Annotated in this window: 50 protein-coding genes; 36 read left to right on the forward strand and 14 right to left on the reverse strand. The window is 70.3% G+C overall.

All coding sequences use genetic code 11. The features are described 5' to 3' along the window. Positions 1-134: 134 nt before the first annotated feature. Entirely contained in the window at positions 135-371 is a 237-nt protein-coding gene (locus tag ODJ79_RS39735; RefSeq protein ID WP_263028869.1) for a hypothetical protein, read from the reverse strand. 155 nt (positions 372-526) lie between these two features. Between ODJ79_RS39735 and ODJ79_RS39740 the strand changes: the two genes are divergently transcribed. After that, positions 527-1,192: a 2-phosphosulfolactate phosphatase gene (locus tag ODJ79_RS39740; RefSeq protein ID WP_263028870.1), complete on the forward strand. Its 666-nt coding sequence runs from the start codon at positions 527-529 to the stop codon at positions 1,190-1,192. A gap of 57 nt (positions 1,193-1,249) precedes the next feature. Here the strand turns inward: ODJ79_RS39740 and ODJ79_RS39745 are convergent, their stop codons facing one another. Then, on the reverse strand, positions 1,250-1,822 hold the full coding sequence (locus ODJ79_RS39745; protein ID WP_263028871.1) for a GAP family protein: 573 nt from the start codon (positions 1,820-1,822) through the stop codon (positions 1,250-1,252). A gap of 27 nt (positions 1,823-1,849) precedes the next feature. Between ODJ79_RS39745 and ODJ79_RS39750 the strand changes: the two genes are divergently transcribed. Continuing rightward, on the forward strand, positions 1,850-2,482 hold the full coding sequence (locus ODJ79_RS39750) for a Dyp-type peroxidase (RefSeq protein WP_263028872.1): 633 nt from the start codon (positions 1,850-1,852) through the stop codon (positions 2,480-2,482). 207 nt (positions 2,483-2,689) lie between these two features. Here the strand turns inward: ODJ79_RS39750 and ODJ79_RS39755 are convergent, their stop codons facing one another. Next, positions 2,690-3,262, reverse strand: coding sequence for a TetR/AcrR family transcriptional regulator (locus tag ODJ79_RS39755; RefSeq protein ID WP_263028873.1), 573 nt, complete (start codon positions 3,260-3,262; stop codon positions 2,690-2,692). Positions 3,263-3,283: 21 nt separating this feature from the next. Here ODJ79_RS39755 and ODJ79_RS39760 point away from each other — a divergent pair, with 21 nt between their 5' ends. Further along, entirely contained in the window at positions 3,284-3,763 is a 480-nt protein-coding gene (locus tag ODJ79_RS39760; RefSeq protein ID WP_263028874.1) for a DUF2306 domain-containing protein, read from the forward strand. Positions 3,764-3,877: 114 nt separating this feature from the next. Here ODJ79_RS39760 and ODJ79_RS39765 read toward each other — a convergent pair whose 3' ends face one another. Genes ODJ79_RS39765 through ODJ79_RS39775 form a run of 3 tightly spaced genes read right to left on the reverse strand, consistent with a single transcriptional unit; the run spans position 3,878 to position 16,114 of the window. Beyond that, positions 3,878-5,530: an RICIN domain-containing protein gene (locus ODJ79_RS39765; RefSeq protein WP_263028875.1), complete on the reverse strand. Its 1,653-nt coding sequence runs from the start codon at positions 5,528-5,530 to the stop codon at positions 3,878-3,880. Between the two features lie 22 nt (positions 5,531-5,552). Then, positions 5,553-6,110, reverse strand: a complete 558-nt coding sequence (locus tag ODJ79_RS39770) for a hypothetical protein (RefSeq protein WP_263028876.1) — start codon at positions 6,108-6,110, stop codon at positions 5,553-5,555. An 8-nt stretch (positions 6,111-6,118) separates the two neighbouring features. Then, entirely contained in the window at positions 6,119-16,114 is a 9,996-nt protein-coding gene (locus ODJ79_RS39775) for an RHS repeat-associated core domain-containing protein (RefSeq protein WP_263028877.1), read from the reverse strand. Positions 16,115-16,785: 671 nt separating this feature from the next. Here ODJ79_RS39775 and ODJ79_RS39780 point away from each other — a divergent pair. Genes ODJ79_RS39780 through ODJ79_RS39800 form a run of 5 tightly spaced genes read left to right on the forward strand, consistent with a single transcriptional unit; the run spans position 16,786 to position 21,683 of the window. Continuing rightward, positions 16,786-17,547, forward strand: a complete 762-nt coding sequence (locus tag ODJ79_RS39780) for a DeoR/GlpR family DNA-binding transcription regulator (RefSeq protein ID WP_263028878.1) — start codon at positions 16,786-16,788, stop codon at positions 17,545-17,547. A gap of 50 nt (positions 17,548-17,597) precedes the next feature. Then, positions 17,598-18,944 (forward strand): ABC transporter substrate-binding protein, encoded by a 1,347-nt coding sequence (locus ODJ79_RS39785; RefSeq protein WP_263028879.1) that lies wholly within the window; start codon positions 17,598-17,600, stop codon positions 18,942-18,944. Continuing rightward, positions 18,945-19,868: a carbohydrate ABC transporter permease gene (locus tag ODJ79_RS39790; protein ID WP_263028880.1), complete on the forward strand. Its 924-nt coding sequence runs from the start codon at positions 18,945-18,947 to the stop codon at positions 19,866-19,868. It begins immediately after the preceding gene. A gap of 13 nt (positions 19,869-19,881) precedes the next feature. Beyond that, the gene (locus tag ODJ79_RS39795) at positions 19,882-20,697 is read left to right on the forward strand and encodes a carbohydrate ABC transporter permease (RefSeq protein WP_263028881.1); all 816 of its coding nucleotides are present in this window, start codon (positions 19,882-19,884) and stop codon (positions 20,695-20,697) included. After that, positions 20,694-21,683, forward strand: a complete 990-nt coding sequence (locus ODJ79_RS39800; protein WP_263028882.1) for a zinc-dependent alcohol dehydrogenase family protein — start codon at positions 20,694-20,696, stop codon at positions 21,681-21,683. The genes ODJ79_RS39795 and ODJ79_RS39800 overlap by 4 nt, the downstream gene beginning before the upstream one ends. Before the next feature lie 31 nt (positions 21,684-21,714). On the opposite strand, the gene ODJ79_RS39805 is transcribed toward ODJ79_RS39800, so the two are convergent. Beyond that, positions 21,715-22,020 (reverse strand): hypothetical protein, encoded by a 306-nt coding sequence (locus ODJ79_RS39805; protein WP_263028883.1) that lies wholly within the window; start codon positions 22,018-22,020, stop codon positions 21,715-21,717. Positions 22,021-22,037: 17 nt separating this feature from the next. Here ODJ79_RS39805 and ODJ79_RS39810 point away from each other — a divergent pair, with 17 nt between their 5' ends. The 15 genes from ODJ79_RS39810 (at position 22,038) to ODJ79_RS39880 (ending at position 37,567) form a co-directional block, all read left to right on the forward strand. Further along, positions 22,038-22,481 (forward strand): FecCD family ABC transporter permease, encoded by a 444-nt coding sequence (locus ODJ79_RS39810; protein ID WP_263028884.1) that lies wholly within the window; start codon positions 22,038-22,040, stop codon positions 22,479-22,481. Positions 22,482-22,507: 26 nt separating this feature from the next. Continuing rightward, positions 22,508-23,551, forward strand: a complete 1,044-nt coding sequence (locus tag ODJ79_RS39815; RefSeq protein ID WP_263028885.1) for a FecCD family ABC transporter permease — start codon at positions 22,508-22,510, stop codon at positions 23,549-23,551. Beyond that, a complete protein-coding gene (locus tag ODJ79_RS39820; RefSeq protein ID WP_263028886.1) occupies positions 23,548-24,396 on the forward strand; it encodes an ABC transporter ATP-binding protein in 849 nt (282 codons plus the stop codon). Before ODJ79_RS39815 ends, ODJ79_RS39820 begins: the two co-directional genes overlap by 4 nt. 110 nt (positions 24,397-24,506) lie before the next feature. Further along, positions 24,507-25,739: an amino acid ABC transporter substrate-binding protein gene (locus ODJ79_RS39825; protein ID WP_263028887.1), complete on the forward strand. Its 1,233-nt coding sequence runs from the start codon at positions 24,507-24,509 to the stop codon at positions 25,737-25,739. Further along, positions 25,736-26,620 carry a branched-chain amino acid ABC transporter permease gene (locus tag ODJ79_RS39830; protein WP_263028888.1) on the forward strand — a complete coding sequence of 295 codons (885 nt, stop codon included), beginning with the start codon at positions 25,736-25,738 and terminating at the stop codon, positions 26,618-26,620. The genes ODJ79_RS39825 and ODJ79_RS39830 overlap by 4 nt, the downstream gene beginning before the upstream one ends. After that, entirely contained in the window at positions 26,620-27,615 is a 996-nt protein-coding gene (locus tag ODJ79_RS39835) for a branched-chain amino acid ABC transporter permease (RefSeq protein ID WP_263028889.1), read from the forward strand. Before ODJ79_RS39830 ends, ODJ79_RS39835 begins: the two co-directional genes overlap by 1 nt. After that, positions 27,612-28,370, forward strand: a complete 759-nt coding sequence (locus ODJ79_RS39840; RefSeq protein ID WP_263028890.1) for an ABC transporter ATP-binding protein — start codon at positions 27,612-27,614, stop codon at positions 28,368-28,370. The genes ODJ79_RS39835 and ODJ79_RS39840 overlap by 4 nt, the downstream gene beginning before the upstream one ends. Continuing rightward, positions 28,370-29,062 (forward strand): ABC transporter ATP-binding protein, encoded by a 693-nt coding sequence (locus ODJ79_RS39845; protein ID WP_263028917.1) that lies wholly within the window; start codon positions 28,370-28,372, stop codon positions 29,060-29,062. Before ODJ79_RS39840 ends, ODJ79_RS39845 begins: the two co-directional genes overlap by 1 nt. A gap of 168 nt (positions 29,063-29,230) precedes the next feature. Beyond that, positions 29,231-29,851, forward strand: coding sequence for a DUF4360 domain-containing protein (locus ODJ79_RS39850; RefSeq protein WP_263028891.1), 621 nt, complete (start codon positions 29,231-29,233; stop codon positions 29,849-29,851). A gap of 116 nt (positions 29,852-29,967) precedes the next feature. Next, positions 29,968-30,567 carry a DUF4360 domain-containing protein gene (locus ODJ79_RS39855; protein WP_263028892.1) on the forward strand — a complete coding sequence of 200 codons (600 nt, stop codon included), beginning with the start codon at positions 29,968-29,970 and terminating at the stop codon, positions 30,565-30,567. A 153-nt stretch (positions 30,568-30,720) separates the two neighbouring features. After that, the gene (locus ODJ79_RS39860) at positions 30,721-34,230 is read left to right on the forward strand and encodes a ricin-type beta-trefoil lectin domain protein (protein WP_263028893.1); all 3,510 of its coding nucleotides are present in this window, start codon (positions 30,721-30,723) and stop codon (positions 34,228-34,230) included. 387 nt (positions 34,231-34,617) lie between these two features. Continuing rightward, positions 34,618-35,103, forward strand: a complete 486-nt coding sequence (locus tag ODJ79_RS39865) for an XRE family transcriptional regulator (protein WP_411267417.1) — start codon at positions 34,618-34,620, stop codon at positions 35,101-35,103. Between the two features lie 31 nt (positions 35,104-35,134). Next, on the forward strand, positions 35,135-35,665 hold the full coding sequence (locus ODJ79_RS39870; RefSeq protein ID WP_263028895.1) for a hypothetical protein: 531 nt from the start codon (positions 35,135-35,137) through the stop codon (positions 35,663-35,665). Then, positions 35,662-36,882: an MAB_1171c family putative transporter gene (locus ODJ79_RS39875; RefSeq protein ID WP_263028896.1), complete on the forward strand. Its 1,221-nt coding sequence runs from the start codon at positions 35,662-35,664 to the stop codon at positions 36,880-36,882. Before ODJ79_RS39870 ends, ODJ79_RS39875 begins: the two co-directional genes overlap by 4 nt. A 1-nt stretch (position 36,883) precedes the next feature. Further along, a complete protein-coding gene (locus ODJ79_RS39880) occupies positions 36,884-37,567 on the forward strand; it encodes a phosphoesterase PA-phosphatase (protein WP_263028897.1) in 684 nt (227 codons plus the stop codon). A 22-nt stretch (positions 37,568-37,589) separates the two neighbouring features. On the opposite strand, the gene ODJ79_RS39885 is transcribed toward ODJ79_RS39880, so the two are convergent. Next, a complete protein-coding gene (locus ODJ79_RS39885) occupies positions 37,590-37,733 on the reverse strand; it encodes a hypothetical protein (protein ID WP_263028898.1) in 144 nt (47 codons plus the stop codon). 109 nt (positions 37,734-37,842) lie between these two features. Here ODJ79_RS39885 and ODJ79_RS39890 point away from each other — a divergent pair, with 109 nt between their 5' ends. From ODJ79_RS39890 to ODJ79_RS39925, 8 genes are read left to right on the forward strand one after another with little or no spacing between them, the layout of a single operon-like run. Beyond that, entirely contained in the window at positions 37,843-38,709 is an 867-nt protein-coding gene (locus tag ODJ79_RS39890; protein WP_263028899.1) for an AfsA-related hotdog domain-containing protein, read from the forward strand. Then, positions 38,706-39,347 (forward strand): methyltransferase family protein, encoded by a 642-nt coding sequence (locus ODJ79_RS39895; RefSeq protein ID WP_263028900.1) that lies wholly within the window; start codon positions 38,706-38,708, stop codon positions 39,345-39,347. Before ODJ79_RS39890 ends, ODJ79_RS39895 begins: the two co-directional genes overlap by 4 nt. Positions 39,348-39,350: 3 nt before the next feature. Beyond that, a complete protein-coding gene (locus tag ODJ79_RS39900; protein WP_263028901.1) occupies positions 39,351-42,038 on the forward strand; it encodes a PEP/pyruvate-binding domain-containing protein in 2,688 nt (895 codons plus the stop codon). 8 nt (positions 42,039-42,046) lie between these two features. Beyond that, the gene (locus tag ODJ79_RS39905) at positions 42,047-43,126 is read left to right on the forward strand and encodes a ketoacyl-ACP synthase III family protein (protein ID WP_263028918.1); all 1,080 of its coding nucleotides are present in this window, start codon (positions 42,047-42,049) and stop codon (positions 43,124-43,126) included. Then, positions 43,123-43,518, forward strand: a complete 396-nt coding sequence (locus ODJ79_RS39910; RefSeq protein WP_263028902.1) for a nuclear transport factor 2 family protein — start codon at positions 43,123-43,125, stop codon at positions 43,516-43,518. The genes ODJ79_RS39905 and ODJ79_RS39910 overlap by 4 nt, the downstream gene beginning before the upstream one ends. Then, positions 43,515-44,750 carry a cytochrome P450 gene (locus tag ODJ79_RS39915; protein WP_263028903.1) on the forward strand — a complete coding sequence of 412 codons (1,236 nt, stop codon included), beginning with the start codon at positions 43,515-43,517 and terminating at the stop codon, positions 44,748-44,750. The genes ODJ79_RS39910 and ODJ79_RS39915 overlap by 4 nt, the downstream gene beginning before the upstream one ends. After that, entirely contained in the window at positions 44,747-45,625 is an 879-nt protein-coding gene (locus tag ODJ79_RS39920; RefSeq protein ID WP_263028904.1) for a hypothetical protein, read from the forward strand. The genes ODJ79_RS39915 and ODJ79_RS39920 overlap by 4 nt, the downstream gene beginning before the upstream one ends. 58 nt (positions 45,626-45,683) lie before the next feature. Further along, positions 45,684-46,262 carry a TetR/AcrR family transcriptional regulator gene (locus tag ODJ79_RS39925; protein ID WP_263028905.1) on the forward strand — a complete coding sequence of 193 codons (579 nt, stop codon included), beginning with the start codon at positions 45,684-45,686 and terminating at the stop codon, positions 46,260-46,262. Between the two features lie 15 nt (positions 46,263-46,277). Here ODJ79_RS39925 and ODJ79_RS39930 read toward each other — a convergent pair whose 3' ends face one another. Continuing rightward, complete coding sequence (locus ODJ79_RS39930) at positions 46,278-46,628, reverse strand: hypothetical protein (RefSeq protein WP_263028906.1); 351 nt, start codon at positions 46,626-46,628, stop codon at positions 46,278-46,280. Positions 46,629-46,734: 106 nt separating this feature from the next. Here ODJ79_RS39930 and ODJ79_RS39935 point away from each other — a divergent pair, with 106 nt between their 5' ends. The 3 genes from ODJ79_RS39935 to ODJ79_RS39945 all read left to right on the forward strand — a co-directional run bounded on the left by ODJ79_RS39935 (position 46,735) and on the right by ODJ79_RS39945 (position 48,570). Then, a complete protein-coding gene (locus ODJ79_RS39935; protein ID WP_263028907.1) occupies positions 46,735-47,205 on the forward strand; it encodes a hypothetical protein in 471 nt (156 codons plus the stop codon). Positions 47,206-47,288: 83 nt separating this feature from the next. Then, a complete protein-coding gene (locus tag ODJ79_RS39940) occupies positions 47,289-47,711 on the forward strand; it encodes a DUF3052 domain-containing protein (protein WP_263028908.1) in 423 nt (140 codons plus the stop codon). 97 nt (positions 47,712-47,808) lie between these two features. Then, positions 47,809-48,570, forward strand: coding sequence for a class I SAM-dependent methyltransferase (locus ODJ79_RS39945; RefSeq protein WP_263028909.1), 762 nt, complete (start codon positions 47,809-47,811; stop codon positions 48,568-48,570). An 89-nt stretch (positions 48,571-48,659) separates the two neighbouring features. Here ODJ79_RS39945 and ODJ79_RS39950 read toward each other — a convergent pair whose 3' ends face one another. Then, positions 48,660-50,249, reverse strand: a complete 1,590-nt coding sequence (locus tag ODJ79_RS39950; protein WP_263028910.1) for an MDR family MFS transporter — start codon at positions 50,247-50,249, stop codon at positions 48,660-48,662. Positions 50,250-50,386: 137 nt separating this feature from the next. On the opposite strand from ODJ79_RS39950, the gene ODJ79_RS39955 reads away from it, so the two are divergent. After that, on the forward strand, positions 50,387-51,001 hold the full coding sequence (locus tag ODJ79_RS39955; protein ID WP_263028911.1) for a TetR/AcrR family transcriptional regulator: 615 nt from the start codon (positions 50,387-50,389) through the stop codon (positions 50,999-51,001). Here ODJ79_RS39955 and ODJ79_RS39960 read toward each other — a convergent pair. From ODJ79_RS39960 to ODJ79_RS39970, 3 genes are read right to left on the reverse strand one after another with little or no spacing between them, the layout of a single operon-like run. Next, positions 50,962-52,035 carry a hypothetical protein gene (locus tag ODJ79_RS39960; RefSeq protein ID WP_263028912.1) on the reverse strand — a complete coding sequence of 358 codons (1,074 nt, stop codon included), beginning with the start codon at positions 52,033-52,035 and terminating at the stop codon, positions 50,962-50,964. The genes ODJ79_RS39955 and ODJ79_RS39960 overlap by 40 nt on opposite strands. Positions 52,036-52,043: 8 nt before the next feature. Beyond that, positions 52,044-52,400, reverse strand: a complete 357-nt coding sequence (locus ODJ79_RS39965) for a hypothetical protein (RefSeq protein ID WP_263028913.1) — start codon at positions 52,398-52,400, stop codon at positions 52,044-52,046. A gap of 9 nt (positions 52,401-52,409) precedes the next feature. Further along, entirely contained in the window at positions 52,410-53,687 is a 1,278-nt protein-coding gene (locus tag ODJ79_RS39970) for a CHAT domain-containing protein (protein WP_263028914.1), read from the reverse strand. Positions 53,688-53,736: 49 nt separating this feature from the next. Here ODJ79_RS39970 and ODJ79_RS39975 point away from each other — a divergent pair, with 49 nt between their 5' ends. Continuing rightward, positions 53,737-56,280 (forward strand): tetratricopeptide repeat protein, encoded by a 2,544-nt coding sequence (locus ODJ79_RS39975; RefSeq protein ID WP_263028915.1) that lies wholly within the window; start codon positions 53,737-53,739, stop codon positions 56,278-56,280. Between the two features lie 3 nt (positions 56,281-56,283). On the opposite strand, the gene ODJ79_RS39980 is transcribed toward ODJ79_RS39975, so the two are convergent. Further along, positions 56,284-57,540 carry a hypothetical protein gene (locus tag ODJ79_RS39980; RefSeq protein WP_263028916.1) on the reverse strand — a complete coding sequence of 419 codons (1,257 nt, stop codon included), beginning with the start codon at positions 57,538-57,540 and terminating at the stop codon, positions 56,284-56,286. Positions 57,541-57,637: the final 97 nt, after the last annotated feature.

Here is a 57,637-nt window from a genome sequence, read left to right on the forward strand (position 1 = left end):
CGTTACCCACGCCGCTGCAGCGACCAGCAGCATCAGCAATGCGATGATCCGCTTCCTCTCCACCTCGTTGGTCACACCTGACCGGCGCACCCGTACGCGCCCGCACGGTGATATACGGCACCGGGTTACACGCCTCATGCCCAAGGCGACCAACGGATGTCCGGACGGCGGTGCAGTGTCCGGGGCGGACCGCACGGGGCCAGTTGATCGCTCAGCGCGGCGATCTGCTCGCGTAGTGCCTCCGCCGTCGCGGCCGCGGTCGTCTCCCGTTCGGCGATCAGCGCCCAGATCGTCCGTGCGTCCACCCGCCACGCCAGACGCCAGGACGGTGTGGCGGTGTCGGTCAGCCGGCGGGCGACGTTGGAACGCACCCTGGCCGCCGTGCTGCGTGATCGCACCGTAAGCGTGGTGGCACACCGACTCGTATCAGCAAACGACCCGGATCGTATCGTCGTGCTGGAGAACGGGCGCGTTGATGGGAAGGTGCGGAACCGGGGTGGCGAGCAGGTCGATATCAGTCGTCGGAATGGACGCAGAAGCACCGGCCGGCTCCATTGTCGTCGTGATCGACGTCATTCGCGCTTTTACCACAGCCGCAGTCGCCTTTGAACGTGGCGCGACAGATATCTACTGCACGCCGTCGATCGGCGCTGCGCTCAGGCTCCGCCAAATTCACACGGACCGGATCCTCGTCGGTGAGGAGCGCGGCTTGAAGCCGGCGGACTTTGATTTCGGCAACTCGCCGTATGAGATGTCCAAAGCGCGCCTCGTCGGCCGGGGGCTGATCCAAGCGACGTCGAACGGCACACTCGGCCTCGCGCGGCCTCAAGACGTGGCCGCCTTGCTTGCCACCTCGGCGGTGAATGTCGGCGCCACGGCACGCTGGATCGACATGAACCACGCGAGGACCCCCTGCGTGATCGTGTGTACAGGCCGAACTGCGGAGGACTGGGTCTGCGCCCGCTACCTTCGCGACGTCCTCGAGGGCATGGATCCGAGGCCGGCCGATCTGATCGAGGGTATCCGACGGGGAGCGGCCGAGCATGCTCAGGCCTACTCAGTCCGCTCTGCCTCCGAGAGAGTTGATCTCTCGTTCGATCTGCCGTTCTGCAATGACATCGATCGGTCGGACTTCGCGATGGTCGCTCATCGGGACGACAATTACATTGCGGTGGAGGCCGTGCGGTGCTGAGCCATGGCGGTTTCCGGCGCATGAGCCTGCTCCAGGCACAGGGGCCGCATCGGGGTGTCAGGAGATCAGGATGTCGATGCCGTCCCCGAGCAGTTTCATGCCGAGCACCGTGAACAGGACCGTCATGATGGCGGCGTTGTGCTGCGCGGCCCAGGTCTTCCAGCTGGACAGGGTGTTCTTGGCGCGTTCGCCCGCGATCAGGAACACCGCCAGCGGGATCAGGGTCCCCGGGGAGCCGATGAGCGCGAAAATCGCCAGCCCCGCGACCTGCTTGTCGGTGGAAACCCCGGCCGAGCTGATCGCGGCGGCCGCGGCGATGGTCAGCCCGGCGTTCTTGGCATTGGCCGCGGACAGCACGAGAGAGAGCCCGAGGATCTTCACGGCGTTGAAGTGGTCGATCGCGGCCATCCACTTGGGCAGTTCTGCCTGCGAGGTGTCCGTGGGACGGTGCCGCCACTGCTGGAGAGCCAGCAGGACGAGCAGCAATCCGATGACGAGCTTGAGAACGCCCACCCAATCGGCCGGCTTCCCGTTCTCGGAGGCGCCGGCACCGCCGGTGATCGCCAGTGTGATCGCGCCGAGCCCCGCTAGTCCCACCAGCCAGCCGGCGGCGAACACCAGTCCGCTCACTCGCCCAAGACCGGCCATCTGCCGCCCATGCCCAGCCCCGACGTGCTGGGGCGCAACGGAACCTACATCGCCGTACGGAAGATTCACACCAAGGTCGCGGCCTGGCGACAGTACCTGCGCGCGAACACCTCCGGTCCCGAGGACGAGGCGCTCCTGGCGGCGAAGATGGTCGGGCGCCGGCCCAGCGGAGCGCCGCTGACGCTGACCCCGGAGCACGACGACCCGCAACTGGGCGCCGATCCGCACCGCAACAACGACTTCCTGTACCGGGCGGACGACGAGCGCGGCCTCCGGTGCCCCGCCAGTGCGCACGTCCGGCGCGTCAACCCCCGCGACGCCGACATCATCGGCAACGCGCGGATGCACCGCCTCATCCGCCGCGGCACCACCTACGGCCCGCCGTTGCCGGCGGGCGAATTGGAGGACGACGGCGCCGACCGGGGGCTGATCGGAACCTTCACCGGGGCCCACCTCGACCGGCAATTCGAGTTCATCAAGGCCGAGTGGGTCAACGACGGAAACTTCATCGGCTACCCCGGCGAGCAGGACCCGGTGGCCGGGCACCACGGCGGCACCAGCACCGTCACCATCCCCGAGAAGCCGTTGCGCCGCCGCCTGAAGAACCTGCCCAGCTTCGTGGCCACCCGCGGCGGCGAGTAGTGCTTCCTGCCGGGCCTGCGCGCACAGCGCTGGATCACCGACCCTGCTGTTGAGCGTCGTCCTTCTGATCGGCATCTACCGGCTGCCGGAGACCCGGACAGAGGTAGGTGGTAACCGAGCCTCCCTGCGGCGCAGGTGCAGGTATCGGGCCTCCACGTAGGAGTGCAGAGACTTGCGGGCGGCCCGGAAGTTGGCTTTGTCTCGTGGTCAGGTGAGGAAGGGAAGGCCCGCGTAGCCCATGGCTTCGAGGTAGGTGTCGTCGCCGCCGGTCTGGTTGTTGAGCTCGAGCGAGACCATGCCGTGGGCCACGGCCCACAGGTGCAGGGCGATCCGCTCCGGGTCGCCGGGGGTGAAGACGCCGGCTGTCTGGCAGCGTTCGACGCCTTCGACCAGGGGGCGGTAGGTCAGATCGGCGGCGGCCCGGTCCTCGGGGCTGGGCGTGAAGCCGGGGGCGATCCGGCCGAACATCAGCCCGTAGAGGTGGGGGCTGGCGAGCGCGGCGGCGCGGTAGGCCCTACCGAGCGCGATCACGTCAGTGAGCGGCTCGTCGGTGACAGGTACCGCGGCGAGGGCCTCGCCGAGCCGGCGGAAGCCTTCCCGGTGCATGGCCGCGAGTAGGCCTTCTTTGTCGCCGAACAGGGTGTAGACCGGCATCGTCGAGACGCCGGCGGCCGCCGCGAGTTTGCGCAGGGACAGCCCGCCCGGGCCGTCCTCGACCAGGATGCGGGCGGCCTCGTCCACCAGGCGGGTGGTCAGGTCGGGGCGGTTGACGGGCGTCACGGAGTCGACTATAACAACGTTATGGCCAATAACGTTGTTATAGCGTTGCACGCGGGGGCCGCCACGATCGCGATGGCGCTCGGCGCCTACCAATTGGTCCGCCGGACCAGGGGCGATCGGGCCCACCGCTGGATCGGCCGGGTGTGGACCGGCGCGATGTACTGGACGATCATCAGCTCGTTCTTCATCCAGCAGCTGCGGCCGGGTCACTTCTCGTGGATCCACGGTCTGTCGGTGTTCACCTTCGTGACGCTGTCGATCGGGCTGTGGGCGGCCGTGACCCACCGGGTGCAGTTGCACCGCAACTTCATGACCGGCTCGTACTTCGGACTGCTCGGCGCGTTCGTGGGCGCGGTCGTGGTGCCGCAACGCAAGATTCCGCAGTGGACCCTGCACCAGCCGGCCGGCCTGGCGCTGGGCCTGACCGTGTGCCTGCTGGTCACCGCGGCCGTCGTCGTGGCGGCGACGGCTCGTCGCGCCGAACAGCCGCTCAAGAGCTGAGCGCCCCGGCGTGAGGAGTCGCCGCCTCGGCCGCCCATTCCCCCGCCGTCGCGATAGCGGGCTCGCACCTGCGGCGAGGGGTGACGGCCGGCGACCGCCACCCCTATCTTTCCGTCAGTTGCCCGGCGCCTTCGGCAGGGCATGCTCGACGAAGCCGGTCACCGTGCCGCGAGCGGCCGCTGACTTGGCGAGCGAGTTGCCGACGCTCTCCGCGAGCACCTCGTACACCTGGTTGTTGCCGTCGCGAACCACGTACGCCCAGCCGCCTCCGGTGGAGACCGTGTAGGTGAACGCCGTCGGGTCGGTGACGATCACCCGGGCGCTCGCCTGCATCCACGACCCCCACACGCCACTGCCCTCGGCGGACTCCTGCGTGAAATAGACGGTGCCGTCGGTGCCACGCACGACGATGCCGGTCTTACCGCTGGTGGGGTCGCGCACCAGCGACGGCGAGCCGGCCGCGGTGACGCCCGGGATCGTCGTCCAGTCGCTCTCGAACGTGCCATCGCTCTGCTGCGACTTGGTGACCAGCGAGCCGTCCGCTGCGCGCACCACGATCCGGGCCAGGTAGCCGGTGCGGACCGAGAGGCCGATCCGGCCGGTCAGGCCGGAGCCGCCCAGGCTCGTGAAGTCGCTGAGCTTGCCGTCGCTGTACGTCGCGGTCTGCACGGCGCCGGTGGTGTCCAGCGCGAAGACGCGCAACCCGGTCTGGGTGAGCCCGGCGGCGACCTCACCGGTCAGGTTGGTGCCGCCGATGTAACGCCAGCCCCCGTACGGCAGGTGGGTGCCGTCCTGCGGCAGGTGCCACAGCTGGCCCCCGACGATCGCGAAGGTGACCAGCGAGCCGTCCGGCTTCTTGACCCTGACCGGCTGTGCCGCCCCGGACGGGTTCGAGACGCCAATATCGGTCCAGTTCGAGAACGTCGAGGCGTGCGCGGCCGTCTGAGTGGAGACGTCGAGGTCGGCGTCGCCGCCGTTCTGCGCGACCAGCGACGCCCGCCCGTCGGCCTGGACGTTCACGCTCGGGTGCCCCGCGTACAGGTCGAGGCCGCTCGCGGACTGCCAGATGATGTTGGTGAAGTTCTCCGGGCTGTCCTGATATCCGGTCCACATGTGGCCGGCGTCGGTCGTGTACGAGTAGACGATCGGGCCGAGCGTCGCCGTGCCGGGGCCGGCCTGCACGGCCACGACGGGGGTGTTGGTGGACGCCCCCACGGTCACTCCCGCTGCCGCGGCGGCGGGCGGGAAGTAGAACTGGTCGTTCAGCGTGGTGACGGCGGTCTGGCAGGTGTAGATGTTGATGGCGGTATTGATGTCCGTCAGGCCCTTGTAGACGTTCAGGCACTTGCCGCTCTGCACCGACTGGATGCGGTAGGTGCTCTGTCCGGCCACCGGCAGGAACCGCCAGAGGTTGTTCGTGGCGGTGGCGCTGCAGGTGTATTGGTGGACCGGGGTGTTATCGACTACCGCGGCCTTGTAGACGTTCAGGCACTTGTTGTCGTAGGTAGCGACGATCTGGTAGGTGTCCGCGCCGATCGGCACCACCTTGAACTTGTCGTTCACGAACGAGTCGGAGCAGTTGTACTGGATCAGCGGCGCGTCGTCGGCGGTCGTAGCGCCCTTGATGTTGAGGCACTTGTTGCTGTGCCCCGCCTTGATCTCCACCCCGGCAGCCGGCGTGATGGCCGCTTGCGCGGCAGACGGCAGGACCAGGAACCCGGCGACCACCACGAGCGCGGTGACGACCCGGGCCAGACGTACACCCATTCTTCCTCCCCCATTATTGGTATTACTCACGAACAAACTCGGCAACGTAGACGGGCTCCCAATCGGACGGACGAATGTCCAGCTGTTCTCCGCCGCGCCATTCCCGGGCGGCATTCCAGTAGCCAACCGCATCGGCGAGATCCGCATCAAGATAACCTCCGGAATACGGCACGGACGACGCTTCCAGGCGCAGGTAGATCCCGTAGTCCTCGCTCAACTGAAGAGGGCGGACCAGCGCCTCGCGGCGTATGTCCTCCGCGATCGACTCCACGCCCGGCCGCGTGCCCGCCGGCAGATATACGGCGAACGCCGAAACTCCGAGCATCCCGAAGACACCTCCCGGCGGGACGAAGAACGGCACGTACTCCATGAGGAATTTCGCCGTGTCGCGATACGCGAGCAGGTCGAACTCTTCGGCGACGTCGAGCAGATTGGCGGCTGCGACCAGCGCCAGGTGTCCCGGCTTCGGCGCTCCCTTGATCTGCTCACGCAGGGACGCCTGGGCGAACGTCAGGTGCCGTCGCCGGATCACCGCGGCAAAGCTGAAGAGCTCGCGCACCGGTTGCGGATGGTCTTCCATGAGTCTTCCTAGCATGGAGCGTCGCCGTTGATGAACGTGGTAATGGCCTTCGCTGCCGCGCTGCCGCAGATGTGCCGGAGCTCCGCGGAGGTCATCGCGTCTTTGAACTGTCCCGCATTGTTCAGGATGTTCGGGATATCCTTCATGTCCTTCAGATTGAAGGTAATCCTCGCGTCATCGCCGCCTTCGTCGACCATGGCGTCGATCATTGCCCTGGCCCGATCGGGCCCAGTACTCGTCCCGAAGAATCGCGAGTGGAACGGCTCCTGCTTCCAACTCTTGCCCCCGGTCGCTTCGACGGTGTCGGCGAGATTGCGGTCGAGTCCGAGAACCAGGTGTTCGCCGGAGACGCTGGCTTTCGCCGCACGCTCCGCCGCACGCTTCTTCAGCAGATCCCGAAGGCCGTCCGACCCTAGCTTATCGGCGTAATCGCCGCCGCTCGCTCCGGTGGGGCAGTTGTGGACGAGGATTGGCGTGCCGCCGGCGACCACATAGTACGTGTGGAGGCCGTCGACGGTGAGGTTGTGGACCTCGGTGTTCTGGGCCGTCCACGACCTTGTTGCCGTCACCTGGACGTACGTGCCGGGGCCGGTCTCCAGCATCGAGCCGGGCTTCAGGTCGGCCGCCTTGACCCAGCGGTGCAGGTCGGGCGCCCAGATCGGGTGGTTGTCCGTGGCGTCGATCGTCGCGGTCTTGGTGCCCTTCTTGCCGTCGACGTCGATGGTCAGCTCGACCATCTGCTTCGTGCCGATGCCGGTGATCAGGGCGGTGACCGTTCGGGCCTGGGTGCGGCCCGTCGTCGGGTCGGTGGCCATCACCTTGTCGCCTAGCTTGACCTGGTCGATCGGCCTCGTGGTGCCGTCGGCCATCAGGACGGCAGTGCCCACCGCGAAGCTGTTGCAGGTGGACGGTCTGGGGTTGGCGTGGATCGACGACTCGACGCTGGAGCCGGTGGTCTCGACCGCCTCGCGTCCTGCGGAACCGGCCGACCGGCCGGCCAGCGTGCGGCCGACCAGGCCACCCACCTGGGTGTTGCCGTACGAGCGGGCGGTGCTTGCCAGGGCCGCGCCGCCGTCCTCGAACGCCTGCTTCACGCCGCTCTTGATGAGGCCGCGTGCGGCGCCCCCGAGGGCCGCGCCGCCGAAGTCGGCGAGCGGGCCCATGACCGCGCCGGTCACGCCGCCCAGGATCGTGTCGGCGGCCATCTCCTTCCATCCCTTGCCGCCCTGCACCATGTCGCTGACCAGGGAGTCGGCCGCTCCCGCAGCGGCCGCGCAGAGGGCCAGGCCGAGACCGGTGGCGCCGATGGCCAGACCGCAGCCGCCGCCTACCAGGGCACCCACCACCCCGCCGATGAACTGGGCCTTGTGGTCGACCACGAAGTTGGCGGCGGTCTGGACGCCGCTGACGAGCATGGCCCCGGTGGACGCCGCCGCCGAATAGAGCGCCGTGGCGGCGCCGGTCATGTCCTGCACGACCGAGGTGAAGCTCTGCACCATCTTGGGCAGCAGACCGGCCGAGATGTGCACGCTGAGCGAGCTGAGCCCGGCCGTCACCATCGAGCCGATGCTCTTGAGCGAGACGTGCTGGACCGCGCTGCTGATCGCCGCCTTGGCTCTCGCCGTGATGGCCCGGCCCTGCTGCATGATCTCGTGCGCCCTGGCCTGGGCCGCGGCCTTGAGCCGGTTGAAGCCCGGGACGATGTGGTTGTTCCAGACGTTCTTGATCGTGTTCTTGGCGGCGTTGTAGACGTAGTCCCAGCCCCGGCCGATCGCGCTGATCCCGGCCTTGGCCTGGTTGTACAGCCACGACCCGGCGCTCACCGTGGCGTGCCAGGCGTACGACGCGGCGCTCTGCAGCGTGTTGACGGTGCTCGAGACGACGGTCGTGACGGCGTTGCCCACCGCGTTGAGGGCCTTGTGGCACCAGCCGCACGACGGCCAGTTGCCGGTCGGGTCGTTGTTGCCCAGCGGGTTGTCGCCGGCGTACGCGTACTTGTTCGCCAGCACCGAGTCGCCGGAGGTGTAGTTCGCGGTGTCCTGCGAGACGAACGTGCCGGTGCCCGGCTCGTACCAGCGGGCGCCCATGTCGACCTGGCCGGTGGCCGGGTCGGTCCAGTCGCCCTGGAAGCCGACGTGCGGCAGGCTGCCGGTCGTGGCGGTCTTCTGGCCGAACGGGTCGTACGCGGTGGAGCTGTCCAGCGACCCGAGGGAGCCGCCCGGGGCGAAGGTGCCCACCACGTCGTCGTGCGAGTCGGAGACGGTGAGCTTGACGCCGCTGCCGCTGGAGGAGACCGACAGGAGATCGCCGTCGGCGTCGCGACCGTACTTCTCGGTGCCGTCGTCGATCGGATCGGTGCCCGTGCCGGAGTAGAGCACCGTAGCGCCATTCCGGTTGATCATGCGGTCGAGGCCGTCGTAGACGTACGTCTCGCCCTCGGCGCCGATCATCCGGTCGAACGCGTCGAACGAGTACTGGTCGGTCAGGCCGGAGCTGGTCCGCGAGGCGAGCGTCCCGCGCGGGGAGTACGCGTACGTGTAGTCGCCGTCGCCGGTCACCCGGTTGCGCTCGTCGTAGGTGGCGGTCTTGGCCCCGGCCTTGATCCGGTTGCCGGAGTCGTCCCATCCGTAGGCGACCGTTCCGGCGCTCGACGTCCACGAGGTCAGGCGGCCCGCGTCGTCGTAGCCGTAGGTGTTGCTGCCCGCCCCGGCCGTGCCCGCGGTGTCCTTGCCGACGACGTGGTCGTCCAGGTCGTACCGGTAGGCGATCGAGAGGGCGGTCTGGCCGGCGCTGTTCTTCAGCACGTCCGAGTTGAGCCGGCCCAGGTCGTCGAACCCGTACGTCCGCACCCGCCCGGCGCCGTAGTCGATGCTCTTCACAAGGCCGGCCGCGTCGTACCCGAGCGTCTCGGCGACACCCGACGCGCCGTCCTGCTGCGTGGCGAGCCGGCCCTTCGCGTACGTGAAGGTGGCGGTGCCGGCCGCGTCGGTGCGGGTCGTCAGGTCGCCCTCGTCGTCGTACGCGAACGTCGCGTTGCCGGCCGGGCCGGCCGCCGTGAGCAGGTCACCGCGGTCGTCGTAGCCGAAGGTGTTCGCCGAGCCGCCGGCGGAGGTGACGGCGGTGGGCCGCCCCTCGGCGTCGTAGGTGATCCCGCGGCTGGCCGCGGCCGCGCCGCCGCCGCTGCCGCTCTCGGCGATCATGCGGTTGTCCGCGTCGTAGGTCCGCGTGCGGGTGACGCCGCCGGGCTCGGTCAGCGCGGTCGCGTTGCCGGCCAGGTCGTACGCCGTGGTCCAGGTGCGGTCGGTGAGCGCCGGCTGCGCCGTGGTGGACGGCTCGACCACGCTCTCGGCGAGGCCGAGGCTGTTGTAGCCGTAGATGGTGGCGTTGCCGCGGCCGTCGGTGTAGCGGGTGGTGTGCCCGGCCGCGTCGTACCCCCAGCTCGTGGTGATCGAGTGGCTGGCGCTGGTCGGCTCGACCTGCTTGACCAGGTGATCGAGGCCGTCGTAGGTGAACGTCACGGTCTTCTGCATCGCGTCCGTGCGCGCGGTCAGATTGCCGTTCGCGTTGTAGCCGTACGTCTCCTTCCGCAGCTCGTTGCCCGCCGGGTCGAGGTTGCGCTCGGCCACCACCTCGCCGAACGGGTCAAAGTCGTGCCGCGTCGTGCGCCCGGCCCCGTCGGACTGCCGCACCGGGTTGCCGAAGCCGTCGTAGCCCTGCTGGGTGGTCACCCCGGCGGAGTCGGTGACGCTCAGCTGGTCGCCCGCCTTGTCGAAGGTGGCCGTGGTGATCAGGCCGGTGGGCGACACCATCTTGATCGCGTTGCCGGCGTCGTCGTACGTGGTCGTGGTGGTCAGGGTCCTCGTCGACGGCTTGCGCTCGATGGTGGTCTTGGTGACCTGCCGGTCGAGGTCGTCGTAGGTCGCCTCGGTGCGCACGCCGGTGGGGCTGGTGCTGGAGAGCACCTTTCCGGTCCGGGTGTATGTGTAGGTCGAGACCAGCCGCTCGCTGTCGGTCGACCCGGGCGCGTCGGTCTGCACGAGGTGGTTGAGCCGGTCGTACGTGAACTTGGTGACGTGCCCCAGCGCATCGGTCGACGTCAGGACGTTGCTCAGCGCGTCGTACGTCTTCTTCACCGCCGGCGTCTGGGCGGTGTTGGGGCCCGGAGCCGTGTACTGCGGCCCGTCGGACTCGACGACGCGGCCCATCCGGTCGAACTTGGTGTGGCTGACGTTGCCGAGCGCGTCCTTGACCGCGACCGCCTCGCCGAACGCGTTGTAGCCGGTGAGCACGGTCGGGTTCGTGGTCTGCGCCCCGGCGCCACCGCTCTCCGTGGAGACGGCCGGCGCGATCACCGTGGTCTGGTCGCCGTTCTCGTCGTACCTGTATGTAGTCGTGTACGCCGTCTTGTCGGCGCCCGAGACGTTGCCCTGCGGGTCGGTCTTGGTCAGCGTGTAACCGCGCTGGTCGTACGTGTACGAGGTGGTCCGGTTGTTGGTGCCGTCGGTCGCGACCTCCTGGTCGAGCCGGCCGGTGGCGGCGTTGTAGACCTGGTTCACCACGTTGGTCGCGGACGCGTCGACGGTCCACGGGACGTTGATCGCGCTGCCGCTCATGGTGGTCTTGGTGACGTTGCCGATCAGGTCGTACGCATAGCTCGTGACCCGGTTGACGCCGCCCGGGTCCTGGGTCGTCGACTTGATCCGGCCCATCGAGTCGATGGTGTTGGTCGTGGTGAGCGTCCCGTTGTCCACCACCGACCTGGTGAGATTGCCGGCGGCGTCGTACGTGTTGTTCTCCACGACCAGGTCGCGGGTGCTGCCGTCCGGGTTGTGGAAGTTCTTCTGCACGACCTTCGACAGCAGGTTGTCGCCGAGGTACGTGTACTCCAGCCGCCGGCCCATCGAGTCGACCTGCGCGGCCATCCGGCCGCCGTAGTCGTAGACGTACGAGTTGAGCACCACGTACGGGTTCGAGCTGTCGCCGCCGCCGTCGTGGAAGTCGTACAGCCGCACCTCGGCCAGCTTGTTGGTGGCGGTGTACGCGTACTCGTAGTGGTTGCCGTTGCCGTCCACCACCGAGGTCCGGTTGCCGAAGCGGTCCCAGCCCTGGGTCTGCTCGTCGCCCTCGGGATTGACCGTCCGCGTCTCGTGGTTGTGCTCGTCGTACTCGATCGTGGTGACGCGGGCCGGTTCCGAGGCGTCCAGCGCGTCCTTCACCGTGGTCTGCACGACGTTGCCGTCCACGTCGTACGCGTTGGTGGTGACCGCCTGATGCTTGGTGCCGTCGACCGCGTTGGTCGTCACCGGCCCGGTGGTCGTGGTGAGGTGACCGAGGTCGTCGTACGCGAAGGTGGTGGTCACGCCGTCCGGGTAGCTGTCCGAGACGACCCGCTCCTTGACCTTGCGACCCAGCGCGTCGAACGTGTCCTCGGTGACCAGCCCGGTCGGCATGGTCTGCAGGGCGAGGTCGCCGGAGGCGGTGTAGCGGTACTTGGCCACCTTGCCGCCCGCGTCGGTGGCCGTGGCGATCAGGCCGGCCGCGATGGTGTCGGTGGAGCTGCCGTACGCCAGCTCGGTGCCGTTGGTATAGGTCCTCGAGGTGACCGAGCTGTCGGGCGACGTCTCGCTCGTCACGTCGCCGGCGTTGTTGTAGGCGGTCACCGTCCGGAACTGGTTGTCGGTGGCGCTGCTCGACCGTGGATCGCGCACCTCGACCGGCAGGTCGTTCTTCGGATCGTACGGGTTGCTCGCGTTGGGTGTCGTGTACGACGTGTACGTGGTCTGGCAGTCGTTCGTCGCCCGGCACGTCTTGCGCGACGTGACGTTCCCCCGGGCGTCGAACGTCATCGTCATCGCGTTGCCGTTCTCGTCCACGATCTGGCTCTGCCGGCCCTGGCTGTCGTAGCCGAACGACCGGACCACCATGCCGCTGAGCGCCTGCTCGACGAAGACCGGATCGCCGCTCGAGTCGTCCGGGATCGTCGTACAGAACGTCGGATAGCTGGGGTCGGGCGTGGTGCACGACTGCGACGGGCTGGGCGACGGCGACGCGCTGGGCGAGGGCAGCGGCCCGTCCTCGGGCCGGGTGGTGATGCCCAGCGGCGATCCCGAGCGCAGCAGACGCCCGGCGAGCGCGTCGTATTCGTAGAGGTAGGGCCGGTTGGCCGGGTCGAACACCTGCACCGACCGGCGCAGGTCGGTGTCGCCGCCGTAGACGGTCGGCTGCCCGATCTTCCAGGTGCCGCCGTTGCCGTCGGTGTATTCCGCGATGCGGTCGCCGCCGGTGTCGTAGGTCGTCTCCGAGGAGGTCTTGCCGCTGGGCAGCGTGACCTGGGAGAGGAGGTCGGCCTGCGCCGAGCCGTACTGATAGTGCGCCGCGACCGCCTGGTCGCTGAGCGCGTGGCCGTAGACCGCGATCTCGTCGAGGCTGCCGTTGAAGTAGCGCTTGGCCGTGCTGCCCCAGTTGGGCCAGGACGTCGGCGATGTCGCCCAGGCCGCGCCGGCCTGGTTGAACGTCATCAGGCTCGGGTCGAGCGCGCCGTCGGAGGCGGGCTTGCTGGCGATCCGGCTGCCGTCGACGTAGAGGGTCTGCACGTCGGCGGTGACCGAGAGCACGACGTGGTGCCACTTGTTGTTGCGCAGGTCGACGCCGCCGTCGATCGGCTTCGGCGTGGTCGCCGTGTTCTTGAACTGGCCGTAGACGTGGCCGTTGCCACCCACGTAGAGCACCGGCACGCCGGTGGTGGGCGTCGTGTCGACCGCCGTGTCCTGATAGCCGATCAGCGGGCCGCCGGTCTGCGACGTGGTCATCAGGAACCACAGCTCGACCGCCGTGTCCCGGCTCCTCTTGAGCACGCCCTTGGGCAGTTCGGCGACCGAGGTGGTCCCGTTGAACAGCCCCGAGGTGTTGGCCGAGCCGACCGCCGAGCCCGGCTGCTCGAGCGTGACGTTGCGCAGGGTCGCGGCGTCCTTGCCGAGGTTGTTGATGACCTCGCTGCCACCCGAGGTGGCGCCGGCCTTCTCGCCGAGCCGCCAGTACGAGTCCGGCCCCGAGTCGAGCACGCTGCTGCGGTAGTGCGAGCCCGCCACGTAGGTGTACGTCGTGCAGATCTGGGCGCCCGGCGCGCAGACCTTGTTCAGCACGTCGCCCGTGTAGGCGTACGTCCAGGTCAGGGCCCGCCCGTCGACCTGGTCGGTGCTCACGCTCGTCACGTGCGTACCGGTCGAGTCCCAGCCGAACGACAGGGCGCGGCCGGTCTTGACGTTCACCCCGGAGTGCCACTGCATCTTCAACAGCTGCGCGGTCGTGGCGTCGTAGGCGAACTGCAGCGTGCGCCCGTTCTTGTCAACGATGGTCAGGATCCGCCCGTCGCTGCCGCGGAACGAATACGTCGTGCCGGACACGTCCTTGAGCACGTACGCGCCGCTGACGACGGTGAGCTGGGCGGTCCTGCCGAGCGGCGCCGCGTACGTGCCGTCGATGTTGCGCCCGAAACGCACCTGCTGACCGTCGGCGTAGGTGACCAGGACGTTGCCCGACCCGTCGGCGTCCGCCGTGGCCCGCATGTCCAGCTCGGACATCCAGCCGACACCGAAGGCGAGCGTCCGGCGCGGGTCGAGACTGTTGTAGCTGCGCGTGATGCTCAGCTGCGGTCCGGCCGTGGCGACCGTGGCGTCCACGGCGGCCGTCGTGTAGTTGCCGATGTCCGGGTTGAACTCGCGATCGTTGCCGCCGTACGGCGCGTTCGCCACCCGGGACGTGATCACCGGCTGCGGCACAGCGGTGGTCAGCGAGGCGTAGCCGCTCACGACCTCGGTGGTGTTGTCCTTGACGTAGGCGCGCCAGACGTACGGGGTGCTCCACTTGAACGTCCCGGACGGAATCGTGAACGCCTGTTTCGTCTGGTACGCCGTGGTCGTGCAGCCGGTCGGGTTGCCCGAACTGTCGAGCGAGCAGTACTGGAAGCGGTACTGCAGGGTCTGGCTGGGCGGGGCGTCCAGGTCGACGGCCTGCGCCCAGAGCTGCGGGGTGAGCGTGGGCGACTGATATCCGTTGGGCGGGAAGAGCGCGCCGACCGTGGGCGGGATGTTGTCGACCCGCAGCGCGATCCGGGCCGGTGGCACGTACTCGTCGGTGAAGACCCGGCCGCCGCTGGTCGCCATGCTGAAGTCGATGAGGTACGACCCGACCGGCAACGCGCGGATGGTGGCGTCCAGGGTGATGGTGGCGCCGCGGGCGACGGTGGACGGCAGCGTCGCCGCCACGTACTGACCGACCTTCGCGCTGGTGGACGCGTCGTAGACCCGGTAGACCAGGTTGAAGCCGCTAGCCGTCCAGTCCATGGCGCTCTTGTTGGTGACCGTCACCTTGACCTTGCCGGCCTGGTTCTGCAGGACGGCCGGCTGCGGCGTCGGGTTCGGCACCGAGTACTTCGCGTTGTACGGCGAGTGCGTGACGTACAGCCGCGGCGGGTTGGCGCTGCTCGTGCCCGCGATGGTCTTCCAGGCGCTCTCGTCGGAGACCGGCGCGCGCAGCGAGATGCCGTAGTTGCTCTTGCCGGTGACCCAGCCCTGCACGAGGTCACGGCCCTTGGAGCCGAGGTCCATCACCGTGCCGGTGACCGGGCAGGCCGAGGCGGTCTGGTTGAAGCCCACGTAGCCCTGGGCGAAGGAGGACGTGGCCAGCGCGCCGCCGACGGCCGGGCCCGGGTAGCTCGTGTTGGTGCTGGAGCTCCACGACGCGGTCACCGGATAGACGCCCAGCGTCCGCGGCTTGCAGGAGGGCGCGTCGAAGGCCGCGAAACTCAGCTGCGCGCTGTAGATGGTCTCGTTGGCCAGGTCCGAGACGAGGCCGGAGAAGCGCAGGTAGGACGCGGAGTTGACGCCGTCGCGCCGGCCGACGGCGAGGTCGCCGCCGCCGTGCGAGGAGCCGCCCTGCACGACCAGGCTCTCGGTGGCGGCGCCGTTGCCGAGCACCGGCGGGTCGAGGCGCACCGGGAAGGCGCGGCCCTTCGCGGCGAGCCAGCCACGGTCGATCGACAGCTGCAGCGCCGGACCGCCGCCGACCGTGACGAGACGGTAGGTGACCGCCTTGGAGACCCGCGAGCCGGCGTCGATCAGGTAGCCAGCGGGAATCGTGGCCGCCGTGGCGCCGCTCGCGTCGCGCAGCACGACCTGGTTGCCGGAGAGGCTCGCGGTCAGGCCGGTCAGGTGCAGCGGGAAGACGAACGTGCCGGGCGCGTCGGCCGAGCCGAGGACCAGGGTCTCCTTGAGAGCGCCGGGCTGCGACTTCAGCTCCAGGTCGGTGTCGGTCCACACGCCCGCGAAGCGGGCGGTGTCCCCCGCAACGCTGGCGGTCGCCGGCCGCGCGCCGTTTGCCCCGTACGCGAGGACGCCGCCGCCCGGAAGCGTGACCCGCACCAGTTCGGCGGCGTCGGCCTGGCCGGCGATGTGCAGGGCGACCGAGTCGGCGTCGCGCCGCCAGCCGCCGGCCGGGTCGGCCGCCAGCGAAGTGTCGACCGGCGCCCAGCTGCCATCCGCCTTGCGGTAGTTGACCGGCGCCGTGGAGTACTCGGTTGTCTGGGTGCCGTCCGCGTTCGCATAGGTCCGTTCATGGGCGCCCCGTTGGCCGACGATCTCGTGGCTGCTGCCGTCGGTGCGGAAGCCGGTCACCTTCCGGGCGGCCGGCGCGGCCTTCAGGATCGCCGTGTTCGCGGGCAGGGACGGCGCCTTGACCGGCGGGTATTTCGACCGCAGCGAGGGCGGCCGGTAGGTGTTGCGGTGGCCGTCGGCCACGGGATCGACCCCGGCCGCGTTACCCCAGCGCTGCCGCGGCGCCGGTTTGTCGGCTCGCCGATCGGCCTTCACCGCGGCCGGGCGCGGGTCCAGCTGGACCGCGGTCGTGCCCTCTTGCGCGGAGCAGGCGCCGACCCACAACGCCAGGCCTGCGGCGAGCCCTAGGTGCAGCCGGCGCAGAAAGCGGGCTCCCGAACTGTTTTTACGCACACCAAAATAGCCTCGACGCCGCATCACACTTGCCCCCGTGATTTGACCGCACGACAAAACGCATCGATTGATCTCGTAGTTTTGGCGGACGTAAGCTACCGCGAGCAATAGATCGACATCAAGGCGAAGCCTGGTATTACATTCAGAGATCTTTTGGTGGTGGTTCGCCTCGGCGTCGGCAATGGCCCGGCGCCACCGGAATCGGCGGCGGTCGTCCCAGGTAGATCCGGGCCGGCCCGGTCCGGGTGTACGCGTCGAGGTTCTCGACGCCGCGCCGGCGGGCCGCCACGACCACCCGGGTGAGGGTCGTCCGCGGTGCCAGTCGCCGCACAACAGATGCGCCGTGCGGCGCAGGTGCAGGTATCGGGCCTCCAGGTAGGAGTGCAGCTCGGCCTCGACATCCCGATGCCCCGTCAGGATTCACATCCGTAAAGACCGGCCCGGTTGCCCCGCCGTTCAAGATTTCTCAACCCATCGGGCGTGAAGTGGGCGTTCGTCGGCCCGAAACGGGCAGCCGTTTTGTCGGATTCGTCAGTGTGCGCCCGGGAATGCGCTGTGGGAGGCGGCCGGGCAACGGGCACGGATACCACGAAGTTGCCCGGACAGTGATGCGGGCCACACGATTTCTCCGGTGTTACAAATAGTCGACGGTCGGTCGGAGGAGGTGCGAGTTGAATGTCGAGGAGCGACACCACCAGATAGTCACGCTGGCCCGCCGGAACGGCGAGGTCAATGTCGGCAAGCTCGCCGCCGAACTCAACGTCTCGGCCGAAACAATTCGCCGCGACCTGCGGCAGCTCGAAAAGCATGGTCTGATCCGGCGGACGCACGGTGGCGCCTACCCGGTGGAGACCGCGAAATTCGAGACCGATCTGGCCATCCGGACCACCCGCCGGGTGCCGGAGAAGCGCCGGATCGCGGCGGTGGCGGCCGGCCTGATCGGGGACGCCGAGACGATCTTCATCGACGAGGGGTTCACCCCGCAGCTCATCGCCGAGGCGCTGCCCACCGACCGGCCGCTCACCGTGGTGACCGCGTCGCTGCCCACCGCGGCCTGGCTGGCCGCGTCCACGCCGGCCACGGTTCTGCTGCTCGGCGGCCGGGTACGCGGCCGCACGCAGGCCACCGTCGACCATTGGGCGGCCGAGATGCTGTCCGGTTTCGTGATCGACCTGGCCTACATCGGCGCGAACGGGATCTCCCGCGAGTCCGGGCTGACCACCCCGGACCCGGCGGTGGCCGACATCAAGGCGCACGCGGTCCGGGCCGCGCGCCGCCGGGTCTTCGTCGGCGTACACACGAAATTCGGCGTGCGCACGTTCTGCAAATTCGCCGAGATAGCCGAATTCGAGTCACTGGTCACGGACACCGCGCTGCCGGTTTCCGAGGCGCACCGTTACGCGAGGCTCGGGCCACAGGTCATCCGGGTCTAGCCAGGAAATCGCTCTCCCCAGCCGTTTTCGAATGAAACGGAGGATCCACCATGCCCAAAAAACTCGCCGTCGCGGCGGCCGCACTCCTTTTCCTGACCACCGCCTGCTCGGGCGCCGGCTCGACCGGGTCCAGCGGCGGCGGTGCCGACAACACGATCACCGCGCTGATGGTCGGCAACCCGCAGATGGAGGACATTCAGAAGCTGACCGCCGACAACTTCACCAAGCAGACCGGGATCACGGTGAAGTTCACGATCCTCCCGGAGAACGAACTGCGCGACAAGGTCACCCAGGACGTCGCGAACCAGGGCGGGCAGTACGACGTCGCGACCGTCGGCGCGTACGAGGTGCCGATCTGGGCGAAGAACGGGTGGCTGCACGAGCTCTCCACGCAGGCCCAGGCGGATTCGTCCTACGACGTGAACGACCTGCTCAAGCCGATGGTCCAGGCGGTCAGCGGTGAGGACGGCAAGATGTACGCGGCGCCGTTCTACGGCGAGTCCTCGTTCCTGATGTACAACAAGGACCTGTTCGCGGCCAAGGGCCTGACCATGCCCGAGCACCCGACCTGGCAGCAGGTCGCCGGCTTCGCCGCCAAGCTGAACGACAAGAGCAAGGGCGTGGCCGGGATCTGCCTTCGCGGCCTGCCCGGCTGGGGTGAGCTCTTCGCGCCGCTGACGACCGTGGTCAACACGTACGGTGGCACCTGGTTCGAGAAGGACTGGACGCCGAAGGTCAACGCGCCCGAGTTCACCGCGGCCACCCAGTTCTACGTCGACCTGATCAAGAAGTACGGCGAGTCCGGCGCACCGCAGGCCGGCTTCACCGAGTGCCTCAACACGTTCGGCCAGGGCAAGGCGGCCATGTGGTACGACGCGACCTCGGCGGCCGGCACGCTCGAGGACCCGAACGCCAGCAAGGTGGCCGGCAAGGTCGGCTACGTGTACGCGCCGGTCGACAAGACCGAGTACTCCGGCTGGCTGTGGACCTGGGCGTGGGCGATGCCGAAGACCACCAAGAAGGCGGACGCGGCCTGGAAGTTCATCTCCTGGGCGACCAGCAAGGACTACGAGCAGTTGGTCGGCAAGAACCTCGGCTGGTCCCGGGTGCCGTCCGGCAAGCGCACCTCGACGTACTCGATCCCCCAGTACAAGGATTCCGCGAAGGCCTTCGCCGACGTCACGCTCGGCTCGATCGAGCACGCCAATCCGCAGAACCCGGGCCTGCAGCCGCGGCCGGCGCTGGGCGTCCAGTACGTCGGCATCCCCGAGTTCTCCGACCTGGGCACCAAGGTGTCGCAGGAGGTGAGCGCGGCCATCGCCGGCAGCACCACGGTTGACAAGGCGCTCGCCGACGGCCAGAAACAGGCCGAAGACGTGGCGAAGAACTACAAGTAGATGACCACCACGGTCAGCCGGCCGGACGTGCGGATCCAGCCGCCCGTCCGGCCGCACCCGAGCAAAGAACGCTGGATACGCCGGGCGCCCCTGCTGCCCGCCCTGATCTTCGCGATTGTCATCACGCAGATCCCGTTCCTCTACACCCTCTATCTGTCCACGTTGCACTGGAATGCGCTCAAGCCGGGCACCCACGAGTTCATCGGCCTGCAGAACTACGTGACCGTGCTGACCGACGAGCGACTGCGCGCGGCCCTGGTCAACACCGTGATCCTGACGGCCGGCGCGGTGCTCTTCTCGATGATCCTGGGGCTCGGGCTGGCGCTGCTGCTGGACCGCAGCTTCGTCGGGCGGCCGGTCGTCCGTACTCTCCTGATCACACCGTTCCTGGTGATGCCGATCGCGGCGGCCCTGCTGTGGAAGCACGCGATCTTCAATCCGGCGTACGGCCTGATCAACGGTATCTTCGGCGGCTCGACGGACTGGATCTCGTCCTACCCCAAGGGCGCCGTGATCACCACGTTGGTCTGGCAGTGGACGCCGTTCATGATGCTGATCCTGCTGGCCGGCCTGCAGTCGCAGTCGACCGAGGTGATCGAGGCGGCCCGGGTGGACGGCGCGAACGCCTGGCAGGTCTTCCGCCGGATGACCCTGCCGCACCTGCGGCAGTACCTCGAACTGGGCGGCCTGCTCGGCTCGATCTACCTGGTCAACACGTTCGACGCGGTCTTCAGCATCACCCAGGGCGGGCCGGGCACGGCGACGACCAACCTGCCGTACGAGATCTATCTGACCACCTTCCGCAAGTTCGAGTACGGCGAGGCGTCGGCGGCCGGCGTGGTCGTGGTGATCCTCACGATCATCGTGGCCACCTTCGCGCTCCGGGTCATCTCGAGCCTCTTCCGGATCGAGGCCAATTCATGAGAGGGCGTGGCCGATGAGGGCCCGGCTGAGCAACACCGTTTGGGGAACCGTCGCCTGGATCGCCGGGATCGTCTTCGTCTTCCCGGTGATCTGGATGGTGCTGACCAGCTTCAAGCAGGAGGAGGCGGCCGCCGGCAACCCGCCGACCTGGGTCTTCACTCCCACCCTGGATCAGTACGCCCAGGTCTTCGACCGCAACATCACGCCGTTCCTGCTCAACTCGCTGATGGCCAGCATCTTCTCCACGCTGCTGGTGGTGACGCTGGCGACGCCCGCGGCGTACGCGCTCTCCCTGCGCCCGGTCGCGAAATGGACCGACGCGCTGTTCTTCTTCATCAGCACCAAGATGATGCCGGCCGTCGCGGCATTGCTGCCGATCTATCTCCTGGCGAAGCATCTGGGAATGCTGGACAACATCTGGACCATGGTCATCCTCTACACGGCGATGAACCTGCCGCTCGCGGTCTGGATGATGCGCAGCTTCCTGCTGGAGGTGCCGCGGGAGGTGCTGGAGGCCGGCGAGGTGGACGGCGCGTCGCTGCCCACCTCGATTCGAAAGATCATCATGCCGATCGTCTCGCCCGGCCTCGCGGCGACCGGCCTGATCTGCTTCATCTTCGCCTGGAACGAGTTCTTCCTGGCGGTGAACCTGACCGCGACCAACGCCGGCACCGCGCCGATCTTCCTGGTCGGGTTCATCTCGTCCGAGGGGCTCTTCCTGGCCCGGCTCTGCGCGGCGGCGACGCTGGTCTCGCTGCCGGTGCTGATCGCCGGCTGGGTGGCGCAGAACAAACTGGTCCGCGGCCTGTCGATGGGAGCCGTCAAGTGAAAGCAGCCGTCGTTGTCACGCCCGGGAGCATCGAGATACAGGACGTTCCCGACCCGACGCCCGGCCCGGCGGAGGTGGTGGTGCGGCCGGCCGCGGTCGGCATCTGCGGCACCGATCTGCACATCATGGACGGCGAGTTCGCCCCGGCCTTCCCGATCGTGCCGGGGCACGAGCTGGCCGGCGAGATCGTCGCGATCGGGTCGGCGGTCACCGGCTACGCGGTCGGTGACCAGGTGGCCGTCGACCCCTCGCTGTACTGCGGACACTGTTACTACTGCAAGCGGGCCCGGGGCAACCAGTGCGAGAACTGGGCCGCGATCGGGGTGACCGTGCCGGGCGGCGCGGCCGAGCTGGTGGTCGCGCCGATGGCGAACCTGTTCAGGCTCCCCGCGTCGCTGCCGGCGCGGGATGCGGCGCTGATCGAGCCGCTGTCCTGCGCGGTACGCGGCTTCGACGTGCTGCCGCGGCGGCTGGCCTCGTCGTACCTGATCTACGGCGCGGGCACGATGGGGCTGATGATGCTGGAGCTCGCCAAACGCTCCGGCGCCGAGTCGGTGTCCGTCGTCGATCTGAACCCGGCCCGGCTGGAGACGGCGAAACGGCTCGGCTGCTCGGCGGCGACGACCTTCGCCGACGACTTCGTCGCGCCGCGCGGGTTCGACGTGGTCATCGACTGCACGGGCGCGCCGGCCGCGATCCGGGACGGGTTGTCCAGGGTCGGGCGCGGCGGGACGTTCCTGCAGTTCGGCGTGGCGAACTACGACGCGCGGGTGGAGATCGAGCCGTACGAGATCTACCGGCGCGAGATCACCATCACCGGGTCGATGGCGGTGCTGCACAGTTTCGACCGGGCCGGGCAGATGCTGGCCGCCGGCGTCCTCGACCCGTCGATCTTCGTCTCGCACCGGTTCCCGCTGACCTCGTACCCGATGGCGCTCGATCAGTTCCGCCGGGGCGAGGGCCGGAAGATCCTCATCGAGCCCTGAGCGCGCTCCACAGGCGTCGGCGGTGGGGCGCCTACGGGCGTCCCACCGGGGTCGCCGGGTCGCCGTCGACCGCGGCCTGCAGCAGCGGGGTCAGCTTCTCCAGCAGGAACGGCAGGCTCAGCGGGGTGACGAAGGACGTGGCCGCGCCGGCCAGTTCCGTGCTCTCCAGATAGACGTCGCGGCCCTCGGTCCTCACCCCGAGCTTCGCGTAGAGCGGGTCGGCCTGCACCTTCGCCTTGTCCGTGTCGTACTTGTCGACCAGCCAGATCAGCGCGTCGGTGTCGAGCAGATCGGTGCGCTCCTTGCTCAGGTTCGCGCCGAACTCCTCGCCGGTCACCTCGGCCAGCCACCGCGGTGGAGCGGGAGTCCTCGACGATCGTGCAGCTCGCCCCGTTCCTGGTGGCCGGGATGCTGCTGGCGCTGGCACTGGGCCGGCAGCTGAACGCGCTGGCGCTCGGCGACGCGTCGGCCACCTCGATGGGCGCGAAACCCCGCCGGATCCGCGCGCTCGGCATGGTCGCGATCACGCTTCTCTGCGGCGCCGCCACCGCCGCGTCCGGGCCGATCTGGTTCCTCGGGCTCGCCGTCCCGTACACGGCCCGCATGGTCGTCGGCTCGGACCACCGCTGGATCCTGGCGTACGCGCTGGTCCTCGGCCCGGCCCTGGTGCTCGCCTCGGACGTGCTCGGCCGCGTGCTGGTCGCCCCGGCCGAGCTGCCGGTCGGCGTGGTCACCGCGTTCCTCGGCGCGCCGCTGTTCATCGCGCTGTGCCGCCGACGCCGGCTGAGTGTCCTGTGACCGCCCCGGGACTGAGCCTCAGCCGGGTGGGCGGCTCAAGGCGGATCGTCATCGGCAGCCGGTCCGGCCGCCTCTCGCTGCGGGTGCCGTTGCGCACGGTGCTGGTCGGCGCCGGCCTGCTGCTGACCTCGCTGGCCGTCTCGCTGGTCAGCCTGACCTCGGGCGACTTCCCGGTGCCGGTGGCCGACGTGCTGCGCAGCCTGGCCGGCCAGGGCGACGCCGGCACCGACTTCATCGTCCGGGAGCTGCGGCTGCCCCGGGTGCTGATCACGCTGCTGGTCGGCGCGGCGTTCGGGGCCGGCGGCACGATCTTCCAGAGCCTGACCCGCAACCCGCTGGGCAGCCCGGACTTCGTCGGCCTGACCGTGGGCGCGGCGACCGGCGCGCTGATCGTGATCCTGCTGCTCGACCGCGACGGGGTCAGCGTGGCGATCGGCGCGATCGCCGGCTGCCTGGCCACCGCGGCCGGCATCTACCTGCTCGCGTTCCGCCGCGGCGTGCACCCGTTCCGGCTGGTGCTCATGGGCATCGGCGTCTCGGCGCTGCTCGAGGCGACGAACTCGTACCTGATCTACCGGGCCCGGCTGGACGAGGCGGTCGCCGCGCAGGTCTGGCTGATCGGCAGCACCAACGGGCGCGGCTGGACCGAGGTGATCCTGGTCGGCGTCGCGGTCGCGGTGCTGCTCCCGATCGCGCTCTACCACGGCCGGCACCTGGACATGCTGTCGCTCGGCGAGGAGACCGCCATCCTGCACGGCGTCCCGGTCGAGCGCAGCCGGGCGGTGCTCGCGCTCGCCGGGGTGGCGCTCGCCGCCGCGGCCACCGCCGCGGCCGGGCCGATCGCGTTCGTGGCGCTCGCCGCCGGTCCCCTGGCCGGACGGCTCACCCGCTCGCCGCACGCCGGGATCCTGCCCGGCGCGCTGATGGGCGCGGCGCTGTTGAGCGTCAGCGACTGGCTCGCCCAGCACGCGTGGCCGGGCGGGGCCGTCCCGGTCGGCACCGTCACCGCCGCGCTCGGCGGCATCTACCTGACCTGGCTGCTGGTCCACGAACGACGGAGAGTGGCATGAGCACGAACCACCCGCGGCTGGCGGCGAAGACCCTGACCCTGGCGTACGACAAGCGGGTGATCGTGGAGGACCTCGACGTGCGGATCGCCGACGAGTCGTTCACGGTCATCGTCGGCCCGAACGCGTGTGGCAAGTCCACCCTGCTGAAGTCGCTGGCCCGGGTGCTGAAGCCGCGGTCCGGCGCGGTCCTGCTGGACGGGCAGGCGATCGCCTCGTACCCGTCCAAGCAGGTCGCCAGGCAGCTGGGCATGCTGCCGCAGTCGCCGGTGGTGCCCGGCGGGATCGTCGTCGAGGAGCTGGTCGCCCGCGGCCGGTTCGCGCACCAGAGGCTGCTGAGCCAGTGGTCGCCGCAGGACGAGGCCGCGGTGACCGACGCGATGCGACGGACCGAGGTCGCCGACCTGGCCGACCGGTTCGTCGACGAGCTCTCCGGCGGGCAGCGGCAGCGGGTGTGGCTGGCCAGGGCGCTCGCCCAGCAGACCCCGATCCTGCTGCTCGACGAGCCGACCACCTTCCTCGACCTGTCCCACCAGTTCGAGGTGCTCGACCTCTGCGCCGTGCTGCACGAGCAGGGCCGCACGATCGTCGCGGTGCTGCACGACCTGAACCAGGCCTGCCGGTACGCCACCGAGCTGATCGTGATGAAGGACGGCGAGGTGCTGGCCCAGGGCGCACCGGCCGAGGTGATGACCGCGGAGCTGGTCGAGCGGGTGTTCGCGATGCCCTGCCGGGTGATGGACGACCCCGAGACCGGCACCCCGATGATCGTTCCGGCCGGCCGGGAGCGCCGGAACGCCGCTCGCACCGGGCGCACGCCGGCCATGGACGAGATCTCCGTCGATTGATCTCGGTAGCCGAACCGTAATCGGATCCACCTTGCAAACACGTCACTGATCGATAGATTCAGCTGTATATATGCACCAACCCGAATCCAACGTCGGGAAGGGGCTCTGCCATGAGGTCCGGATCTGCTGTTCTCGCATCGACGGTGGCCTGCTCGCTCGCCCTCGCGGCGTGCGGATCCAAGGGCGAGGCGCCGTCCGGCGGTTCGAGTGGCGGCGACACCCTGGTCATCGGCGCATCGTTGTCGCTGACCGGCGCGCTCGCCCGGGAGGGCAAGCTGACCCAGGAGGGCTACCAGCTCTGCCAGGACAGGGTGAACGCCGCGGGCGGCGTCCCGGTCGGCGGCAAGAAGCTCAAGCTCGCCATCCAGTTCCAGGACGACACCTCCAAGCCGGACACCGCCGCCCAGCTGGTCGATCAGTTCAACGACAAGGGCGTCAAGCTCATCCTCGCCTCGTACGGCTCGGCGAACACCGAGGCGCAGGCGGCGGTGATCGAGCGCAACGGGCAGGTCATGGTCGACTCCGCCGGCGCCGACAACAAGATCTTCAGCAAGGGGTACAAGCGCACCTTCGCGGTGCTCTCCCCGGCCACCGAGTACGCCTCGTCCATCGTCAAGTCGATCGCCGAACTGGCCCAGCCGAAGCCGAAGACGGTCGTCTTCCTCTCCGCCGACGACGGCTTCTCCAAGACCGTCACCGAGGGCGGCATGAAGACCGCCCAGGAGCAGGGCTTCACCGTGCAGAGCCCGCAGTACTTCAAGAGCGGGACCTCCGACGTGAGCTCCTCGCTGATCAAGGTCAAGGGCCAGCGGCCCGATGTGATCATCGGCTCGGTGCACCTGGTCGAGGGCATCGCGATCGTCAAGCAGGCCAAGGAGCTCGGGGTGGTGCCGGCCGGCGGCTTCGGCGAGACCGTCGCCCCGCCCACGCCCGACTTCGCCAAGACGCTCGGCCCGCAGGCCGAGAACGTGCTCGGCTCCAGCCAGTGGACCCCGTCCACCAAGGGCGAGGACAAGTACTTCGGCAACGCCCAGCAATACTCCGCCGACATCAAGGCCAAGTTCGGCCACGACGCCGAATACCACGACGCCGAGGCCAGCGCCGCGTGCCTGGCCCTGACACTGGCCGCCGAGGCGGCCGGCGACACCAGCCCCGACAAGGTCCGCGACGCGCTCGCCGGGCTGGACACCACATCCTTCTTCGGCAAGATCAAGTTCGACGCCACCGGCCAGAACGTCTACAAGCCGATGTCGGTGATCCAGATCCAGCAGGGCAGGGCCGTGACCGTGTGGCCGGCCGACGCGGCCCAGGCCAAACTCGTCTGGCCCGGCACCACGCCATGACCTCATTCCTCCAGGCGACCCTCTACGGGCTGCTGCAGGGTGGCCTGCTCGGGCTGATCGCGGTCGGGTTCTCCCTGGTCTGGGGCGTGATGAACATCGTCAACCTGGCCCACGGCGCGTTCGTGGTGCTGGGCGCGTACGTCGGCTGGCAGGTCAACGACCGGCTGGGCCTGGACCCCTTCCTCGGCATGTTCGTCGCCGCGGCGGTGCTCTTCGCGCTCGGCTACGGGCTCCAGCGGTGGCTGATCAACCTGGTCGTCAACGGGCCGGTGTTCATCACGCTGCTGCTGACCTTCGGGCTCGACCTGATGATCGTGCAGGCGATGAACATCGCCTTCTCCGCCGACTACCGCAGCATCCCGACCTCGTACGCGGGCAACAGCCTGCACGTCGGCGGGATCCGGCTGCCGCTGGGCCGGACGCTGGCGTTCGTCGTGTCGGTCGCCGTGACGCTCGCCCTCGTGGCGCTCATCAACCGCACCCGCACCGGTCTGTCCATCATGGCCACCGGGATGGACCGTGGCGCGGCCCGGCTGATGGGCATCCGGGCGCGGCACGTGTACGCGCTGACCTTCGGGATCGCCGCGGGTCTGGCCGGCATGGCGGGCACCATGGTCGGCACGGTCGGGACGTTCAACCCCGCGGCGGCGGGCGGATACACCCTGCTGTCGTTCGTCATCGCCGTGCTGGGCGGCCTGGGCAACATGTACGGCGCGTTGCTCGGCGGCCTGGTGATCGGGCTGGTCGAGGCGTGGGCCGGGCAGTACCTGCCCGGCACCTGGATCAACGCCCTGGCGTTCCTGGTGCTGGTCGTGGTGCTGATCGTCCGGCCGTCCGGCCTGGTCGGGCGGGCCTACTACGCGGCCAGGCTGGAGGTGTGATGGCGGCCGCCGCACGGTGGAAGCCGTTGGTGCCGTGGGTGTCGGGAGTGCTGTTGCTCCTGGCCGCGCTGGGCCTGCAAGCCCAGCTGTACGCCGGTCAGGAGCGCACCGTCACCACCATCTTCATGTTCGTCGCGCTCGCCCAGGCCTGGAACCTGATCGGGGGCTACGCCGGGTATGCCTCGTTCGGTCAGGTGGTGTTCTTCGGCATCGGGGGCTACGTCACCGCGGTCGCGATGACCCACTGGCACCTCAGCTTCTGGACCTGCCTGGTGCTCGCCGGCGCCGTCGCCGCGGCGTTCGGCGCGGTGATCGGCCTGCCGCTGCTGCGCCTGCGGGGACACTACTTCGCGATCGCCACCCTCGGCGTGGCGGAAGGCATCCGGGAGGTGGTCACCAACCTGCCCGAGCTGACCGGCGGCGGTGCGGGCATCACGCTGCCCACCGTCGGCGATCAGGCGGTCACCCCGTACCTCGGCAATGATGGTTTTTATCTGCTCTTCCTGGCGCTTGCCGCGCTGGCCGTCCTGGTCAGCGGGCTGGTCGCGGGCAGCCGGGCCGGGTTCGCCCTGCGCGCGATCCACCAGGACGAGGACGCGGCCGGGGCGATGGGCGTCAACACCACCCGGATCAAGGTCGTGACGTTCGCCCTGTCCGGGTTCATCACCGGCCTGGTCGGGGCCGCGTACGCGTTCCAGCAGGTGACGATCTTTCCCGAGCGGCTGTTCGACGTCGACATCACCGTACTCATGGTGGTGATGGTCGTGATCGGCGGCAGCGGCACCGTGCTCGGCCCGCTCGTCGGCGCGGTGCTCCTGCAGTACCTGTCGGAGTTCCTGCGCCAGAACTACACGAGCTACCACATCTTCCTGCTGGGCGCGATCATCATCGTCGCGGTGGTCCTGCTGCCCCAGGGCGCGGTCAACTACCTGCGCGACGCCCGGCGCACCGGGGAGTACTCGCTGCTCGCGAACGTCCGGAGGTACCGCCTGTGAGCGCGACGCCGGTGCTGCGGACCGAGCACCTCAGCCGGCGCTTCGGCGGCCTGACCGCCGTCTCGGACGTCTCGCTCAGCCTCCCGGAGGGCGAGACGGTCGGCGTCATCGGCCCGAACGGCGCCGGCAAGAGCACGGTCATCAACCTGGTCACCGGCCACCTCAAGCCGAGCTCCGGCCGGGTCCTGATCGACGGCAAGGACCTGACCGGCGCCCGGCCATGGGTCATCACGCATGCCGGGGTGGCCCGGACGTTCCAGATCGTCAAGCCGTTCCGCGGCATGACGGTGCTGGAGAACGTCGCGATCGGGATCCTGTACGGCCCGCACGGCGTTCGCCGCATGTCCCAGGCACGCAAGGGGGCCGCCGGGGTGCTCGACGAGACGGGCCTGGCACACCTGGCCGAGCGGGCGCCGGGCGAGCTCTCGGTCGCCGACGCGCGCCGGCTCGAGTTCGCCAAGGCGCTGGCCCTGCGGCCACGGCTGCTGCTGCTCGACGAGGTGATGGCGGGGCTGCGACACCGGGAGATCGAGTCGAGTCTGGAGCTCATCCGCACACTGAAGACGCGCGGCATCACGATCGTCGTCGTCGAACACGTCATGCGGGCGATCCTGGCGGTGAGCGACCGCGTCGTCGTGCTGCACCACGGCCGGGTCCTGACCGAGGGCCGGCCGCGCGAGGTGCTGTCCGACCCCCAGGTGGTGGAGGCATACCTCGGCCACCGGTACGCCCAGCGCCGGGCGGACGGCTCATGATGCTCGACGTGCGGAACCTCAGCGCCGGCTACGGCCGGGTGCAGGTGCTGTGGGACGTCGACCTGTCGGTGGGCGAGCGGGAGATCGTGGCGCTCGTCGGCCCGAACGGCGCCGGCAAGACGACCCTGCTGCGGGCGCTGTCCGGGATGACGCCGATACGCGGCGGAACGGCGGAGTTCCGCGGCCGGCCGCTGGGCAACCGCTCCATCGAAGAGATCGTCGACCTCGGCATCGCCCACGTGCCGGAGGGCCGCCGGCTGTTCGCCGGGCTGACCGTGCGCGCGAACCTCCAGCTCGGCGGCTGGCGGACGAAGAACACCGACCTGGAGCGGGTGATCGAGCTCTTCCCCCCGCTCGGGCCGCGGCTGGAGCAGGTGGCCGGCAGCCTGTCCGGCGGCGAGCAGCAGATGTGCGCCATCGCCCGCGGGTTGATGAGCCGGCCGGAGCTGATGATGATCGACGAGCTGTCGCTCGGGCTGGCGCCGCTCATCGTGGACGAGATCCTCGAACGGCTGCCCGGCATCGCCGCGGCCGGCACCTCGGTGCTGCTCGTGGAGCAGGACGTGGACGCCGCGCTGTCCGTCGCCGAGCGCGGCTACGTGCTCGAGACCGGCCAGATCACCCTGTCCGGCAAGGCCGGCGCGCTGCTCGCCGACAAACGGATCCAGGAGAGCTACCTGGGCATCGCGTAATTGTTCAGACCGCTCCGGGCCCGGGCGATCGGGCATCGTACTCCGCCGCCTCGTCGAACGGCCCGGATCCCAGAACATCGCGCGCCGACGCAACGAGCTTTCTACCCTGGTGGTGACGCAAACCCCGCCGGCTGAACGGGTGGATGGCTGACGCATCGGGAGGAGCGTATGTCTGGTTTCGCGGCTGTCGTGGCGGTGCTCGTATCCCTGGTGGCCGGGGCGACACCCGCCGGTCAACCGGAGACCGGTCCGCCACCGGGACACCTCGTTGTCAGTCTCGTCACGGTCATCGGCTCCGGCTGCCGACCCGGAACCGTGAACGTGGCTCCCGGGACGGACAACACCGCCCTCACGGTGACCTACCGCAACTATGTCGCCGCGGTCGGCGTCGGGGCCTCGCCGATCGACATGCGGAAGAACTGCCAGCTGGGCGTGCGCGTCGACATTCCGCGGGGATACACCTTCGCCATCGGCCGGGCCGACTATCGAGGGCTGGCTCGCCTTGCCTCCGGCGCTTCGGGCATCCAGCGGGCCGGCTACTACTTCCAAGGGATCTCGCAGACCGCGGTCTCCAGCCACGACTTCCGCGGCCCCTACAACCGGCGCTGGCAGGCGACCGACTCAAAGCCGCTCACCACACTGTCCTTCCCGCCGTGCGGCCAATCTCGCATCCTCAACATCAACTCTTCGTTGATCGTCAATGGCGGGTCGTCCGACACGCGCACCACCAGAAGCTTCATGCGTATGGATTCGAACTCCCTCTACCACCTCCAATGGCGACGGTGCTGACGGCGCCGACCCACCTTCGCGTCGCCGCGTTGTCGTCGCCACCCGTTACACACCATCTGACGATTGGATGACCGACCATGTTTGCTGCACCCGTTGCCGCCCTTGCCGGAGCCGTCATGTCGCTCCTGCCACACCCCCCGCTGGAGGCGCCTCAGCAGCCACCGCCCGGTTCGGTAACGATCAGTTACGCCACCGTCATCGGAAGCGGCTGCCCCCTCGGCACCGCCGCGGTAGCGCTGAATCCCGGCGCCACGTTCATGACCGTCACCTACAGTCAGTTCCTGGCCCAGGTCGGCGTCGGAGCCATGCCGACCGACAATCGGAAGAACTGCCAGGCCAACATCAGAGTGCACGTGCCGCAGGGCTGGACCTTCGCGATCGAGAAGACCGACTACCGCGGCTACGCGAACCTTCAGGCCGGCGCCTACGGCATCGAGCGGGCCAACTACTACTTCCAGGGAATGTCGCAAACGGCGTACATCCAACACCAGTTCAACGGCCCGTTCCAGAACGACTGGCAGACCACCGACCTGGTCGGCATCGCGGCCCTGGTCTTCCGGCCGTGCGGCGAGGACCGCAACTTCAACATCAACGCTCAGCTGGCCGTCTATCCGGGCTGGTCGAACCCGCACACCACGAACAGCTACATAACCATGGACTCCACCGACGTGAACTTCTCCACGATCTACCACTTCGCGTGGCGCCGATGCCCCTAGGAACCACCTGACGGCCGCCGTAACCGGGCCGGGCACCGCGATCGCGGTGCCCGGCCCGCTTCGTCCAGGCCGGCCGTTGCCCTGCTCGGCAAAGTTTCCGCAGGATCGGGCAAGAAACTTATTTTCATCGATGAACCGGGTTCTCATAAATAAATGCGACCCTTCCCCGCTCCCCCGTCCCGAACGCTCGCCGCCGCGGCCGCCCTCATCGCCGCGGCCGTTGGCGCGATCGCCCTCCCCACGACGCCCGCGGCGGCCGCCGCGGGACCCGCGTCGGTCACCGACGGCAACGCCCGTTTCCAGGTGCTCACGCCGACGCTGATCCGCACCGAGTACGCCGGCGACGGCGCCTTCGCCGACGCCGCCACGTTCACCGCGGTCAACCGGTCCTTCCCGGCGCCGCCGTTCACGACCGACGTGACCGGCGACGGCTACCGGGAGATCAAGACCAGCGCCCTGACCCTGCGCTACAAGCAGAACAGCGGCCCGTTCACCGCCGCGAACCTGTCGGTGGTGGTCACCGCGACCGGGGTCACCGCTCATCCGCGGTTCCCGTCCTACTGCCCGGCATCCACCGCCTGCGAGGGCGAGAACGCGCTGCTGCTCGGCACCGCCTCGACCGGTTACGACCACACCGGGTACACCGGCAGCGGGTTCGCCGCCGGCTTCGAGGGCACCGGCAGCGGCGTCCAGTACGACATCGACGTCCCGACCGCCGGCGCCTGGCGACTCGCCGTCCGCTATGCCAACGCCGTCGGCAGCGACAACCAGAGCGTCACCCGCACCCTGACCGCCCACCTCGACGGCGCCACCGGCCCGCGGTTCAGCCTGCCGCCCACCACCACCTGGGACACCTGGTCGACGGCGTCGGTGACGGTGAACCTGCACGCCGGCGTCAACACCGTCGCCGTACAGCAGGACGCCGCCGACTCGGGCCGGGTCAACATCGACAGCCTCGCCGTCACCCCGGCCGGCACCACCACCTACCCGGCCGCCGCCACCGACCTGCTCACCACCGGCTACGGCGCCGGACCGAACAGCCAGCTCGGCGGCTGGTACCGCTCGCTGGACAACCTGCCGGGCGGCCTGCCCCAGAGCCTGCATCCCGGCATCCTCAACCGCGGCGGCTGGTACCTGCTCGACGACACCCGCACCGCGCTGATGCCGTTGAAGGACCGGCCGAGTCACGGCAGCCAGTCCTACGAGGACGGTTACTTCTTCGGGTACGGGCAGAACTACAAGCAGGCCCTGGCCGACCTGAACGCGCTCGCCGGCGGCGTCGACCTGCTACCGCGATCCGCGTACGGCGTCTGGTTCTCCCGATTCTGGGGGTACAGCACCGCCGACTACCAGAACACGCTGCTGCCCGCGTTCCGCAACAACTTCACGCCGCTCGACTGGCTGGTCGTCGACACCGACTGGAAGAGCCCGGTCGAGTGGGACGGCTGGAACTGGAACACCGGGCTCTTCCCCGACCCGCAGGCGTTCCTGTCCTGGACCAAACAGATGGGCCTGGACGTCTCCATGAACATCCACCCGGAGATCGACTCCACCGACCCGAAGTTTCCCGCGGCCAACGCCTCCGCCGGTGGCCTGCCCGTCCAGCCGGACGGGCACACCCACTACTTCGACTGGGCCAAACCCGCCCACCTGAGCACCTACCAGGGCCTGCACCAGCCGTTCGAGCAGCAGGGCGTCCGCGCCTGGTGGCTCGACTACTGCGGCGGGTGCGGCTCCTCCATCTCGTCCGACCCGCACATCGGCGCCGACAACCTGATCAACCAGGCCTACGCCGATCACGACACCGGGCGCGGCCTGCGCGGCTTCGCGTTCAGCCGGATCGGCGGCACCGAGCACGGCACCGGGGACAGCACCAGCTTCGCCTCCGGCCCGTGGTCCGAGCGCCGCAACTCGCTGGCCTTCACCGGTGACACCTACTCGACCTGGGACACGCTCGCCTACGAGGTCCGCTACACCGCGGGCCTGGCCGCGGCCGGGCTGTCCAACGTCAGCCACGACATCGGCGGCTTCCACGGCGGCCATCTCGCCGACGACATGTACGCCCGCTGGGTGCAGTTCGCCACCTTCCAGCCCGTCGACCGGCTGCACTCCGACCACGGCGACCGGCTCCCCTGGGACTACCCCGGCGCCGCCCAGGCCAGTGCCGAGCGGTTCCTGCGGTTGCGGGAGGCGCTGGTGCCCTACACGTACACGATGGCGCGGCAGGCGAACCAGACCGGCCTGACCCTCGTACGGCCGATGTACCTCGACTATCCCACCCAGGAGGCCGCTTACTCGGCCACCGGCGAGTACATGTACGGCGACAGCATGCTGGTCGCACCGATCACCAGCGCCGGCGGCTCGGTGTCCGTGTGGGTGCCGCCCGGCGCCTGGACCGACTACTTCACCGGAGCGACCTACTCCGGCCCGGGCACCGTCACGATGACCGCCCCGCTCTCCCGGATGCCGGTACTGATCAAGGCGGGCGGACTCGTACCGACCCGCACCGACTACGTCCACAACCAGAAGGAGAGCACCACCGCCCAGCTGACCGTGAACGTCGCGGCCGGCGCCGACGGCAGCTTCTCGCTGTACGGCGACGCCGGGGAGGGCAAGGGGTACCAGTCGGGCGAGTACACCACCACCCCGTTGTCCTGGGCCGACGGCACGCGGGCGTTCACCGTCGGCGCCACCACCGGCAGCTATCCCGGCGCACCGACCGCCCGCGCCTACACCCTGCGGGTCGCCAACTCCGCCGCGCCGACCGCGGTGAGCGTCGACGGCACGCAGCTGCCCGAGACCGCCTGGTCGTACAACCGGGACAGCCGCACCGTCACGGTGACCACCGACCGGCTGCCGGCCGGCACGGCGCACTCGGTCGTCCTGACCGGCACCGCCACCGCGAACCCGACCAGCGGCGAGACCATCGGCGTCGGCGGCCTGTGCCTCGACGTCCGCGGCGGAACCAGCGCCGAGGGCCAGCCCGTGCAGGTCTACACGTGCAACCACACCGCCGCGCAGACCGTCAGCCACGCGGCCGACGACACCCTGCAGGTCCTCGGCCGCTGTGTCACGGCAGCCGGCACCGCCAACCGGGCAGCGGTCACGACGAACACCTGCGCCGGCGCCGCCGGTCAACTGTGGACCCGCCGCGCCGACGGGAGCCTGCTCAACCCCGCCTCCGGCCGATGCCTGGACGTGCCCGACTCGAACACCACCCCGGGCGCGGTGCAGTTGCAGCTCTACGACTGCCTGGCGACCGACGGGCAGATCTGGCGGCTGCCGCCCGGCCCCGTCACCGGTCCCGGCGGGCTGTGCGCCGACGTCGCCGGCGCCGACCCGTCCTCGACGACGCCGATCCAGCTGTACACCTGCAACGCCTCCGACGCGCAACGCTGGTCGACACCCGGCAACGGCAGCATCCGCGTCTTCGGCAAATGCCTCGACGTCGCCAACGGGGCGACGGCCAACCACACCGCGGTCCAGCTGTTCGACTGCAACGGCACCCCCGCGCAGACCTGGACCAGCCGCGCCGACGGCACGCTCTACAACCCGAGCTCCGGACGCTGCCTGGACGACACCGGCAACGCGCACACCGCCGGCGACCTCCTGCAGATCTACGACTGCAACAACTCGTCAGCCCAGCAGTTCCGCCTGCACTGAATCCGCGGCGTAGTTGACGGTTCACCGATTGCTAGGTAGAAAGACGTGGCCGGTGCGCTTCCCCCGTGGCGCACCGGCCTTTTCGTCTCAGGGGGTCCACCCGAGCGTGAGGCATGGCGTACGGGAATCTGTCTCCCGTCCGCCATGTCACCTCACTCCCACACCCGCGGGACACACGGCATCCCTCCGCCCGGCGGGCGGAACATCCCCCGTGCCGTCGCGACCCGCGCAGTCAGGGCATGGCGGTGCGTACATCAGTTGCCTCTACGATGCAGGCGTGCACGTGAGTAATCGGCCACAAGGATAGACCCCCATCGCGGGCTGGTGTCAACTCGCAACTACGGTAGATTCGCTACTGCACACATGAGTGCGCAAGGGAGGCAGGGCATGGGTCACCAGGATGAGCCCAAGAGCCTGGCCGACAAGATCAACCACCTGTACGCGTCCGTCCGGCCGACGGGCCGGGCGCGGCCGTACTCGGACCGGGAGGTCGCAGCCGCCATCCGGGAGGCCGGCACCGAAATCTCCTACGCCTACCTGCACCTGCTGCGGACCGGCGAGCGAGCGAACCCGACCAAGCGCCACCTGGAGGGGCTGGCGCGGTTCTTCGGCGTACCGCCCGCGTACTTCTTCGACGATGACATGGCCACCCAGGTCGACGACGAGCTGCGCCGCCTGCGGGCACTGCGCGACCTCAAGGACGCCTTCGAGTCGCCCGAGGTGCGCACCGTGGCGCTGAAGGCCCGCGGGCTTTCCGATGTGAGCCTGCAGCAGCTCGGTGCCATAATCGACCACGTCCGAGCGCTGGAACATCGGGGAAGGACCGTTCCGGACGCCGCCGAGACCGGCGTCGACGACCGATCCGGCGACTAGCCAGCTCGCGGGGAGGACGATAAAGGCCGACATGGATCACCGGATCCGCAAACGCATGCAGCGGCTTCTGCGCGAGTTGGACGTTCGTATCCCGGCGCCGTTCACCGCCGAGGAGTTCTGCCGGAACCTCGCCTCGGCCCGCGAACGAGAAATACATCTCGTTCCCTGGGATACCACCCGGGCTTCCGTTCCGTGCGGGCTGTGGATTTCCACCGAACAGGCCGACTACGTCATCTACGAGCAGGCGGCCGCGGCGATCCTGCGCGAGCACATCATCCTGCACGAGCTCGGCCACCTGCTTCTCGGCCACGCCGGCGCCGTTGACCTGCAGGGCGTACTCGGCACCTTCGACATCCTGGACACGTCGGTCGTGGAGCGCGTACTCGGCCGCACCAGTTCCTACGATGCGCGGGAGGAACGCGAGGCCGAAATCCTGGCGAGTGTCATCGGTGAACACCCGGCCCGATACGCTTCCGAGGCGCAGGGACAGCTCTCGGCGGACGCGGCCGCGGTCGTCGATCGATTCGGCGCAGCGTTGGCAGCCGACCGGAGGTGGCGGTGACCGCTTGGGCTCACCTGGTGTCCGCGGGGGTGGCGCTCATCGGCCTCCTCCTGAAGATCCGAGATCTGCGCCGGAACCCCGGCAACCCCGCCCTCCGCGCGATCTGCATCACCCTGGCCGGCCTGTGCGGCGCCGTCCTGGCGGGGTGGGATCCGGTGGCCGGCACCATCGACAGCGTCTCGCACGTGCCCAACCTGGCGAAACTGCTGGAGCACTGCTTGGCGCTGACCGCGGCCGCCGCCACCCAGGCGCTCTTTCTCAACCTGGGTGACCCGAGCACCGCCGGGCGCCGCTCCCGATACCGGTGGTTGATCCTGGTCGGCGTCGTCGCCGTCATGACCACGGCGTTCGCGCTCGGCGGTTTCCGAGTGGAGGCGCCCGAGACCTTCGTCACCTACTACGCCGGCAGCCCGTACCTCGCCCCGTACCTGCTCGCCTACCTCGCCTACCTCGCCCTCGCCATGGTGGACATCTTCCGCATGTCCTTCCGGTACGCCCGGCATGCCCCCGGCCGGCTGCTTCGGACCGGCATTCGGCTCCTCGCGACGGGCAGCATCATCGGGCTCGTCTACGTCGTCCACAAGGCCGCCTTCACCATCGCCCACCGCTTGGACGTCTCGCTCGCCTGGGACGAAGGCCTCGTCTCGCGGTTGCTCACGCTGGCGGGCATTGCGTTCGTCACCACCGGCCTGACCCTGCCGGCGCTCGGCGCGTTCGGATCCGACATCGTGCACTGGCCCGCCAGGCACCGCCTCCACCAGCATCTGTACGACCTCTGGGCGGCCGTGACCGACGCCGTCCCCGAGGTTGTCCTCTACCCGGCCGCCGACTCGGGTCGCCGGCGGCTGGTGCTGCGTGGCCTCCAGCACGCGCTCTACCGCCGAGTCATCGAGATCCACGACGGGTTGCTGCGGCTTCGGCCGTACGCCGACCCGGCGGACGTCGCCGCCGCCCGCGATCACGCCGCCGATCTCGACCTACCCGGAGCGGTTCGGGACGCCGTGCTCGACGCCGCCACGATCGCTTCCGCGATCCGCCGGCGCCCCACCCACAGCGCCATGCCTACCGACGACGTCACCGCGCCGGACGCGGCCCCGGGAGACTTCGACAGCGCCGCCGCGCACCTCGCCCGCGTCGCCGACGCCTTCACCGCTTCCCCAGTCATCGCGCGAATCCGCAACGGCGGCCTCGCCGCAGCCCGCGCCGAACCGACCTGAGATGCCGACCGGAGAAAAGCTCACCGTGCCGACCGGAGAAAAGCTCACCGTGCCGACCCCTGACAAGCTCACCGTGCCGACCTCTGACAGGACCGCGTCGTGGCGCCTGGCGAAGATCATTACCGACGTGCTCTCCCCCGCGGTCCTCGTCGCCGGTCTCCTGCTGGCCGTCGCCTGGCACGCCGCACGGACGCCCTCGCAGGCCATCGTGATGGGATCGCTGGCGGCGTCGGCGGCCAGCATCATCCCGATCAGCTACATCGTGCGCGGGGTCCGTCAGGGCCGGTGGACCAACCACCACGTCACCGTTCGCGAACAGCGCAGGCTCCCGCTGCTGGTCTGCCTGGTGTCCACGCTCGTCGGCACCCTTCTCCTTTACGCCGTGCACGCACCCCGTGAGTTGGTCGCCCTGATCGCGTCGATGGTCGCCAGCCTGGCCGTCGCCTGGCCGATCACGATGCTCCTGCGCTGGAAGGTTTCCGTGCACGCCCTGGTCGCCGCCGGAGCGGCCGGAGCGCTCGCCGTGGTCTTCACCCCGGTGGTGCTGATCGCGATGGTGCCGATCGCCGCCGCCGTGTGCTGGTCGCGAGTCCGGCTCAACGATCACTCCACCGGACAGGTGGCCGTCGGCGCCGTGATCGGCCTCGCCGCGACCGTTGGTCTCTTCCCCGCCTTGCTGGGCTGACCCGTCCTCGCGGCGCCGCCTCCTACTCGACGGACTGGGCCAGCCGGCTGGTGACCGCTCCCCAGCCCTCGGCGAAGCCGAGTTCCTCGTGCCGCGCGCGGCAGGCGGGATCGCCGTGCCGTACGAGAATCCGGTAGTCGGTGCCGGCCGTACACCATCCGTGCATCGTCGTTGTTAACTGACCGGCTCCGATTGGAGTGATCATTGTCAATCAAACTATGACGGTCGGTCCACCTAGGATCGGGGATTAGCGCGACTCCCAGAAGGGACACTCGGTGGACACGGCTTCGATGACCATGGATCGACTACGGACGACCGGCCCGCCCTCGCCCGGCCGGAACACCATCGTCCGGACGGCCCGCCTGCGCGTCGACCAGAGCAATCCGTTCTACTTCGATCACCCGCTCGACCATGTGCCCGGCATGCTGCTCGTCTGCGGCGCCGCCGAGCTGGCCCGCACCGGCACCGACGACGCGTACGACGGCCGGGTCCGGGGCGCCATGACCTTCCGGAACATCTGCGAACTCGGTCCGGCGCCCACGCTGCGGCTCGCCGGCGGCGCCGAGGGAGGAACCGTCCAGGTCACCCAGAACGCGGTGACCGTCGCCGACGGCTGGTTCGAGCTCTCCGGCACGGCCGAGGTGCCCGGGCGCGACTGCCGGGTCGAGCCGAGCCGGTCGGTGCCGGCGAGCGCGGCCCTGGTGCACCGGGCCCGCGACGAGAACATCATGATCGGCGAACCCTGGTCGAGCGACGGGCACGTCAACGCCCTGGTGCTGCCGCCGCCGCGGGAGCACCGCCTCGCCGGGCACCGACCCGGCACCCACGCGGTCGAGTACCTGGTCGAGGCCGGCCGGCAGTTCTCGACCTGGCTCCCGCACCGCATCGCCGGCTGGCCGCTGGAGGCCTGCATGCTCTGGATCGGGGTGACCGCGGACCTGCCCGTCCGGCTGCCGCGCGCGCTCGCGGTGGCGTTGCGCTGGCGGGAAGCGCCGATCACGCGCGCAAAGGCCAAGTTCCACCTCGATCTGGTGCCCGCCGACGGCCGCGGCCCGGCGCTCGGATCGCTGCGATACGCCAGCAAGATGCTCAGCCCGGCCGAATATGCCCGGTTCCGGGAGAACAGGAGGACCGCCGCATGAACGAGCGCGTTGTCGTCGCCGGCCTGCGTGCGCTGTTGCCGATCACGGTAGCGCTGTTCGTCGTCGCGATCGTTGCCCATGCCGCCGAGGCGAACCGGCCGCCACATCTGGTCGCCGCGCTGCTCTGCGGCGTATATCTGCTGTGGATCGTCGTCGAGGGCCGGATCACCGTGCGTCATCCGGCGCAGGCGTCCGCCGAGAACAACACCTTGCTGCCGTACGCGCTGAGCCGGGCCGGCGTCGGCGTGTCGGCCGCGCTGTGGCCGCTGCGGTGGGACCGGTTGTCGGTGTGGATGGTCGCGCCGATCGCGCTGTTCCTCGGCGCCGTGGCGCTGCGGCTGGTGGCCATCAGGACGCTGGGCCGGTTCTACTCGCACCACGTCGTCCGCTACTCGGACCACTCGATCGTGACCACCGGGCCGTACCGGTGGGTGCGGCATCCGGCGTACACCGGAATGCTGTTGGCCAACGCCGGCTTCGTGGCCTACTTCGTCAACCCGCTCAGCTGCCTGCTGCTGGTGGCGCTGTGCGCGGTGGTGATCTGGCGGATCGGCGTCGAGGAACGGGTGCTGCTGGACGTTCCCGGCTACGGCGCCTACGCCCGCGGACGCGCGCGTCTGCTGCCGGGAGTGTGGTAGGCCATGCAGCTCGTTCTCGACGGACCCGGACTGGCCGACCCGACCCTCGTGGGGCACAAGTTCGCCCGGCAGGACCGGATGCGCCGGGCCGGACTGCCGGTACCCCGCTTCTACTGCCTGACCGGGCAGGCGTTCGCGGACGGGACGCCGGCCGGCACGCCGTTTCCCGGTCCGCATGCCGACACCGGGGAGCTCGTCGCCTGGGCGAGCGCCAACCGCGATCGCATCCGCGGCGGCGCCGTACCCGTCGCGCTCGCCGATCAGGTGCTGACCGCGTTCGACGCGCTGGCCGGGGCGGACGGCCTCGTCGCCGTCCGGGCGTGTGTGGTCGCGACCGCCGACGGGGCCGGCGAGGACGGCGCCGACGACCCGTTCGCCGGCCTGTCCGACAGCTACCTGTACGTGCGCCGCGACGCCGTGCCGGCCCGCATCGTGGACTGCTGGGCCTCCGCGTACAACCCCGAGGCGGTCCTCTACCGGGTGCGGCGCGGCCTCGACCCGGCCACCGCCCGGGTCGCGGTCGGCGTGCAGCGCATGGTGCTGGGCACCCGGTCGTTCGTCGCCTTCACCCGCGACCCGCGCACCGGCGCCGATCGCCGGGTGATCGCCGCCGCGCACGGTATCGGCGAGGGAATCGTGCAGGAGAAGGCCGACATCGACCACTTCTTCGTGGACGGCGCGACCGGGGCGATCGAGGTCGACGCCGGGACCAAGGCCACGATGGTCGGCCTGGACCCGGAGCGACCCGGTGCCGGGCCGGTCCCGCTGCCGGTGCCCGCGGACCGGGCGCAGGAGCCGGTGCTCAGCACCGCGGAGGTGCGCGAGGTGTGCACGCTGGCCGGCACCGTGGCGGAGCTCTTCGGCGGACCGCAGGACATCGAGGGGACCATCACCGCGGACGGGACGATCCACCTCGTCCAGGCCAGGCCCGCGGTCCTGGAGCAGCGGCCGGACGGACCGGAGGTGCCCTGGACCAATCACAACCTCACCGAGAGCTTCCCCGGCCTGACCAGCACGCTGACCTACTCGCAGGCGTGCGTCTTCTACCGGATGGGTTTCACCGACTTCTACCGCCGGATGGGTGTGAGCGAGCGGTCGTTGCGCAGCAACCGGCACCACCTGAGCCGGATGATCGGCCACCTGAACGGCCAGGTGTATTACCGGCTGGACGCGTGGTTCGCTTTGCACGGCCGGATTCCCGGGTTCGACCTGATGCGTCCGCTGTGGGAACGCTCGCTCGGGCTCACCGAACGCACCGGCATGCCCCGCGAGCGCACCGGGCGGCCGTGGCTGCGCGTGCTCCGCTCGGCGCCGCGCCTCGCCTGGCTGCTTGCCCGGCAGCCGGCCGAAACCCGGTCGTTCCTGCGGTGGTGGGACGCGTATGTCGCCGACTCGGCGTCGCTCGACGGCTGCTCGGCGGACGAGTTGATCGTCCGGTACCGGCACATGTGGGCCGAGGCCGAGCGGCGGTGGGGCACCACGATGGTGAACAGCTACTTCGGCCTGGCCGTGCTGGCGCTGGCCACGGTGCTGCTGACCCGCTGGACCAGCGACGGCGCGGCGCTGCTGCCCCCGCTCGTGTCCGGTGGCAGACCCAACCGGACGCTCGAGTCGGTGCGCTCGGCGATCGCGCTCGCGGAGCTGGCCGGCGGGCAGCCGGCGCTCCGCCGGGCGGTGCTGGAGCAGCCCGAACGGGAGGTCTGGGACGACATCGTGGCCGGCCGGTACGGCGCCGGGGTCGCCGCGGCCTTCGCCCGGCACCTGGCCCGCTTCGAGGACCGCGCGCTGCACGACCTGAAGCTGGAGGTGGTCACGCCCCGCCAGCAACCCTGGATGATCCTCGCCACCCTGCGCCCGTTCGTCGAACAGGGACTGACCGTGGCCGGCAGCGTCGCCGACGAGCGGCGTGCCTCGGCGCAGGCGCGGCGCACGTTGCGCGAGAGCTGCCCGAACCCGGCGCGACGGGCCGTCCTCGGCCTCCTCGTCGCGTCCCTGCGGTTCTTCGTGAAGGCCCGGGAGGACACCCGGTTCTGCCGCAGCCAGCTGTACGGGATCTCCCGCGACGTGCTCTGGCGCCTGGCCGACCGGCTGGTCGCCGCCGGGTTGCTGGACGAGGTCGGCGACGTGGCACACCTGCGGGTGGAGGAGGTGCTCGGCGCCTTCGACGGCACCCTGCCCGACGCCGGCCTGCGTGAGCTGGCGCTGCGCCGCAAGGCCGAGCTGGCCGCGGCGGCGGACGAGCCGAGGCTGCCCGCCTACTTCACCACGCCGGCGGGGGTGCCAGTCGGCATCGCGCTGGCGGCACGCCGCGAGGACGCCCCGCCCGCGACGATCGCGACCGACGGCGTCCTGCGCGGGCTGGCCTCGAGCAACGGCCGGGTCCGTGGCCGGGCCCGGGTCGTACGCGATGCCGCGGTGCCGCCACAGTCCTGCGCCGACCGGATCCTGGTCGCCAGGGAGACCGACCCGGGCTGGTTGCCGCTGATGATGGTCGCCAAGGGCATGGTCGTCGAACGCGGCAGCCTGGTGTCACACACCGCGATCACCGGGCGGTTGCTGGGCATCCCCACCGTCGTCGCGGTCGCCGGCGCGGGCACCGTGATCGCGGACGGCGCGCCCCTGGAGATCGACGGCGGTACCGGGACGGTCCGCCTGCTGTCCGAGGCCGAGTTCGAAGCAGCCGTGGAGTAGCCGTGCGGATGGAGAACCTGTACCTGGCCGGACTGGGCAGCTACGTCCCGGAACCCTTCCCGGCGCACCGGGCGGTCGCCGAGGGCCGGTACGACGAGCAGGACTGGAAGAACAGCGGCTGGAGCGGCGCGGCGGTGGCCGGCAACATCTCGGCACCCGAGATGGCGGTCATCGCGGCGAACCAGGCGCTGGCCCGTTCGGGCCACGCCCGGGACGACATCGCCCTGCTGATCCACGCCTCGGTCGGCGACCAGGGCCCGGACGGCTGGTCGCCGCACCACTACATCCTGCGGCACACCGTCGGCGGCACGATCCCGGCCATGGAGGTCCGGCAGGGCTGCAACGGCGTGCTGGCGAGCATGGAACTGGCGCACGGCTACCTGACCGGAGGTCCGGGGCGGGTCGCCGCGCTCGTCACCGGGGCGGACAACTTCGGTGTCGCGCGGTTCGACCGGTGGCGCTACGCGTCCGGGACGAACACCAACCGCGGCTCGATCATCGGCGACGCCGCGAGCGCCGTCGTGCTGTCCCGCCGGGACGGATTCGCCCGGGTCAAGGCGATGAACTCCGCGTCGTTGCCCGAACTGGAGCAGATGAACCGCCCGGACGGGCCGCTGTTCCCACCGGCGCTCACCTTCGATCGGCCGGTGGACGTGGCCGGCCGGCTGACCGGCTTCGCCCGGCGCTTCCCGGAGGCGGCGGCCGCGGCCAAGAAGTCGCTGACCGACGCCCGCACGGAACTCGCCCTGCGCACCATCGCCGACGCCGGCATCAGCCCCGCGGACGTCGCCCGCAGCACCCACGTGTTCTCCGGGGGCGAGGGGTACATCCGCAGCGTCCTGCGGCCGATCGGCATCGACCCGTCCCGGGGCATGCTCGAGCTCGGGCGCAGCCTGGGCCATCTGACCGTCAGCGATCACCTGGTGGCCCTGACCCATCTCGTGGCCTCGCACCAGGTCGGACCGGGCGATCACGTCCTCATGATCAGCAACGGGGTGGGTGTCTCCCTCGCGTCCGCCGTCGTCGAGGTCATCGCCCGGCCCGCCTGGGCCACCGGAGCGCCCGAAAAGCTCAAGGAGACGCTATGAACGTCAGTCGATGGATCGACGACCTCGAAGCCGGCTGGCGTGACCGCGATCCCGCGGCGATCGCCGCGCTCTTCACCGAGCAGGCCTCGTACCATCAGGGGCCGTTCGGGCCGCCGCACGTCGGCCAGGAGGCGATCGCCGCGCACTGGGCGGCGACGCTGTCGCGGCAGAAGGACCCGGTCGTCTGGTTCGGCGCCCCGGTCGGCGGCGCCGACCGGGCCTGCGTCGAGTGGTGGTGCATCCTGCACGACCCCGCCACCGGTACGCCCCGAACCGCCGCGGGCTGTCTGGTGCTGCGGTTCGCGGACGACGGCCGCTGCGCCGAGTTCCGCGAGTACTGGCACGGAGCCCAGGAGATCGCGTCGACGCCGGCCGCGGGGTGGATCCGGTGAGCGTGCTAACCCCCTCTTCGGGCGTGTGTCCGCACTACCCGTTCCCCGATCGCCCCGGCATCGACCTCGCACCGCAGTACGCGGACCTGTTCGCCGGCGAGCCACTCGTCCCCGTGCAACTGCCCGGCGGCCGGCCGGCGCTGCTGGTCACCAGGTACGCCGACGTCCGGACCGTGCTGGCCGACCCCAGATTCAGCCGGGAACAGTGGCACAACGGCACCCTCTTCGCCCGGGAGTCCAGCGCCCTGGCCCTGGTCACCAGCGATGCACCCACGCACTCCCGACGGCGGCGCGCGGTGCAATCCTGGTTCACCCAGCGCAACGCCGAACGGGCCCGGCCGCGCGTCGCCGCCATCGCGAAGCGGCTGCTGGACGACATCACCGCGGCGGAGTCCACCGTCGACCTGGTCGCCGCGTTCACCACTCCCCTGCCGTACCAGGTGATCTGCGAACTTCTCGGGATCCCCGCGGGCGACCTGGACCGGCTGCTGCCCCGGGTGACGGTGATGATGTCGGCGGGCCGATTCGCCGCGGACGAGGTGACGGCCGCTCATCAGGCCATGCACGAGTACTTCTTCGACCAGTTGACGGCGCGCGAACGGGCGATGGAGGCGGGCGTCCCCGGCGACGACCTGCTCACCGCCCTGCTGACGGCGCCCGAGGAGACCCGGCTCAGTACCCGGGAGATCGCGGTCTTCGGGTTCGGCCTGCTGATGGCGGGCGGCGAGACGACCGCCTCGCACCTGGCGATGTGCGTGCTGCAGCTGCTCCGCCGGCCGGACCTGGCCGAGTCGCTGCGCCGGGACCCGGCGGCGATCCCCCCGTTCGTCGAGGAGATGCTGCGCTGGGTGTGGTTCGCCGGCACCGGCGGGCAGCCGCACGTCGCCGTCGCGGAGGTGGAGCTGGCCGGCCGGACCATCGGGGCGGGCCAGGTCGTCGTCCCGCTCACCGACGCGGCGAACCGGGACCCGGAGGTCTTCGGCGACGGCGGCGAGTTCCGCCCCGGCCGCACGCCGAACCCGCACCTGGGCCTGGGCCACGGCCGGCACATGTGCCTCGGCGCCGCGCACGCCCGCGTGGAGCTGCAGGAGGGGCTGGCCGCGATCCTGCCGCACCTGGGCCGGATGGAGCTCGCCGTGGACGAGTCCCAGCTCGACTGGCGCAGCCAGATGTTCATCCGTGGGCTGTGGACGCTGCCGGTGCGGTGGCGCGGCACGGCGGCTCCCGCATGATCGCTCGCTGGGCCCGCTTCGTCGCCGGCAGCTATCCGCCGCTGCCCTCGACGCTCTTCGCCGTCGCCTGGGCCTACGGCGTCACCGGGTTGTTCGCCGCCGTCGACCCGCGGGCGCCGCACTGGAGACCGGACGCCGGTACCGCCGTCGCCGCGCTGACCCTCGCGATCAACCTGCTGCTCATGCGGGCGCTGGACGACATCCGCGACCTCGACTACGACCGCCGGCTCAGCCCGGACCGCCCCCTGGCCAGCGGCGCCGTGCGGACCGGCGACCTGCTCGTGCTGTACGCGGCCGGCGCGGCGGTGTCCCTGGCCCTCAATGCCCGCACCCCGGCGGCCATGGGGATCCTCGCCGCGCAGCTCGGCTACGGCGTGCTGGTGGTGGCCGTCCATCAACGGCTGCGCTGGCCCTCCGGCGACAACCTCGTGCTGAGCCTGCTGGTGAGCTTCCCGGCACAGTTGCTGCTGCACCTGTACCTGTACGCCGGCTACCTGCACGGCACCGGCCTCGGCCCGAGCGGCGACGCCCTGCCCGCGATCGGCATCGTCGTGCTCGCCTCGGTCCACCTGGAGCTGGCCAAGAAGATCACCCGAGCCCCGCGGCGCGGCGAACGCACCTACGTCACCGTCTTCGGGCTGGCCGGCACGACGAGCGCTGCTCTGGCCGCACCGGTGATCTCGGCCGCGCTGCTGGTCGCCCTGGCCGGGCGATCGGGGACCTGGGCGCTGTTGGCCGTCGTACCCGTGGCGCTGCCGTTGGCGGCCGGATGGCGGTTCGCCCGGACGGCGGCTCCACGATGGCCGGCCGCGTCGCCCGCGCTGTACCTTCTGCTGACGTTCGCCGGCTACTTCGTGCTCGGGCTGCGGCCGTGAGGTGATCGCGCCGGTGGCGTTTCCCGCGGCTCGAATCGAAAGCAGAGAGAGGAGCACCGTGGCAAGGTCCGACACCCGGGCACGAATCATCGCCAGCGCCCGCACGCTGCTGCGCAGGCAGGGGTACCACGCCACCGGGCTCGCTCAGATCATCGAGCACAGCGGCGCACCGCGCGGGTCGGTCTACTTCCTCTTCCCGGGCGGGAAAGAGCAGATAGCCGTGGCGGCGATCGCGGAGTGGACCGTCGAGTTCGACCGGCTCGTCCGCGAGTTCCGCGCCGAGCACGGCACCGCCCGCGCCTGGGTGGAGGCCATGGCCGAGCACTTCGCGAACGATCTGCGCTCCTCCGGCTACATCGAGGGCCTGCCGATCACCACCATCACCCTGGATTCGGTGCCCACCTCGGCGGGGCTGACCGTCGCCTGCCGCAACGCGTACGACGTCTGGCTGACCGCCTTGACGGACGGGCTGCTGGCGTACGGCGAGCCCGCCGAACGAGCGGACCGGCTGGCCAAGCTGATGATGGCGAGCCTGGAGGGCGCGGCGGTGCTCTGCCGTGCATACCAGTCGACGGCGCCGCTGGACCAGATCGTCCCGTTCGTGCTCGACCAGTTGCCGACCGACTCGGCGGTCTGACAACGGCGGTCGCCGTCAACTTGCGCCGACTACCGGTTCGTATGTCCGTCGGAGGAAGTTGTAAACGCATATCGGGACGTGGAATCGCTCATCGTCGTATCCGGCGTGACTGTCGGCGGCAGTGTCCGGGTCGGCAGTAATCGCGGCGAGCTGGTCGAGCGCCTCGGCGAGGACGTCGTTGATCGGCTCATCCGGCCCCGGCATCGCACCCCACATGTCCCAGGGCAGCAGCTCCATCTTGGCGAGCGCGGCGACGTCGCGGATGAGATTACCGGCGATCCACCACCATCCCGACTGGCCGTCTCCCTCGAGACCGCACCGGGACGGGTCAAGATTTTCGGCTAGTTTTCCACCGTTTCTGTCCACTTCGGTCCGGGCCCGTTGGAGATACGGACGGTAATGCCTGGCCAGGCGTGGCCGGCTGATTCCGGACGGCCCGCGGGCAGGAGCCGCGCTGGACTACCGTGCACGCGTGCCCAAACCTGTGGACCTGTCGACTCCGGCTTCGCGCCGGGAGGCGCTCCGGATGGTGGACGTCGGCGACCCTCGTCCCCACCACGCGATGCTGCGGAAGATTTTCGACCTCGAAAGGATCTGGCGCGAAGGCCCGGACCACGGCGCGAGCGACGAGTACGAGCAGATCTATCTGACCGCCTTCCTGCTGTTCCTGATCGGCGATCCCGCCGACTCGCGCCGCCTGTACGCCGCGAAGTTCCGCACCGGTGACATGGACCTGGGCATCGGCTTCGACGCCCAGGCCATCTTCGGAGCGGGCCGGGACGAGACGCTGCGATGGCTCTCGGAGAACGGGCACGCCGACGAGCACGCACACCTTTCCGATTGGCTGTCGCACGCGGAAGACCCGACGATCGAAGACTGGGTTCAGCACGTACGCGAGTATTACTACGCACCGGACGGCGTCCTGCTGCTGGACGCGCTTTGACCTCAGACTCCCCGGCGTACGCGTCAGCCTCGGCCGCCCGGCTACGATCCACGGGTATCCGACAACGCGGGGGCGGGGATGACATGGCTGGTTACTCGGGCACGCCGCTGCACCGCAAACTCGGTATCAAGCCAGGTCACCGAGTCACCTTGCTCGACGCGCCGGCCGGCTTCGAGGCCTCACTCGACGGCCTGCCCGACGGGGTCGTCGTCCGGCCCGGCCTGGCCGCCGACGCGCCGACCGACGTGATCGTGCTGTTCGTGACCGAACGCCACGAGCTGCTGGCCCGCCTCGACGAGGTCAGACGCGGCATGGCCCAGGACGGCGGCTTCTGGGTCGCCTGGCCGAAGCGGGCGTCGAAGGTGCCCACGGACGTCACCGAGGACGTCGTCCGCGAAGTCGCGCTGCCGACCGGGTTGGTCGACAACAAGGTGTGTGCGATCGACGAGATCTGGTCGGGCCTGCGGCTGGTCATCCGCCGCGAAAACCGCAGACCAGCCAAGTGACGCGTCTCGCCCGGTCCCCCGTACGCCACGACCCGCCTCGCTTCGGCCCCCGGCGGGCGGACCCCGTCGAACGCGGCCGGGCTGCGAGACTGATCCGATGAGTACAGGGCGGCCGCTGTCGGCGGAGTATTTCGATGAGTGGTACACGGACATGGTGGCGTCACCGGTCAAGGACGAGCTCGTGCGACGTCATCTCGGGCTTCCCGCGCACCTGTTGTCCACGAGTCTGCTGTCCTGGGAAGCGGTCGGCGAGGTCGCCGCGGCGTTGCGGTTGTCGCCGGGGCAGGTGCTGGCGGATCTCGCGTGTGGCCGCGGTGGTTACGGTCTGGAGGTGGCGCACCGCAGCGGGGCAGACCTGGTGGGGGTCGACTTCTCCGCGGCGGCGGTCCGGCAGGCGCAGGAGTATGCCGTACGGCTGGGTCGGGTGGCGCGGTTCCGCGTCGGTGAGCTGACCGCGACCGGACTGGCCGACGCCTCGGTCGACGCCGTGATGTGTATCGACGCCGTGCAGTTCGCCGAGCCGGCGGACGCGGTCTACCGGGAGATCCGCCGCGTCCTGGCCCCGGCCGGGCGGGTGGTGCTGACCTGCTGGGAACCGGTCGACCGGGGCGACGAACGGGTGCCGGACCGGCTGCGGTCGGTCGACCTGCGCGCCGGGTTGACCAGGGCGGGGTTCGTCGACGTCACGGTCGACGAGCGGCCCGGCTGGCAGGCGGTCGAAGCGGCCTTGTGGCAGGAGGCCGTGGCCCTGGACCCCGGCACGGATCCCGCGCTGCGCGCCCTGCAGGACGAGGGCGTGCGAGTGCTCGAATTCGGCCACCGGATCCGACGGGTCATCGCCTCCGCCACCGCAAACTAGCCGCCGTTAGGTGCCCCACGAGCTTCGGGTGAGCAGGCACTGATCATGTTGTGGTGGCGGCGCCGGCCGTTGCCGGCGCCGCCACGGAACTAGCCGACCGGCTGCTCGACGGGCGCCGGGGTGGTGCTGGGCGTGGCCGGCGCGGCACCGGCGGCCGGCTTGCCGCCGCGCAGCGGGACGTGCTGGATGAACAGGGCGATGACGAAGCCGGCGACGGCGACGAGGCTGCCCCAGACGAACAGGTGGGTGATGCCGTTGGTGACCGCCTGCTGGAACAGGTGCCGGACCGCCTCGGGCATGGCGCGCAACGTCGCCGGGGTGAACGAGGAGGCCGAGGCGGACGCGTGGCCGCCGGCCGCGCCCAGGGTGCTGGTGAGCTGGTGGGCGTAGACCGAGCCGAGGATGGAGACGCCGAGCGAGCTGCCCATGTTCCGCAGGAACGTGGACACGCCGGTGCCCGCGCCCATGTCGCGCATCTCCAGGCTGTTCTGCGCGATCAGCGTGCTGGTCTGCATGATGCAGCCCATGCCGGCGCCGAGCACCACCATGTAGATCGCCGTGGTGGTGGTCGAGGTGCCGAGGCCGACCGTGCTGAACAGCAGCATCCCGCCGGCCACGATGACGCCGCCGACGATCGGGAAGATGCGGTAGCGGCCGGTCCGGCTGATCGTCTGGCCGACCAGGACGCTGACCACCATGACGGCGATCATCATGGGCATCAGCAGCAGGCCGCTGTTGGTGGCCGAGGAGCCCTGGACGAACTGCTGGAACTGGGGCAGGTAGCCGACGGCGCCGAACATGGCGAAGCCGGAGACGAACGCGATGCCGCCGGCGAGGCTGAAGTTGCGGCTCTTGAACACCCGCAGCGGCATGATCGGCTCGGCCTGCCGGCGCTCGACCATGATGAACGCGGCCAGGCCGGCGACGGTGAGCACGGCGAGCCCGATGATCTGGGGCGAGAGCCACTTGTACTCGGTGCCGCCCCAGGTGGTGATCAGGATCAGCGAGGTGATCCAGACGGCGAGCAGGCCGGTGCCGATCCAGTCGATCCGCGCGTGGCCGGAGCCGCGGGGCAGCTTGCGGAGGGTGATCGAGCAGACGATCAGGGCGATGATGCCGAGCGGCAGGTTCACGTAGAACGCCCAGCGCCACGACAGGTGGTCGGTGATGAAGCCGCCGATCAGCGGGCCACCGATCATGGCGACCGGCATGACCGCCATCATGACGCCCTGGTACTTGCTGCGCTCGCGGGGCGGGATCATCACGCCGATGATCGACAGCACGCCGACGATGAGGCCGCCGGCGCCGAGGCCCTGAACGGCCCGGAAGCTGATCAGCTCGGCCATGTTGTGCGCCATGCCGCAGAGCGCGGAGCCGGCGAGGAACAGCACGATGGCGGCGAGGAACGTGGTCCGCCGGCCGTAGAGATCACCGAGCTTGCCCCAGATCGGGGTGGCGATGGTGGTCGCCAGGATGTAGCCGGTGGTCACCCAGGAGAGGTGGGTGAGGCCGCCGAGGTCGCCGACGATGGTCGGCAGCGCGGGGGCCACGATCATGTTGTCGAGCATGGCCAGCAGCATGGCGATGACCAGGCCGCTCATCGTCACCATGATCTGCCGGTGGGTGAAGCCCAGCCCGGCCGGCTCGGCCACCTTCGGCGGCGCTGCGGTTTCCTCCATGGTTGGCCTCTCGTCTCTGCTGCCGGTCGTCTGATCGCCGGAGCCGAACTAACTAATCGACCGGCTAGGAAAAAACTATAGAGGAATTAGCTAGCCGGGCGTCAAGCTATCTATGATGGCGGTGGGAGGTATCACAGATGGCCCGCCTGAGCGAGACCGGAGACAGCCGGCGCACGGACACCCGTGCCCGGATCCTGACCGTGGCCCTGCGCCTGTTCGCCGAACGAGGCTATGCCACCACCTCGCTGCGGGAGATCGCCGAGGAGCTCGGCGTCACCAAGGCCGCCCTCTACTTCCACTACCGGACCAAGGAAGACATCGTCTCCGGGATCCTTCGCGGCTACACCGACGGCGTTCAGAGCCTGCTCGATGCGTACGAGGGGACCACGCCGACCCTCGCCGCGCGGGAGAGGCTGCTGCGCGACTTCGCCGCCCTCCAGGCGCAGTGGGGCGGCGACCTGACGAAACTGATCAGGCAGAACTACACCGAGGTCGTCAACCTCCCGGCCGGCGGCGAGATCAAGCAGTCACACCACCGCCTGATCGACGCCCTCGCCGGGCCGGCGCCGACCGTGCTCGACCGCACCCGAGCCGTCGCCGCCCTCGCCACGCTGCAGAGCGCCGCGATGCCCGTCGAGAACGTCGACGAGCAGACCCGCCGCGAGGCCGCCCTCGTCGTATCGCTGGAGGTACTCCGCGCCTGCGGATCCCCTCACCCGCCGGCCTCGGCCGGGCGCGGCGGATCGACATAGCCGAGACCCGGTTCATCGAGCCCGCCCCAGAGGAGGTTGGTGACGCGCGGTCCGTCGCGGTGCCGCTCCAGCGCGGGTGAGGTCGGCCGGGGCAGGTGGAGGCTGTCGTAGAGGCGGAATCGGTACAGGTCGAACGCGGTGACGGTGAGCTCGCCGAACAGGCCGGCGGCCGCCACGATGCCGACGTAGTACGCGAGCGCGGGGACCACGATGCCGATCGGGACGGCCCACCACGTCCACGGGGTCCAGACCAGGAAGAGCGCTCCCCACAGCCAGGTCCCCGCCGCCTTGTCGAGCGCGGCACGGGCCTGGACCAGCTCGGTCCTGGTCTCGGGCGGCAGCAGCAGCCACAACGCGTACCAGCAGACGACGGCGTCGAGCCCGAACTTGGCGGCGGGACGGGTCTCGGACGCGCGCAGCGTGTCGCCCAGCCGGGTGGGCATGCCCAGCGCGTCGCGCTCCGGCGTACTGCGCAGGAACCTCCGCCCGCGCCCGAGGTCGGCGGCCATCTGCTGGTCGAACCCGTCGATGCGGCGCCGTCGCAGCGCCTGCAGCCGGGCGGGGTCCCTGGCCGGTTCCTGCTCCAGGGCGCTCAGCTCGAGGAACTCCTCCGTGTCCAGCGAGCCGAACCGCTGCCGGAGGTTGAGCGTGTCGACGCGCTCCCGCCAGTACCGGTAGCGCCGCCGGCGGTGGGCGATCAGCCGGTCGCGCAACCACCGCGGGCGCGACCAGTAGCCCTCGAGAAGGCGCAGCAGGGGCAGCGTCAGCCGCTCGGCCGCGATCGCCGAGACCGCCACCAGGAGCAGGCCGCCGGCGAGAAGCAGGATCTGCGCAGCGGCGGGGAGCCGGTGCAGCCACGCGACCGTCGCGGACAGCTCGGCCTGCCAGCCGTGCCGGTGGACTCCCGATCGGTGCTGGTGCCACCACACGGCCGCCAGCCCGCCGGCCCAGAACGCGAACGCCGGGGTCAGGATGCGGACCATCCACTGCTTGGCGAGCTCGCCCCCGAGTCCGGACCAGAATGCCCCGAGCATCGCGGCGCCTAACCGGTGATTCGGTCGAGGACGGAGCCGTCATTCGGGCACAGCAACACCTCGTCGGTCGGTCTGTCGCGCACCACCGAGTAGTCCCGGCGGGGGCAGGCGAACAGGACACCGATCACGCCCTGTGAGTCGCCGGCCAGGGTGATCGCCCGGTCCTGATCGAGCTCGAGCCGGTCGCGGATCGCCTCGTGCGACCGCAGGGCCTCGGTCAGGGCCGGCCTGGCGCTCCCCCGCGGCTGGGACAGCGCCCGGGTGAGCCGGTCCGCCACCTCGGCCCGCTCACTGTCGTCGGCGATCATCGCCGGCAGCTCCCCGCGGATCCGTTCGGCGAGGTCGCGGAGCTCCTCTTCGGTCATGGTCCCTCCTCACGCCCCGACATGCGCGAAAGCTCCCCAGGCGTGGATCCTGCTGTGGCTGCGCTTGTCGGCCGAGACCAGGTCGAGCCATCCGAGGAACCGGTCCGCCACATCCGGCGGCAGCCAGCCGGGCCGCTCGCCGGCGGCCGCGAAGTGGCGGCGCTTCTCGGCGTTGGTGGTGTCACGTAGCCACCGTTGCGCGGCTCGCAGGGCCGCCGCCGGCGCCAGCCGGTCCCACCACCAACGGCCGTAGAACTCCGCCATCAGCATCGCCGTCGCCCGGTCGGGCACCGCCCACTGGGAGGCCACGACTCCGGCGACGCCGGCCTGCAGAAGCCCGGTGGGCAGGGCGACCACCTCGTCGGGCAGATCGGTGCCGGGCATCGCGGTCTCACACGCCGACAGGACCGCCAGCCGTACGCGTAACGGCAGCTCCATCAGCCGCCGCAGGGTGACCCGCCCACCGGCCAGCAGCAGGCCGCTGTCGAGCGGGCTGCCCAGCTCGGCGAAACCGTGGCAGGCGAGGTGGAGAACGTCGGCCTGCGGTGCTTTCCACTCGAACGACAGGCAGGTGGCCTCGGCACCGGTGAGCACCGTCGGGGCCGCCGGAAACGCCGCGGCCGCCACCATCGCCTCACCGCGTGCCATCGGCAGTCGGGCGGCCGGCACCGGCCACGGTTCGGCCACGGCGAGGAGGCGGCTCGGTGTCACCTCGGCGGCCAGCTGCCGCGCCGCCTCCAGCGACCGCGCGTTCGGTGCGTACGACACGGCGACGGTGTCCAGCACGTACCGCCGCCCGGTGGGCGTATCACCGTCCGGCGTCCAGGCGGCGTGCAGCGGCAGCAGGCCGAGCAGGCCACCGGCGACCAGCACCACCTCGCCGGCTCGGCCGAGCTCGTCCAGGACCGGCCCCATGACGACATCCCACAGCCAGCCGGTCAGGTCGTCGAGCGACGTGTCCCATCGATCCCGTACGGCGTTCGGCTCGGCGACGTATTCGGCGTAGATCGCCAGATGGTCGCGCGCCCGGTCCCGCAGCCGCTCCGCGGTCAAACCCGCCAGCGGTACGTGGGTCACCTCGCCATTCCGGACGATCAGCGCCAGCCCGCCCGGGTCGGCCGCGGCCAGGTATACCAGCGGCACCGGGGCCGTCACCCGGGCGACATCGTCGAAAGTGGGGGCGGCCAGGAAGCGCTCATATCCGGGCACCTTCCGCACTTCCTCGATGACGGCATCGAGTTCGTCCCGTGCGGCCCGGATGTCGCCCAGGCTTGCGCCGTCGGTCATGTCCCAGCTCCTGACCCAACGTATGGCAGCTGCGATACGTTGGGTCAGTATGGAGCACGAGGCCCTGTCCGCACTGCTCGCGGCCCGCAACACCAACCAGATGCGCCGGGTGGTGTCGGACCACCCCGACCTTCTCGACGCTGCCGTCGACGCCGACCTGGTCCGGCGGCTCGCCGCGGCGCGCGCGGCCGGCGACCTCGGTACGGCGCACGCCCTCGAACGATGTCGCGGCGTGCTGCGCCGCTGCCGCGAGGTGGGCATCCCGGCGGCCTTCCACGAGCTGGTCGAGGGAGCCGCGGAACGCTTCGAGTCCCTGCTGGCGACCGCTCGCGAGGCCGACGAGCAGTACTCGGCCACCGACGACGTGGCGGCGCTGCACCGCCTGGTCGACGCGTACGGGTACCTGGTCAACCACCCCGCAACGCTCCTCGCCGACCGGTCGGCGCAGGCGGCCATCTACAACAACGCGGCCACCGCGTTCCTGCGCCGCCGGCTGCACCCGGGCGCCGCGGCGGGCACGGGCGACCTCGAGCGTGCCGTGGAGCTTGCCCTCGCCGCCTCGAACCTGGCCGAGGCCGGAACCGGGGACGAGTCGGTGGCCCTGGACAACTACGGCCGGGCCCTCTACCAGCGGTTCCGGCACGGCGGTGCCGCGCGCGACCTGGACCGGGCGATCGCGGCGCACAACACCGTCGCCGGGCGAGGGCCCGCCGCCGTCGCCTCCTGGAGGCGGGTGGCGAACGACCTCGCCGTGGAGTTGCTCGACCGCTACCAGCTGACCGGCGACCCGGACGACCTCGACCGGGCGATCCGGGTCGACACGGCCGCCCTGGACGCGGCGTCGCCGGCCCGGCCGGAGGTCGAGACGGCCAAGCGGCTGGGCATCTCGCTGCGCACCCGATACCAGCGGACCGGAAACCCGGCCGACCTGGACGCAGCCGTCACCAGCCATGGCGCGGCGGTCACCGTGGCGGCGCTGTTCGGGTCGCCGAGTGCCGGCCTGCTCACCGGCCTCGGCGCCTCGCTGGCCGGGCGATACCGGCTCCGCGGCGACCCGGCCGACCTGACCGAGGCGGTCGCGGCACTGAGTCAGGCCGTGGCGGCGGCACCTGGCGGGACGGTCGCGCCCGTACTGCGCCTGAACCACGCCGCCATCCTGCAGTTGCGATACGAGGCGACGGGCGACGACGAGGGCCTCGAGGCTGCCGTGGACGCCGCACGCGATGCGGTGGCGGCCATGCCGGCCGGCGACGCCGAGCGGGCCTCCCTTCTCAGCGACCTCGGCGCCCTGCTGCGCGACCGGTTCGAACGCCGCGGCGACCCGGCCGCGTTGGCGGAGGCTCTCGACGCCCACCGGGAGGCGCTGGCCGGGAGCCGGCAGCACGCCGATCGCCTCAACGCTTTCGGCCGGACACTGCAGAGCCGGCATCGGCTCACCGGCGATCCGCACGACCTCGACTCCGCTGTGGATGCCTACCGCGAAGCCCTCGACCTGACCCCGGCCGGCCGGCCCGACCGCGCCCTCTATGTCGCCAACCTCGGCGCCGCCTTGTCCACGCGGGCCCGCCTGACCGGCGACCTCGCGGACGCCGACGCGGCGATCGAGACGCTCGACGCGGCCCTCGCCGCCACGCCGGCCGGAGCGGCCGAACGCGGCGACCGGTTGGAGAACCTGGCGAACGCGCTGAGCGCGCGCAGGCGGCAGGGACCCGGGACCGACGACCTGGACCGGGTGATCGCCATGTACGACGAGGCGGTGGCTCTGCGCGCCGACGGATCACCGAAACGGCCGATCACGCTGCTGAACCTCGGCAACGCGCTGCGCACCCGCTATCAGCTGACCGGCGACGGCCGCGACATCGATCGCGCCGTCACCAGGCACCGAGCGGCGCTGTCCACGCTGGCCGCGGACTCGCCCTACTACGGCAATGCGCTCAGTGCCCTGTCCGGCGACCTCCTGCTACGCGGCCGGGAACCCGGCCACGGCGACGATCTCGTCGAGGCCGTCGGGCGTGCGGAGGCCGCGCTGGCGGCGACGGCGCCGGAGGCACCGGACCGGGTGGCCATCGAGTCGGCGCTGGCGACCGCGCTCTGGGTCCGGTCCCTCGGCTCCGGCGACCGTGCCGACGCCGACGCGGCGGCCGCGCACAGCCGCTCGGCCGCCCGGCGCGGGCTGACCGGGCTGCCCGAGGGCGCCGTCATCGCCGGGTACGTCTGGAGTCACATGGCCGCCCGGCTGGGGCGGTGGAGCGAGTCGGCGGAGGGCGGCGAGCTGGCGCTGAGCGGGCTGGAAACCCTGGTGTCCATCCAGCTCACCCGCGCACACCAGGAGTCATGGCTGACCGCCATGGGTGGCGTCGCGGCCGACACGGCGTACGCGCACACCCGCGGCGCCCGCGGGGAGCAGGCCGTCCTCGCGCTGGAAAGGGGCCGTTCCCTGCTGCTCACGGAGGTCCTCGAACGGGATCGCGGCATCCGCGACCTGGCGTCGCTCGATCGCGCCGACCTCACCGACCGCTTCCGGCGCGCCGCCGAACGCCTCCAGCCGCAGCTGTCGACGCCGCCGGACGACCCGAGCCGCCTGCTCCGGTGATCCCTACGGCGGCGAACTGTCCATACTGAACTGGACGTTCTCCAGTGTGCACACGGAGGCAACGGCGGCGATGCGACTCGCGGCAGCGGAGTTGAACGAGAGCGTGGCGTCGTAGCGGGTGTGCCAGACCTGGTCGATGCCGAGCTGGGCGAGAGTGGCTTGCTGGGCCGGGCTGGGGTCGGTGAGGTAGTGCCGGGCCTCGAGCACCTTCTCGGTGTCGGTCATGGTGACCCGGGAGTTGCCGGTGCCGTTGGTGTATCGCCAGTCCACCGTGGCGTAGTAGTGCCTCGGGTAGTCCGGGTCGGGGTGCGGCCGCGGCTCGGACTCGGTGGCCCGGATCGCCTGCGGATCGACGGAGGAGATCAGCCGTTTGCCGGTCGAGGTGTCGTCGACCAGCAGGATCGGCTGGTACGTGGCGCCGAATTCGGGGCGCAGGTGGAAGTCGACACCGACGACGGCGTACTGGTCGACCCGGCCGCGGCCCCAGCGCCAGTGGTCGACGAAGTGGGCGAAGGAGATGTTGCCCCACTTGTGGTCGTGATGGCCCCGGCCGGTGAACCGCCGCCGCCTGCCGTGCACGGTGACGGTGCCCTTGGCGTTGCCGGCGGGTACGGCCGCGAACCAGGCGTGGTACTTGCTGGTGCCGTTGAGGAAGCGGAAGCCGGTCCCGGGCCGGAACGGCCGCACCAGGCTGGTCAGGGTGAGGTCGATGGCGAGGTGGCCGTCGGTGCCCTGAATACGGTAGGTGTCGAGGTTGCCGGTGCAGGTGAACGGGCCGACGCGTACGTCGCAGTGGTCGGTGCGGGCGGTGAAGTCGTCCCAGGTGTAGGTCTTGCTCAGGTGGTGGTTGGTGCCGTCGGGGTCGGTGACGACGAGGCTGACGCCGGGGCGGCGGTCGGCTTCGGTGGTGTCGGGCTCGAAGCCGTTGCCGGGTCTGGTCTGCAGGGTGAGGCAGACGACGGTGCCGTCGTCCCCGGTGAACTCGGCATACCACCATTCGTACGCGTCGGGGTCGGTGTTGACGGCGGCGGTGCGAAAGCCGTCTTCCCACTGGTGATAGGAGGTCGGGGACAACCCGACTCGCGCGTAGTCGTCCGGTGTGCTGCCGAACAGGTTGGTGGGGTAGCCGTTTGCGCGCCGCCTGACCGCGCCGGCCTCGGCCGGTTCGGAGCCGAACGCGGCCGCGGCGGCCGGACCGAGAATGGCGGCTGCGGTTCCCTGCAGCAAGGTCCGCCTGCTGGTCCGCGGAGCGTGGTTCATGTCCGTCACCTCCGACGTCGCTGTCACGCTGCACCAAGACGCCAACGTAATTCGCGTCGGTTTCGGTGCGGCGGTGACCGCGATACTCAGGACTAGC

This window comes from Actinoplanes sp. KI2 (assembly GCF_025630775.1).
Classification (GTDB): Bacteria; Actinomycetota; Actinomycetes; order Mycobacteriales; family Micromonosporaceae; genus Actinoplanes.

Excerpts from the sequence above, each read along its gene's own strand:
- ODJ79_RS39740 (WP_263028870.1), top strand. The coding sequence starts at position 527 with ATGGACGCAGAAGCACCGGCCGGCTCCATTGTCGTCGTGATCGACGTC.
- ODJ79_RS39750 (WP_263028872.1), top strand. The coding sequence starts at position 1,850 with ATGCCCAGCCCCGACGTGCTGGGGCGCAACGGAACCTACATCGCCGTA.
- ODJ79_RS39760 (WP_263028874.1), top strand. The coding sequence starts at position 3,284 with ATGGCCAATAACGTTGTTATAGCGTTGCACGCGGGGGCCGCCACGATC.
- ODJ79_RS39765 (WP_263028875.1), bottom strand. The coding sequence starts at position 5,530 with ATGGGTGTACGTCTGGCCCGGGTCGTCACCGCGCTCGTGGTGGTCGCC.
- ODJ79_RS39770 (WP_263028876.1), bottom strand. The coding sequence starts at position 6,110 with ATGGAAGACCATCCGCAACCGGTGCGCGAGCTCTTCAGCTTTGCCGCG.
- ODJ79_RS39785 (WP_263028879.1), top strand. The coding sequence starts at position 17,598 with ATGCCCAAAAAACTCGCCGTCGCGGCGGCCGCACTCCTTTTCCTGACC.
- ODJ79_RS39790 (WP_263028880.1), top strand. The coding sequence starts at position 18,945 with ATGACCACCACGGTCAGCCGGCCGGACGTGCGGATCCAGCCGCCCGTC.
- ODJ79_RS39795 (WP_263028881.1), top strand. The coding sequence starts at position 19,882 with ATGAGGGCCCGGCTGAGCAACACCGTTTGGGGAACCGTCGCCTGGATC.
- ODJ79_RS39820 (WP_263028886.1), top strand. The coding sequence starts at position 23,548 with ATGAGCACGAACCACCCGCGGCTGGCGGCGAAGACCCTGACCCTGGCG.
- ODJ79_RS39825 (WP_263028887.1), top strand. The coding sequence starts at position 24,507 with ATGAGGTCCGGATCTGCTGTTCTCGCATCGACGGTGGCCTGCTCGCTC.
- ODJ79_RS39830 (WP_263028888.1), top strand. The coding sequence starts at position 25,736 with ATGACCTCATTCCTCCAGGCGACCCTCTACGGGCTGCTGCAGGGTGGC.
- ODJ79_RS39835 (WP_263028889.1), top strand. The coding sequence starts at position 26,620 with ATGGCGGCCGCCGCACGGTGGAAGCCGTTGGTGCCGTGGGTGTCGGGA.
- ODJ79_RS39845 (WP_263028917.1), top strand. The coding sequence starts at position 28,370 with ATGCTCGACGTGCGGAACCTCAGCGCCGGCTACGGCCGGGTGCAGGTG.
- ODJ79_RS39850 (WP_263028891.1), top strand. The coding sequence starts at position 29,231 with ATGTCTGGTTTCGCGGCTGTCGTGGCGGTGCTCGTATCCCTGGTGGCC.
- ODJ79_RS39855 (WP_263028892.1), top strand. The coding sequence starts at position 29,968 with ATGTCGCTCCTGCCACACCCCCCGCTGGAGGCGCCTCAGCAGCCACCG.
- ODJ79_RS39860 (WP_263028893.1), top strand. The coding sequence starts at position 30,721 with ATGCGACCCTTCCCCGCTCCCCCGTCCCGAACGCTCGCCGCCGCGGCC.
- ODJ79_RS39865 (WP_411267417.1), top strand. The coding sequence starts at position 34,618 with ATGGGTCACCAGGATGAGCCCAAGAGCCTGGCCGACAAGATCAACCAC.
- ODJ79_RS39870 (WP_263028895.1), top strand. The coding sequence starts at position 35,135 with ATGGATCACCGGATCCGCAAACGCATGCAGCGGCTTCTGCGCGAGTTG.
- ODJ79_RS39880 (WP_263028897.1), top strand. The coding sequence starts at position 36,884 with ATGCCGACCGGAGAAAAGCTCACCGTGCCGACCGGAGAAAAGCTCACC.
- ODJ79_RS39885 (WP_263028898.1), bottom strand. The coding sequence starts at position 37,733 with ATGCACGGATGGTGTACGGCCGGCACCGACTACCGGATTCTCGTACGG.
- ODJ79_RS39895 (WP_263028900.1), top strand. The coding sequence starts at position 38,706 with ATGAACGAGCGCGTTGTCGTCGCCGGCCTGCGTGCGCTGTTGCCGATC.
- ODJ79_RS39900 (WP_263028901.1), top strand. The coding sequence starts at position 39,351 with ATGCAGCTCGTTCTCGACGGACCCGGACTGGCCGACCCGACCCTCGTG.
- ODJ79_RS39905 (WP_263028918.1), top strand. The coding sequence starts at position 42,047 with ATGGAGAACCTGTACCTGGCCGGACTGGGCAGCTACGTCCCGGAACCC.
- ODJ79_RS39910 (WP_263028902.1), top strand. The coding sequence starts at position 43,123 with ATGAACGTCAGTCGATGGATCGACGACCTCGAAGCCGGCTGGCGTGAC.
- ODJ79_RS39920 (WP_263028904.1), top strand. The coding sequence starts at position 44,747 with ATGATCGCTCGCTGGGCCCGCTTCGTCGCCGGCAGCTATCCGCCGCTG.
- ODJ79_RS39940 (WP_263028908.1), top strand. The coding sequence starts at position 47,289 with ATGGCTGGTTACTCGGGCACGCCGCTGCACCGCAAACTCGGTATCAAG.
- ODJ79_RS39945 (WP_263028909.1), top strand. The coding sequence starts at position 47,809 with ATGAGTACAGGGCGGCCGCTGTCGGCGGAGTATTTCGATGAGTGGTAC.
- ODJ79_RS39950 (WP_263028910.1), bottom strand. The coding sequence starts at position 50,249 with ATGGAGGAAACCGCAGCGCCGCCGAAGGTGGCCGAGCCGGCCGGGCTG.
- ODJ79_RS39955 (WP_263028911.1), top strand. The coding sequence starts at position 50,387 with ATGGCCCGCCTGAGCGAGACCGGAGACAGCCGGCGCACGGACACCCGT.
- ODJ79_RS39960 (WP_263028912.1), bottom strand. The coding sequence starts at position 52,035 with ATGCTCGGGGCATTCTGGTCCGGACTCGGGGGCGAGCTCGCCAAGCAG.
- ODJ79_RS39965 (WP_263028913.1), bottom strand. The coding sequence starts at position 52,400 with ATGACCGAAGAGGAGCTCCGCGACCTCGCCGAACGGATCCGCGGGGAG.
- ODJ79_RS39970 (WP_263028914.1), bottom strand. The coding sequence starts at position 53,687 with ATGACCGACGGCGCAAGCCTGGGCGACATCCGGGCCGCACGGGACGAA.
- ODJ79_RS39975 (WP_263028915.1), top strand. The coding sequence starts at position 53,737 with ATGGAGCACGAGGCCCTGTCCGCACTGCTCGCGGCCCGCAACACCAAC.
- ODJ79_RS39980 (WP_263028916.1), bottom strand. The coding sequence starts at position 57,540 with ATGAACCACGCTCCGCGGACCAGCAGGCGGACCTTGCTGCAGGGAACC.